At 69.3% G+C, this 55565-nt stretch carries 48 protein-coding genes and 2 pseudogenes (2 of these 50 only partly in view); 24 read left to right on the top strand and 26 right to left on the bottom strand.

Annotation, left to right across the window (positions count from 1 at the left end; genetic code table 11):
- Both HV783_RS08460 and HV783_RS08455 read left to right on the top strand, forming a co-directional pair.
- Positions 1–296, top strand: partial view of an acetyltransferase gene (locus HV783_RS08460; RefSeq protein ID WP_049075936.1) — the 3' portion only. 154 nt of this gene lie to the left of the window's left edge; the window shows 296 of its 450 coding nt (coding positions 155–450); the start codon falls outside the window, past its left edge; its stop codon occupies positions 294–296.
- On the top strand, positions 293–1144 hold the full coding sequence (locus tag HV783_RS08455; RefSeq protein ID WP_175188968.1) for an alpha/beta fold hydrolase: 852 nt from the start codon (positions 293–295) through the stop codon (positions 1142–1144). The genes HV783_RS08460 and HV783_RS08455 overlap by 4 nt, the downstream gene beginning before the upstream one ends.
- Before the next feature lie 83 nt (positions 1145–1227).
- Here the strand turns inward: HV783_RS08455 and HV783_RS08450 are convergent, their stop codons facing one another.
- Entirely contained in the window at positions 1228–3546 is a 2319-nt protein-coding gene (locus tag HV783_RS08450) for a molybdopterin-dependent oxidoreductase (RefSeq protein WP_175142633.1), read from the bottom strand.
- Positions 3547–3781: 235 nt separating this feature from the next.
- Between HV783_RS08450 and HV783_RS08445 the strand changes: the two genes are divergently transcribed.
- Positions 3782–4717 carry a 4-hydroxy-tetrahydrodipicolinate synthase family protein gene (locus HV783_RS08445; protein ID WP_054500822.1) on the top strand — a complete coding sequence of 312 codons (936 nt, stop codon included), beginning with the start codon at positions 3782–3784 and terminating at the stop codon, positions 4715–4717.
- Positions 4718–4854: 137 nt separating this feature from the next.
- Positions 4855–5868 (top strand): Bug family tripartite tricarboxylate transporter substrate binding protein, encoded by a 1014-nt coding sequence (locus HV783_RS08440; protein WP_054500823.1) that lies wholly within the window; start codon positions 4855–4857, stop codon positions 5866–5868.
- Between the two features lie 43 nt (positions 5869–5911).
- Here the strand turns inward: HV783_RS08440 and HV783_RS08435 are convergent, their stop codons facing one another.
- Positions 5912–7114: an MFS transporter gene (locus HV783_RS08435; RefSeq protein WP_254603848.1), complete on the bottom strand. Its 1203-nt coding sequence runs from the start codon at positions 7112–7114 to the stop codon at positions 5912–5914.
- Positions 7115–7207: 93 nt separating this feature from the next.
- On the opposite strand from HV783_RS08435, the gene HV783_RS08430 reads away from it, so the two are divergent.
- Entirely contained in the window at positions 7208–8161 is a 954-nt protein-coding gene (locus HV783_RS08430) for a helix-turn-helix transcriptional regulator (RefSeq protein ID WP_054500825.1), read from the top strand.
- A 119-nt stretch (positions 8162–8280) separates the two neighbouring features.
- Positions 8281–9537: an MFS transporter gene (locus HV783_RS08425; RefSeq protein ID WP_054500826.1), complete on the top strand. Its 1257-nt coding sequence runs from the start codon at positions 8281–8283 to the stop codon at positions 9535–9537.
- 57 nt (positions 9538–9594) lie between these two features.
- Here HV783_RS08425 and HV783_RS08420 read toward each other — a convergent pair whose 3' ends face one another.
- The 4 genes from HV783_RS08420 to HV783_RS08405 form a co-directional block, all read right to left on the bottom strand.
- Positions 9595–10200 (bottom strand): ATP-dependent Clp protease proteolytic subunit, encoded by a 606-nt coding sequence (locus HV783_RS08420; RefSeq protein ID WP_054500827.1) that lies wholly within the window; start codon positions 10198–10200, stop codon positions 9595–9597.
- 39 nt (positions 10201–10239) lie between these two features.
- Positions 10240–10599, bottom strand: coding sequence for an SRPBCC family protein (locus HV783_RS08415; protein ID WP_116793673.1), 360 nt, complete (start codon positions 10597–10599; stop codon positions 10240–10242).
- Entirely contained in the window at positions 10596–10910 is a 315-nt protein-coding gene (locus tag HV783_RS08410; protein WP_054500829.1) for an ArsR/SmtB family transcription factor, read from the bottom strand. The genes HV783_RS08415 and HV783_RS08410 overlap by 4 nt, the downstream gene beginning before the upstream one ends.
- Positions 10911–10987: 77 nt before the next feature.
- Positions 10988–12043, bottom strand: coding sequence for a sensor domain-containing diguanylate cyclase (locus tag HV783_RS08405; protein WP_116793672.1), 1056 nt, complete (start codon positions 12041–12043; stop codon positions 10988–10990).
- Between the two features lie 205 nt (positions 12044–12248).
- Between HV783_RS08405 and HV783_RS08400 the strand changes: the two genes are divergently transcribed.
- The 3 genes from HV783_RS08400 (at position 12249) to HV783_RS08390 (ending at position 16594) form a co-directional block, all read left to right on the top strand.
- Positions 12249–14093 (top strand): methyl-accepting chemotaxis protein, encoded by a 1845-nt coding sequence (locus HV783_RS08400; RefSeq protein ID WP_175188967.1) that lies wholly within the window; start codon positions 12249–12251, stop codon positions 14091–14093.
- A 544-nt stretch (positions 14094–14637) separates the two neighbouring features.
- The gene (locus tag HV783_RS08395) at positions 14638–15066 is read left to right on the top strand and encodes a tripartite tricarboxylate transporter TctB family protein (RefSeq protein ID WP_054500832.1); all 429 of its coding nucleotides are present in this window, start codon (positions 14638–14640) and stop codon (positions 15064–15066) included.
- A gap of 16 nt (positions 15067–15082) precedes the next feature.
- Positions 15083–16594, top strand: a complete 1512-nt coding sequence (locus HV783_RS08390) for a tripartite tricarboxylate transporter permease (protein WP_054415478.1) — start codon at positions 15083–15085, stop codon at positions 16592–16594.
- A 50-nt stretch (positions 16595–16644) separates the two neighbouring features.
- Here HV783_RS08390 and HV783_RS29345 read toward each other — a convergent pair whose 3' ends face one another.
- Positions 16645–17841 carry an FAD-dependent oxidoreductase gene (locus tag HV783_RS29345; protein ID WP_217484227.1) on the bottom strand — a complete coding sequence of 399 codons (1197 nt, stop codon included), beginning with the start codon at positions 17839–17841 and terminating at the stop codon, positions 16645–16647.
- A 90-nt stretch (positions 17842–17931) separates the two neighbouring features.
- Here HV783_RS29345 and HV783_RS08380 point away from each other — a divergent pair, with 90 nt between their 5' ends.
- Complete coding sequence (locus HV783_RS08380; RefSeq protein WP_175188994.1) at positions 17932–18765, top strand: AraC family transcriptional regulator; 834 nt, start codon at positions 17932–17934, stop codon at positions 18763–18765.
- A 12-nt stretch (positions 18766–18777) separates the two neighbouring features.
- Here HV783_RS08380 and HV783_RS08375 read toward each other — a convergent pair whose 3' ends face one another.
- The 4 genes from HV783_RS08375 to HV783_RS08360 form a co-directional block, all read right to left on the bottom strand.
- Positions 18778–19248 carry a GNAT family N-acetyltransferase gene (locus HV783_RS08375; protein WP_175188966.1) on the bottom strand — a complete coding sequence of 157 codons (471 nt, stop codon included), beginning with the start codon at positions 19246–19248 and terminating at the stop codon, positions 18778–18780.
- 61 nt (positions 19249–19309) lie between these two features.
- Positions 19310–19660 (bottom strand): DOPA 4,5-dioxygenase family protein, encoded by a 351-nt coding sequence (locus HV783_RS08370; protein WP_064527734.1) that lies wholly within the window; start codon positions 19658–19660, stop codon positions 19310–19312.
- Positions 19661–19665: 5 nt separating this feature from the next.
- Positions 19666–20025: a translation initiation factor Sui1 gene (locus HV783_RS08365; protein ID WP_054428740.1), complete on the bottom strand. Its 360-nt coding sequence runs from the start codon at positions 20023–20025 to the stop codon at positions 19666–19668.
- A gap of 74 nt (positions 20026–20099) precedes the next feature.
- Positions 20100–21002 carry a LysR family transcriptional regulator gene (locus tag HV783_RS08360; protein WP_064527736.1) on the bottom strand — a complete coding sequence of 301 codons (903 nt, stop codon included), beginning with the start codon at positions 21000–21002 and terminating at the stop codon, positions 20100–20102.
- Positions 21003–21102: 100 nt separating this feature from the next.
- On the opposite strand from HV783_RS08360, the gene dkgB reads away from it, so the two are divergent.
- From dkgB to HV783_RS08340, 4 genes are all read left to right on the top strand, one after another.
- A complete protein-coding gene (gene dkgB / locus HV783_RS08355; RefSeq protein WP_175188965.1) occupies positions 21103–21906 on the top strand; it encodes a 2,5-didehydrogluconate reductase DkgB in 804 nt (267 codons plus the stop codon).
- A gap of 8 nt (positions 21907–21914) precedes the next feature.
- Entirely contained in the window at positions 21915–22874 is a 960-nt protein-coding gene (locus tag HV783_RS08350; protein ID WP_175188964.1) for a TIGR03571 family LLM class oxidoreductase, read from the top strand.
- A gap of 36 nt (positions 22875–22910) precedes the next feature.
- The gene (locus HV783_RS08345) at positions 22911–23801 is read left to right on the top strand and encodes an NAD-dependent epimerase/dehydratase family protein (RefSeq protein ID WP_144655428.1); all 891 of its coding nucleotides are present in this window, start codon (positions 22911–22913) and stop codon (positions 23799–23801) included.
- Between the two features lie 122 nt (positions 23802–23923).
- Entirely contained in the window at positions 23924–24973 is a 1050-nt protein-coding gene (locus HV783_RS08340) for an NADP(H)-dependent aldo-keto reductase (RefSeq protein ID WP_116793665.1), read from the top strand.
- A gap of 69 nt (positions 24974–25042) precedes the next feature.
- Here HV783_RS08340 and HV783_RS08335 read toward each other — a convergent pair whose 3' ends face one another.
- Complete coding sequence (locus HV783_RS08335; RefSeq protein ID WP_175188963.1) at positions 25043–29062, bottom strand: bifunctional nitrate reductase/sulfite reductase flavoprotein subunit alpha; 4020 nt, start codon at positions 29060–29062, stop codon at positions 25043–25045.
- A gap of 404 nt (positions 29063–29466) precedes the next feature.
- Between HV783_RS08335 and nirB the strand changes: the two genes are divergently transcribed.
- The 3 genes from nirB to HV783_RS08320 are packed head-to-tail and all read left to right on the top strand — an operon-like array spanning position 29467 to position 33703.
- Complete coding sequence (gene nirB / locus HV783_RS08330) at positions 29467–32019, top strand: nitrite reductase large subunit NirB (RefSeq protein WP_175188962.1); 2553 nt, start codon at positions 29467–29469, stop codon at positions 32017–32019.
- Positions 32019–32423 carry a nitrite reductase small subunit NirD gene (nirD, locus tag HV783_RS08325; RefSeq protein ID WP_175188961.1) on the top strand — a complete coding sequence of 135 codons (405 nt, stop codon included), beginning with the start codon at positions 32019–32021 and terminating at the stop codon, positions 32421–32423. Before nirB ends, nirD begins: the two co-directional genes overlap by 1 nt.
- Positions 32424–32449: 26 nt before the next feature.
- A complete protein-coding gene (locus tag HV783_RS08320) occupies positions 32450–33703 on the top strand; it encodes a nitrate- and nitrite sensing domain-containing protein (RefSeq protein ID WP_254603847.1) in 1254 nt (417 codons plus the stop codon).
- A gap of 19 nt (positions 33704–33722) precedes the next feature.
- Here the strand turns inward: HV783_RS08320 and HV783_RS08315 are convergent, their stop codons facing one another.
- Entirely contained in the window at positions 33723–34544 is an 822-nt protein-coding gene (locus HV783_RS08315; RefSeq protein ID WP_064528727.1) for a metallophosphoesterase, read from the bottom strand.
- 71 nt (positions 34545–34615) lie between these two features.
- Here HV783_RS08315 and HV783_RS08310 point away from each other — a divergent pair, with 71 nt between their 5' ends.
- Together HV783_RS08310 and HV783_RS08305 are read left to right on the top strand one after the other, a co-directional pair.
- A complete protein-coding gene (locus tag HV783_RS08310) occupies positions 34616–35593 on the top strand; it encodes a GNAT family N-acetyltransferase (protein WP_054500844.1) in 978 nt (325 codons plus the stop codon).
- Between the two features lie 164 nt (positions 35594–35757).
- Positions 35758–38000 (top strand): annotated as a pseudogene (locus tag HV783_RS08305) (phosphocholine-specific phospholipase C).
- 13 nt (positions 38001–38013) lie between these two features.
- Here HV783_RS08305 and HV783_RS08300 read toward each other — a convergent pair.
- Complete coding sequence (locus HV783_RS08300) at positions 38014–39426, bottom strand: DUF2252 domain-containing protein (protein WP_175188959.1); 1413 nt, start codon at positions 39424–39426, stop codon at positions 38014–38016.
- Between the two features lie 111 nt (positions 39427–39537).
- Positions 39538–40188, bottom strand: coding sequence for a response regulator (locus HV783_RS08295; RefSeq protein ID WP_054500847.1), 651 nt, complete (start codon positions 40186–40188; stop codon positions 39538–39540).
- A 277-nt stretch (positions 40189–40465) separates the two neighbouring features.
- Here HV783_RS08295 and HV783_RS08290 point away from each other — a divergent pair, with 277 nt between their 5' ends.
- Entirely contained in the window at positions 40466–41263 is a 798-nt protein-coding gene (locus tag HV783_RS08290) for a hypothetical protein (RefSeq protein WP_175188958.1), read from the top strand.
- Positions 41264–41273: 10 nt separating this feature from the next.
- Here the strand turns inward: HV783_RS08290 and gvpU are convergent, their stop codons facing one another.
- Entirely contained in the window at positions 41274–41723 is a 450-nt protein-coding gene (gene gvpU / locus HV783_RS08285) for a gas vesicle accessory protein GvpU (protein ID WP_175188957.1), read from the bottom strand.
- A 174-nt stretch (positions 41724–41897) separates the two neighbouring features.
- On the opposite strand from gvpU, the gene HV783_RS08280 reads away from it, so the two are divergent.
- On the top strand, positions 41898–42284 hold the full coding sequence (locus HV783_RS08280) for a hypothetical protein (RefSeq protein ID WP_064526990.1): 387 nt from the start codon (positions 41898–41900) through the stop codon (positions 42282–42284).
- Between the two features lie 27 nt (positions 42285–42311).
- Here the strand turns inward: HV783_RS08280 and HV783_RS08275 are convergent, their stop codons facing one another.
- Positions 42312–43325 carry a helix-turn-helix transcriptional regulator gene (locus tag HV783_RS08275; RefSeq protein WP_175188956.1) on the bottom strand — a complete coding sequence of 338 codons (1014 nt, stop codon included), beginning with the start codon at positions 43323–43325 and terminating at the stop codon, positions 42312–42314.
- Between the two features lie 116 nt (positions 43326–43441).
- Here HV783_RS08275 and HV783_RS08270 point away from each other — a divergent pair, with 116 nt between their 5' ends.
- Positions 43442–44050 carry a glutathione S-transferase family protein gene (locus tag HV783_RS08270; protein WP_054500851.1) on the top strand — a complete coding sequence of 203 codons (609 nt, stop codon included), beginning with the start codon at positions 43442–43444 and terminating at the stop codon, positions 44048–44050.
- A 22-nt stretch (positions 44051–44072) separates the two neighbouring features.
- Here HV783_RS08270 and HV783_RS08265 read toward each other — a convergent pair whose 3' ends face one another.
- Complete coding sequence (locus HV783_RS08265; protein ID WP_054500852.1) at positions 44073–45374, bottom strand: ParB/Srx family N-terminal domain-containing protein; 1302 nt, start codon at positions 45372–45374, stop codon at positions 44073–44075.
- A gap of 136 nt (positions 45375–45510) precedes the next feature.
- On the opposite strand from HV783_RS08265, the gene HV783_RS08260 reads away from it, so the two are divergent.
- Entirely contained in the window at positions 45511–46251 is a 741-nt protein-coding gene (locus tag HV783_RS08260) for an ArsR/SmtB family transcription factor (RefSeq protein ID WP_231133021.1), read from the top strand.
- Between the two features lie 50 nt (positions 46252–46301).
- Here HV783_RS08260 and HV783_RS08255 read toward each other — a convergent pair.
- Positions 46302–47297, bottom strand: a pseudogene (locus tag HV783_RS08255) (MFS transporter); the annotation flags it as partial.
- 90 nt (positions 47298–47387) lie between these two features.
- On the opposite strand from HV783_RS08255, the gene HV783_RS08250 reads away from it, so the two are divergent.
- Entirely contained in the window at positions 47388–48176 is a 789-nt protein-coding gene (locus HV783_RS08250; RefSeq protein WP_054500853.1) for an AraC family transcriptional regulator, read from the top strand.
- Here the strand turns inward: HV783_RS08250 and HV783_RS08245 are convergent.
- The 7 genes from HV783_RS08245 to cyoA all read right to left on the bottom strand — a co-directional run.
- Positions 48173–49279, bottom strand: a complete 1107-nt coding sequence (locus HV783_RS08245; protein WP_064526996.1) for a porin — start codon at positions 49277–49279, stop codon at positions 48173–48175. The genes HV783_RS08250 and HV783_RS08245 overlap by 4 nt on opposite strands.
- Before the next feature lie 293 nt (positions 49280–49572).
- On the bottom strand, positions 49573–50769 hold the full coding sequence (locus HV783_RS08240; RefSeq protein WP_175188955.1) for a porin: 1197 nt from the start codon (positions 50767–50769) through the stop codon (positions 49573–49575).
- A gap of 200 nt (positions 50770–50969) precedes the next feature.
- On the bottom strand, positions 50970–51764 hold the full coding sequence (locus HV783_RS08235; RefSeq protein ID WP_144655420.1) for an SURF1 family protein: 795 nt from the start codon (positions 51762–51764) through the stop codon (positions 50970–50972).
- Between the two features lie 4 nt (positions 51765–51768).
- Positions 51769–52167: a cytochrome o ubiquinol oxidase subunit IV gene (gene cyoD, locus HV783_RS08230; RefSeq protein ID WP_054415283.1), complete on the bottom strand. Its 399-nt coding sequence runs from the start codon at positions 52165–52167 to the stop codon at positions 51769–51771.
- Positions 52164–52805: a cytochrome o ubiquinol oxidase subunit III gene (cyoC, locus tag HV783_RS08225; RefSeq protein ID WP_054428714.1), complete on the bottom strand. Its 642-nt coding sequence runs from the start codon at positions 52803–52805 to the stop codon at positions 52164–52166. The genes cyoD and cyoC overlap by 4 nt, the downstream gene beginning before the upstream one ends.
- Positions 52798–54801 carry a cytochrome o ubiquinol oxidase subunit I gene (gene cyoB, locus HV783_RS08220; protein WP_175188954.1) on the bottom strand — a complete coding sequence of 668 codons (2004 nt, stop codon included), beginning with the start codon at positions 54799–54801 and terminating at the stop codon, positions 52798–52800. Before cyoB ends, cyoC begins: the two co-directional genes overlap by 8 nt.
- Before the next feature lie 80 nt (positions 54802–54881).
- Positions 54882–55565, bottom strand: partial view of a ubiquinol oxidase subunit II gene (cyoA, locus tag HV783_RS08215; RefSeq protein ID WP_175188953.1) — the 3' portion only. The gene runs 360 nt beyond the window's last position; only the last 684 of its 1044 coding nucleotides appear in the window; the start codon falls outside the window, past its right edge; the stop codon is at positions 54882–54884.

Here is a 55565-nt window from a genome sequence, read left to right as displayed (position 1 = left end):
ATCTGGCCGTGGATGCGAACGACCGCGCGCTGGCGTTCATGCTGCTCGACGGCAGCCACATGGAAGCGCTGTTCGTCGACCCCGCCGCGCGCGGCACGGGCGTCGGGCGCGCGCTGGTCGAGGACGCGCTGCGGCGCCATCCCGGCCTGAGCACCGACGTCAACGAGCAGAACGCGCAGGCGATCGGCTTCTATGAACGGCTGGGCTTCGAGCGCACCGGGCGTTCCGAGCGCGATGGCCAGGGACGGGCGTATCCGCTGATCCATCTGCGTCATCGCGGCGACGCGCCGGCATGAGCCCGGTCTTCAAGTCCGGGCGCCACGCCGAGGCCGTGCGCCAGGCCTATGCCGCGGCGCTGGCCCATTGGCCGGCCGATGTGCGGCGAGTGACGGTGCCGACGCCGGCCGGCGACACCCATGTGCTGGTGTGCGGCCGCGAGGACGCACCGCCCCTGGTGCTGCTGCATGGCGCGCAGAGCACGGCCGCCAGTTGGCAGCGGCAGGCCGCGGCCTGGGCGCCGCATTTCCGCATTTACGCGATCGACCTGATCGGCGAGGCAGGCCCGAGCGCGCCGGCGCGGCTGCCGCTGGCGAGCGATGCGCACGCGGCCTGGCTGGAGGCCGTGCTCGATGGACTGGGCGTGGCGCGCGCGGCGTGCTTCGGCATTTCGCTGGGCGCGTGGCTGGCGCTGGACTTCGCCGTGCGGCGGCCGGCGCGGGTCGAGCGGTTGGCGCTGTTGTGCCCGTCCGGCATCGGCCGGCAGAAGCACATCCTGCCGTGGGTCCTGCCATTGCTGCTGCTGGGACCCGCGGGCCGCGCGCTGGTGCGCCGCCGCATCATCGGGCCGCTGCCGGCCGATCCGACGCCCGCTGATCGGGCTCAGTTTGGGTTGATGCACGCTATCAATCGCGGTTTCCGCTCGCGCTTCGGCGCCATTCCCGTCTTTGACGATGAGGCGCTGCGTCAGTTGGCGCAGCCGCTGTACGTGGCGGTGGGCGGGCGCGACGTGATGCTCGATTCGCAAGATACCTGCGAACGCCTGCGCCGCCTGGCGCCGCGCGCGCAGGTGACGCTGCTGCCGCGTGAGCGGCATTTCATCCGGGGACAGGACGACGCGGTGCTGGCGTTCCTGCGGGCGGCCTAGGGCCTGTTCACACGATAAGTAGCCTCGCACAGGCCGGCAATCGGGCGCCAGGCGCGGTCGCCGCACCGGGGGCGACCGCGCCGTCAGCGTGGCGCGCCCGGCGTCTCGGCCCGCAGCGGCGGCGGCTCGAAGGCCCGCACCGCCGGCGCCTCGCCGTGCCAGCGTTCCACCTGCACCAGCGCCGACAGCGCGCTCGGGCCCTGCGCCAGTCGCGACGTGCCCACGTCCACCGTCAGCACGTTGGGATTGCCATGACGCTCCAGCGTGTCGTCCTGTGGATCGAACCAGGCGCCCGTGGGCATCACCACCACGCCGCGCAGCAGGTCGGCGCTGAGTTGCGCGCCGCCGAGGCAGGCGCCGCGATCATTGAAAAGGCGCACCACATCGCCCTGCGCGATGCCGCGTTCGGCGGCGTCGTCGGGATGCAGCAGCACCGCCTCGCGCCCGGCGACCTTGTTGGCGCGGGTGGCCGGCGCCGGGTCGAGCTGCGAGTGCAGCCGGTCGGCGGGCTGGCAGGTGACCAGGTGCAGCGGCCAGCGCGCGGCGCGCTCGGCGCCCAGCCATTCCACCGGCGGCAGCCAGGCCGGATGCGGCGGACAGTCGTCGTAGCCGAATTCGGCGATGGCCGCGCTGTGCAGTTCGAGCCGGCCGGAACGGGTCTTGAGCGGATGCGCGGCGGGGTCTGCGCGGAACTGCTCGAACAGCACGAAGTCGCGCGCCGGCGGCGGCAGCGCGACGTGGCCGCGTTCCCAGAATTCGTCGAAGGCCGGCAGCGTCAGTTGCGCCGCTTCCCAGGCCGGCCGCATCTGTTCGTAGATGTGGCGGATCCAGGTCATTTCGTCGCGGCCTTCGGTGAAGGCGTGCTCGAAGCCGCCGCGCGCGGCCAGTTCGCGGTAGATGTCGAAGTCGTTGCGGCTGTGGCCCACCGGCGCCAGCGCCTGCCGCATCGCCAGCAGGTAACGGTCGCGTGACGAGCCGCCGATGTCGTTGCGTTCCAGCGTGGTGGTGGCCGGCAGCACGATGTCGGCGCGGCGCGCGGTCGGCGTCCACCATGGCTCGTGCACGATGATGGTCTCGGGCCGCGCCCAGGCCCGCATCAGCCGGTTCAGGTCCTGGTGGTGATGGAACGGATTGCCGCCGGCCCAGTAGACCAGGCGGATGTCCGGATAGATGCCGGTCCTGCCGTTGAACTCGTACGGCTCGCCCGGCCGCAGCAGCATGTCGGTCAGGCGCGCCACCGGGATCGACACGCCGGCAGGATTGCGGCCCGCGCGCATCTCCGGCGCGGGCAGGTCGGGGCGCGGATTGCCGGCGCCGTTCATCGAGCCATGGCCGAAGGCGAAACCGCCGCCAGGCAGGCCGATCTGGCCCAGCAGGGCGGCCAGCGCCACGCTGCCCCAGTAAGGCTGTTCGCCGCGATGGCCGCGCTGCAGCGACCACGAGCACGACAGCAGCGTGCGGGTGCCGGCCGCGTCCCGCGCCAGCGCGCGGATGGTATCGGCCGGCACGCCGCAGATGCGCGCGGCCCAGGCAGCGTCCTTGGGCTGGCCGTCGGCGCGGCCCAGCAGGTAGTCGGCGTACTGCTCGAAGCCATTGCAGCAGCGGGCCAGGAAGTCGCGGTCGTGGCGGCCCTCGGCCAGCAGGGTGTGGGCCATGCCCAGCATCATCGCGGCATCGGTGTTGGGACGGATGGGGATCCATTCGGCCGCCAGCGCCGCCGGCGCGTCGCCGCGCGTGGGGCTGACCACCACGGTGCGTATGCCGGCCTGGCGCGCCCGCGCCAGCCAGCCGGGGGCGCTGTGGTCGCCCGCGCCGCCCGAGGCGATCTGGGTGTTGCGCAGCGGGATGCCGCCGAACGCGATCAGCAGCCGGGTGTGCCCGACCACGCTGTTCCAGTCGGTGATGCGGCCGGTCACGGGCGCGTAGGTGCCGATGATGTGCGGCAGCAGGAATTGCGCCGCGCCCCAACTGTAGTTGCCCGACTGGTCGACGCAGCCGCCGCCGGCGTACAGGAAGCGGTGTGTCAGCGTGCGGGCGTGGTGCAGCCGTCCGGCGGAGGACCAGCCATACGAGCCGCCGAAGATGGCGGTCGGGCCATGCTGCGCGCGCACCCGTTGCAATTCGTCGTGCACCAGCGCCAGCGCGGTGTCCCAATCGACCTCCACATAGCCGTCGACGCCACGCAGCTCGGGCGCGCCGCGATGCCTGAGCCAACTGGCGCGCACGGCGGGGCGGGCGATGCGCAGCGGCGAATGCACCATATCGGGCATCGTGTGGATAAGCGGGGACGGGGCCTGGTCATGCGCGAACGGCTCACAGCCCACGACACGGCCTTCGCGCACCAGCGCGGTGTACGCGCCCCAGTGGGACAGGGACGGATAACGAAAGATCGCTTCGGACATGCGGGGGGCGCCGTGAAAAGCGTATTGTTATGGAAATCTTCATAACTTAACGGCATTGCCTTAGAAATTCTTTGTCTTTCAGGCCCTGCAAAAGTGTGGAAAATAGAAAAATTTTCGGGGCCGCTCTTCCTATACTGCGAAAGCAACAAGGGGAATGGTCAGGTGCAGGCGCCAACGACCGCGCGCCAACCTGGCCTTTTTTGATTGGGCAGTCCTTCCGCATGTGGAGCAGGTCATGAGCAAAATGAAAATCCAGGGGTCCTTCGTCGCCATCGTCACGCCGTTCAATCGCGACGGCAGCGTCGATTTCAGCGCCTTCCGCACTCTGTTGAAGTTCCAGGAAGACAACGGCACCGCCGCCGTGCTGATCATGGGCTCCACGGGAGAGGTCTCGATGCTGTCGCCCGAAGAGCGGCGCCAGGTGATCGTCGAGACGGCCAAGATGAAGACCGGCAAGATGAAGCTGTTCTACGGCTGCACCGGCAACAACACCGACTCCACCATCGACTACCTGAAGTTCGCGCACGCCAACGGCGCCGACGGCGCGATCCTGGCCGCGCCCGCCTACATCTGCGCATCCGAGGCCGACACCGAGGCCTATTTCCTCGAAGTGGCCGACGCCACCGACCTGCCCCTGGGCATCTACAACAACCCGCCGCGGGTCAAGAGCGACCTGCATTGGGACCAACTGCTGCGCATCTTCAAGCACCCCAACTACGTGGTGCACAAGGAATCGACCACCCGCGTCGGCCAGGTGGCGCAGGTGCTGCGCGGCCGTCCCGACGTGTCGGTGATGTGCTGCGACTCGCCCAACCTGGGCCTGGTCGTGCCCACCATGAGCCTGGGCGGCCACGGCACCGCCAACATGACCGGCAACATCGCGCCCGCGGAGATGGCCGACATCTCGCGTCCGTGGGACACGCCGGACGTGTCGGTCAGCTTCCGCGAAGGCTACCTGGGCCTGCTGCCGATGCTGCACTACTCGTATTCGGCCATCAACCCGGTCGCCATCAAGTCGCTGATGAAGGCGGTGGGCCTGCCGGTCGGCGACCTGCGCCGGCCGCTGCGCGGCCTGGAGGGCGACGCGCTGGCCAAGGGCCTGCGCATCGTGCGCGAGCTGGGGCTGGACGCCAAGTACGGCTTCAGCTCCGCCCAGCTCAAGGCGGCCTGATTCCCCTGTTCCGGCGGCAATAGCCGCCGGATGCATTTTGACGATCCACGACATGGCGGCCGCGAGCGTCGCGGCCGGTGGCGTGGTCGGCCCCTGCGCGTCCGGAATGGACGCGCCATCGCCAAGAGAGACCCATCATGTTCCGTTCGCCGTCCCGTCCCGCGCCGTTCACCCGGCTGCTCGCCACCGCCTTGACGGTCGTGGGCGTCACCTGCGGCGCCAGCGCGCTGGCCGCCGATGCCGCCGGCTATCCGCAACGCCCGATCACGCTGGTGGTGCCGCATCCGCCGGGCGGCTCGGTCGACGGCGTGGCCCGCCTGTATGCCGAGCAACTGGGCAAGGAGCTGGGCCAGTCGATCGTGGTGGAAAACCGCGCCGGCGCCTCGGGCATGATCGGCGCGGCCTACGTCGCGCGGGCCGCGCCGGACGGCTACACGCTGTACCTGAACGCGTCCATCCACGCCATCAATCCGCTGCTGTACAAAAAGACCATCAAGTTCGACTCGGTCAAGGATTTCACGCCGATCAGCGAACTGGCGCAGGGCGCGCTGATCTTCAGCGTCTATCCCAAGGTGCCGGCCGAGAACGTGGGCGACCTGGTCAAGCTGCTCAAGGCCGAACCGCAGAAGTACTCCTTCGCCACTTCCGGCTTCGGCTCGGCCGGGCACCTGGCCGCGGCCTCGTTCCTGCATGACAACGGCCTGGACCAGATCCCCATCGTGCTCTATCGCGGCGGCGGTCCGGCGCTGTCCGATCTGGTCGGCGGCCAGGTGCAGGGCCTGATCGATCCGATGCTGTCGTCGCTGCCGATGGTGCGCGCCGGCAAGCTCAAGGCGCTGGCCGTGACCGGCGCCGCACGCAGTCCGCTGCTGCCCGATCTGGCGACCATGAAGGAGCAGGGCCAGAAGAACTTCGAGTTCTATTCCTGGTATGGCGTGTGGGGCCCGGCCAAGCTGCCCGAGCCGGTGCTGCGCAAGCTGGAGGCGGCTTCGGCCAAGGTGATGGCCAATCCCAGGATCGTCGAGCAGCTCAATGGCCTGGGGTTCGAACCGTCGGTGAAGAATTCGGCGGCCTTCGCCAAGTTCATCGACGCCGAGATGAAGCGCTACCAGGTCATCATCGACCAGGCCAACATCCGCATCACCGAATGACGCGAACCACTGATCCGGCCCCCGCGCCGCGGGGGCCGTGGCGTCAGGGCGCGGTCACGCGCGGCTTGAGCGTCGCGGCCAGCGCCACCAGCAGCAACAGGCTGGCGGCCACCACATAAGGCATCCAGGGGCGCACGCCATACAGCAGCGTGCATACCAGCGGCGCCACCACCATCGCCATGCCCTGCACCGCGATCACCGAGCCGGCGGCGATGCCTTGCTCGTCGGCGGTCACGGCATTGGCCGCCAAGGTCTGGATCGAGGGGAACACCAGGCCCATGCCGGCCGCCATGACGGCGTAGCACGCCACCAGCCCCGCGGTGCCGCCCAGCACCGGCACCAGCAGGAAGCCGATGCCCGACAGCAGCGCGCCGCCCGCCAGGCAGCGCGCCGCGTTCATCCGGCGCGCCTTGGCCAGCCCCACCTGCACCAGGATCAGCATGACGCCGACGGTGGTCATGGCCCAGCCCGCCGTCCGCGCGGCCGGGCCGGGCGCCTGGCGCAGCGCGTCCATGGCGTAGAAGCCGACGATCATCTGCGCGGTGATGACCGCGCCCATGGCCAGCAGCATCGCGGCCAGCGGCAGGCGCAAGCGCCTGTCGCTCAGTTTCAGCGGCGGCGTGGCGCGCGGTTCGTGCGCGGCATCGGACGGCAGCTTCGCGGCCAGCCACAGCGTGCCCAGCAGCGGCAGCGCGGCGGCGATGTAGAGCGGCAGGGTCAGGCTGTCCTTGACCAGCAGGCCGCCGATGGCCGGCCCCAGCACCATGCCCAGGCCGTTGGCCGCGCCCAGCCTGGCCATCATGGCGCCGCGTTGGTCCGGCGCGGTGATGTCGGCGATGCGAGCCGCGCTGACGGTGGGCATGGCGGCGTAGAAGGCGCCGATCAGCGCGCGCAGCGCCATCAGGGCCAGCAGCGCCAGCCACACCGGCGGCGGCTCGCGCAGCATCAGGTCCAGGCCCACGGCCAGCAGCAAGTAGCTGACGATATAGCCGGCGGCGGCGCGCAGCAGCACGCGGCGGCGGCCGATGCGGTCGCTGCGGCCGCCCCAATAGCGCGCCATCAACATCCACAGCACGCCGGCCACGGTGACCACCAGGCCGCCATGCCATTCGGCCAGCCGCAGGCCGCGCACCACCGGGCCGATCACGGGCATGAAGGCCATGATTGCGGTCAGGCACAAGGTGTTGAAGACGAACAGGGCGGCGGCCTCGTTCGGGCGGCGGGCGGTGTCTGGCAAAGGCGGCATGGGAGGCTTGATGCGGATGAAAATTGTTATCATCAAGGCCAGGCGGCGGCCGCGCTAGCGAATCCGCGCCGGAAATTGCGGAATTGGAACAAAATGGCCTCTCAGCCCCGTCCTGCCCCGGACCGCCGCGCGCCCCTTACCGCGCAGGACCTGCTGCGCCTGCTGCCGCCGGATTGGCTCAGGATCCGCACCCAGCACGAGCTGCCGGGCGGCATCTCGATCGGCTGCCTCGACGGCCGGCCCGAGTCCGACTGGGCCGCCAGCGGCGCGGCCGAATCCAGCGTCGGCGTGGCGATCGTGCTGGAAGGCCAGTTCGGGGTGGGCTTCGAGGGCGGCGCGGCCCTGCGCATCCAGCCAGGCAGCGTCATCCTGCACGGCACGGCCGAGCCGGTGCCCGGATGGGACGAATTCAAGGGCCGCCACAATATCCGCGCCGTCGACATCCGTTTTTTCAGCGACACCGTGCGCGCCCTGTGGCGGCGCACCTTGCGGCAGGTGCCGCCCGCCGCGTTCGCGGCCGACGGCAGCGTGCCGGCGCGTGACGCGCAGTTGGCGACGCTGCCGCTGTGGCCGGGACTGGCGCGCGTGGCCGGCGAGATCCTGGCCTGGAACCAGGACCGTGGCGAGATCGCCGCCCTATATCTGCAAGGCAAGGCCCAGGAGGCCCTGGCCCTGACCCTGGCGCACCTGGCCGGTCGCGCCGTTGCCGACTTGCCGCCGCCGGCCGACCGCAAGCGGCTGGCCGAGGCCCATCGCCGCATCCAGCACGAATACGCCGATTGCCGCGGCGTGCGGCAACTGGCGCAGGCCGTGGGCCTGAGCGAAAAGCGGCTGCAGGCCGGCTTCATGTCGCTCTACGGACAATCGGTGCATGGCTGCCTGCTGCAAGCGCGGATGGAGGCGGCCGCCGGCCTGTTGCGGCGCGGCTGCTCGGTCACCGAAACCGCCTACAGCATCGGCTTTTCCAGCCTCAGCCATTTCATCAAGGCCTTCAAGGCGCACCGCGGGGCCACCCCCAAGGCCTGGCTGCGCGGCGCCGCGCAGTAGCCGCGCGCCTTGGGGGGTAGCGGCAATACCGGTATCGCGGCTGGCCTTGCTGCGGGGGGCGAGGCTGGCAACAATCCCGGTTCCACGACTTCCCGCCCGACAGCGCAAGGCTTGCCCCCATGACTTCCCCCACGACCCCGGATCGCGTCGGCGCCGCCGCGCCGGCCGAGAACATCCACTGGCGCCGCAACCTGGCCGTCTGTTTCGCCGGCTCGTTCAGCACCATCGTGGCGATGACGCTGCTGCTGCCGTTCCTGCCGCTGTACGTGGAAGAGCTGGGTGTGCAGGGCCATGCCGCCATCGTGCAGTGGTCGGGCGTGGCCTACGGCGCCACCTTCTTCGCCGCGGCATTGGTCGCGCCATTGTGGGGCCGGCTGGGCGACCGCTACGGACGCAAGCTGATGCTGGTGCGCGCCTCGTTCGGCATGGCGGTCTGCATGTCGCTGACCGGCATGGTGCAGAACGCGTGGCAACTGGTGCTGCTGCGGCTGCTGGTGGGCCTGGCCGGCGGCTACGCGTCGGGTTCGACCATCCTGGTGGCAATGCAGGCGCCCAAGGCGCGCTCGGGTTGGGCGCTGGGCGTACTGTCGGCCGGCATCATGGCGGGCAACCTCGTGGGGCCGTTGATTGGCGGCGCGCTGCCGCCGCTGATCGGCATCCGCGCCACGTTCCTGCTGGCGGGCGGCGTCATCTTCCTGGCGTTTCTGGCCACCGTCTTCCTCATCAAGGAAATGCCGCGCCCGCCCAAGGCGGCCGGGCAGGGCGGCCAGCGCCGCGGCGGCTGGGCGCAGATCCCCGACAAGCGGCCGGTGGCCGCGATGCTGGCGACCGGCATGCTGCTGATGTTCGCCACCATGTCGATCGAACCCATCATCACGGTATACGTGGGCCAGTTGGTGGAGGATCCGGCCCGCGTCACGCTGGTGTCCGGGGTGGTCATGTCGGCGGCGGCGCTGGGGGCGATCCTGTCGGCCTCGCGACTGGGCCGGCTGGCCGATCGCGTGGGCCACTGGACGGTGATCGTCGGCGCGCTTGCCGTGGCCGCGCTGCTGCTGATTCCGCAGGCTTTCGTCACAGCCGGTTGGCAACTGGTGGCGCTGCGTTTCCTGATGGGTCTGGCGCTGGGCGGGCTGCTGCCGTGCGTCACCAGCGTGATCCGTCACAACGTGCCCGACGGCGTTGGCGGCAATGTGCTGGGCATGTCGATTTCGGCCCAGTACGCGGGCCAGGTGGCGGGCCCGTTGCTGGGCGGTTTCATCGGCGGGCATTTCGGCATGCCCGCCGTCTTCCTGGGCACCGCGGTGCTGCTGGCGGCGGGCGCCGTGGCCAATGGCGTGTTGCGCGCGCGTCATCAGCGCGCGCTGGCCGAGGCGTAGCCGTCGCGCGGCTTGCGTGCGTCGATGGCATGACGGGACGCAACGCGCTTGGCCGCGTCAGAACCCGGCCGAGCGCGGATCCATGACGTGGTCGATCAAGCCCCATTGCACGGCTTCCTCGGCGCTCATGTAGCGGTCGCGGTCCAGGCTGCGCTCGACGTCGTCGTAGTCGCGCCCGCAATGCTCGGCATATAGGCGGATGATGCGCTGCTTGGTGCGCTGCATTTCCTCGGCGTGGATCAGCATGTCCGAGGCCTGGCCCTGGAAGCCGCCCAGCGGCTGGTGCACGTGCAGACTGGCGTTGGCCAGCGCGGCGCGATGACCGGGCTCGCCGGCCATCAGCAGGAACGACCCCATCGAGCGCGCGGTGCCCATGCAAAGGGTGTGAACCGGCGACTTGATGAACTGCATGGTGTCGTACATGGCCAGCCCGCTGGTGATGACCCCGCCGGGCGAGTTGATGTACAGGTGGATCGGCTTGCCGGGGTTTTCGGCTTCCAGGAACAGCAACTGCGCGCACACCAGGGCCGACACGGCGTCATTGACTTCGCCGCTCAGGAAGATGATGCGTTCGCGCAGCAGGCGCGAATAGATATCGAACGAACGTTCCCCGCGGCCGGACTGTTCCACCACCATCGGGACGAGCTGCATCGTTTCGCTCATGCGCGAACTCCTGTCTTGCATCAAAGGGAAAAAGCGGCGTCAGGCGGCGAGCTTGAGGGCCGGCCACGCATCGTTGGCCGCCTGCGGCGCGGGCCGCGCCAGCCGCGCGTCGTCGGGGGCGTGGACGATGGTCAGGCGGGTGCCGCCGTCGGCGGTGGGGCTGAGCTGGAAGGTGACCACACTTTCCAGGCAGGGCGGCAGCGTGTCGCGCATGCGGTAGCGGACTTCGACGCCGGGTGTCGCGGCCAGCGGCTCAGGATCGGCCAGCGCGCTGGCCGGCAGCCACTGCTCGCGCAAGGCGGGAATGCTGAGGGCGCGCCAGACCTTCTCGGGCGGCGCATCCAGCTCATAGTCGAGCACGATTGCCGTGTCCCGCGGGGCGGAGGCCGTGTGGGTCATTGGTCCATGTCCTTGAGCAGCGTTTTCAGGGCGTCGACCCGCGCCGGCCACCAGGCGCGGTACTTCGACAGCCAGCCGGCGATCAGCGCCAGCCCGTCCGGGTCGACCTGGTAGTTGACGAAACGTCCCTGGCGTTCCTCGCGCACCAGCCGCGCCTGGCGCAGCACCGCGAGGTGCTGCGAGACCGCGGGCTGGCTGATGTCCAGGCCCTCGCGCAGCGCGCTGGCGTTCATGGCGCCCGCCGCGAGCTTGTCGAACAGCGCGCGGCGGGTCGGGTCGGCCAGGGCCTTGAAGATGTCGTTTTCGATCATGGCAACACATTAGCAGTTGCTTATGTGTTGTGCAAGCCCCGGGGAGCACGGCGTCCCGGATCGCCGCGGCCCGCGTCTCAGTGTAGGGTGCGGGCCGCCTTGCGGGCGCGCTTGATCTCGTACATGCGGGCATCGGCCAGGCGCACGGCTTCCTCGGCCGCCAGGCCGCGCGGATCGAGCGCCACCACGCCGACGCTGGCGCCTTCGTAGGTCAGGGTGATGTCGCCGAGCGGGTAGCGGCCGACGGTGGCGGCGGCGGCCCGATCTTCCAGCGAGCGGGCGGCTTCCTCGGCGTCGCCGCGCTCGGCCTCGTGGCCCGGCGCCGCGTCGCCGCGCGCCAGCGCGGGGCCCGGGCCGACCAGCACGAATTCGTCGCCGCCCAATCGCCCGACCATGTCGGAGGCGCGCAGCGCCATCGCCAGGCGCCGCGAGACCTCCTGCAGGAAGGCGTCGCCCGACTGGTGGCCGTAGGTGTCGTTGATGCCCTTGAAGCCGTCCAGGTCCACCACGCCCACCAGCACGCTGCCGCCTTCGCGCAGCGCGCGGCCGCGCAGGCGCTCCAGTTCCTCGTACAGCGCGCGCCGGTTGGGCAGGCCGGTCAGGGGATCGGTCAGCGCGTAGGCCATCAGCTTGGTGTTGGCGGTGCGCAGCTCGGCCACCAGTTGTTCGCGTTCCAGGAAGTTGGCGATCACGCTGGAGAACAGGCGCATGATTTCCTCGGCCTGCGGCGCGATGTACTGGCGGCGGGCGCTGGCGCCGCACAGGGTGCCCAGCAGCAGGCCGTCGTCGGTGCGGATCGGGGTGCTGACGTAGGTCTGGATGCCAAGCTGGCGCGCCGCGTCGGAGTCGGGCCAGCAGGCGCCGACGTCGCTGGTGGACATGCGGCCTTCTTCCAGCGCGCGCTTGCACAGCGTGTCCGACCAGGGCACCGACAGACCTTCCGGAATCTGCAGCGCGCCGACGTTGCGCGCGTAGCGCACGTGCTGCTGGTCCTGGTCCGGATCGATCGAGGTGAGATAGGTGGATTCCAGGCCGGTGACGGCTCCGAGCATATCCAGAAGGGGGCGCGTCAACTGTTCGACCGACTTGGCCGCCTGCAGAGACGCCGACAGTTCGGCGAGTATCGGGTCCAAAGAAAGCTCCCAGAAAAACACTGACGCATCGACGCCGGCCCCGGGTCCTCGGCCCAGGGAGCGGCCTTGTCGACATTATGCCCGCGCTGTTTCCCTAAAGTCCTATGTTGCACTGCCGTAAGCCAGGATGGCGCGGACGCTTGCGTCGTCGCGTACCTGGATACCCGTGCCCCCCGGCATGGGCAGTTGCAGTAAGAAGACAAGCATGAAAATCACCTCGTTGCGCAACAGGATCCTGTTGATCACCTGTTTCACCGTCATCGGCGCGCTGGTGCTCTCGGGCATTGCGATCTATCACATTGTGCGCGACAACATGATGGCGACCATCTCCGCGGACCTGGACGCCATCGCCGCCGGCAACGCCAGCGCCATCGAACGCTGGTCGGCCGACAAGGCCCTGGCGGTATCGGCCACTGCCGCGGTGGTGGAAAAGGGCGATCCGCGCGGCCTGACCAAGCTCATGGGCGCCACCAACGGCTTTCCCATCACCAGCATAGGCTGGTCCGACAAGAGTTACTTCTCGACCGCGCAGACGCCGCCCGACTACGACCCCACCGCGCGCCCCTGGTACAAGAGCGCGGTGGCCGCCGGCAAGCTGACCGTGACCAAGCCGTATGGCGATTCCGGCACCGGCAAGCCCTACGTGGCCTTCACCGCGCCGATCGTGCGCGCCGGCGAGACCACCGGCGCCATCAGCGGCGCGGTGGCGCTGGACGGCATCAAGGACGTCATCAAGGCAATCCGGCCCACGCCCTCCAGCACCGCGTTCGTGCTGGCCACCGACGGCCAGGTGATTTCGCACGTCGATGACAAGCTGGCGCTCAAGCCGTCCACCGACGTGGCCGCCGGCCTGACGCCGGCCGTGCTGGCGAGCATGGCGCAAGAGGGCGCGACGCCGCTGGCGCTGCGCCTGGGCGGCGTGCCCAAGCTGCTCAAGGCGCGTCCCATCGCCGGCACCGACTGGTTCCTGGTGATCGCGCTGGACGAGGCCGAGGCCACCGCCGGCCTGTCGCAGGTCTTCAATGCCACGCTGATCTCGATGGTGGTGCTGACGCTGGTCGCGGTGCTGCTCGCCAGCGTGGTGACTTCGCGCGCCTTCAAGCGCCTGTCGGCGGTGCGCGACGCCATGGACACCATCGGCTCGGGCGACGGCGACATGACGCATCGGCTGGCGGTTGTCGGGCACGACGAAGTGGCGCAGATCTCTTCCTCGTTCAACGCCTTCGTCGACAAGATCAGCCATGTCATGCTGGACGTGCGCAACGGCGTGCACTCGATGACCTCGGCCACGCGCGAGATCGAGATGGGCAACCGCGACCTGTCGCAACGCACCGAAGTGTCCGCCGGCTCGTTGCAGGAGACCTCGTCGGCGCTGACCGAGCTGACCTCCAGCGTGCGCCAGACCGAAGAGGCCGCCGAGCACGCCACGCGCCTGGCAACCGAAGCCAGCCAGGCGGCCGAGCGCGGCGGCCAGGTGGTGACCGACGCGGTCAGCACCATGGGCGCGATCGCGCAGTCGTCCGAGCGCATCACCGAGATCATCAGTGTCATCGACGGCATCGCTTTCCAGACCAACATCCTGGCGCTGAACGCGGCGGTCGAGGCGGCGCGCGCGGGCGAGCAGGGCCGCGGCTTCGCCGTGGTGGCCGGCGAGGTGCGCACGTTGGCGCAACGCAGCGCGGCCTCGGCGCAGGAGATCCGCGCGCTCATCCAGGCGTCGGTGCAGAACGTGCGCAGCGGCACCGAACGGGTCCAGGCGGCCGGCTCGACCATGCAGGAGATCGTTGAAGGCGTGTCGCGCGTTCAGCGTCTTGTCAGCGAGATCCACGGCGCCATGGCCGAGCAGAGCGTGGGCATCAGCCAGATCGACCGCAGCGTGTCGGAGATGGACCAGGCCACGCAACAGAACGCGGCGCTGGTGGAGCAGTCGGCGGCGGCTTCGGCAATGCTGAGCGACCAGGCCGGCGCGCTGGCCGGCACCGTGGCCCTGTTCAAGCTGCGCGGTGATGCGCACGGCGCCGCGCCGCGCATGGCGGCCCTGCCGGCCTGATCCGGCTCGATCGGCGTGGCGGCGCGTGACGCGCCGCGCGTCCGGGCGCATGGCGGTCCGTCATCCCGAGGGGTGACGGGCCGCGCCGACGTCGCGCAATGCGGCGCGGGTGGCGCCTGCCATGGGGGTGGATACGGCGCTCGCCGTGGCGGACATGGATGCATTGCGCCGACCATTCTTCGTCCCGTTCGCGGACGGCTTTCCTGATCTTTTCGCTGACTCGATCCGCCTTGCCGGAGCCGGCCGCGCACGCGGCTTTCGTCTCTCGAAATAGGGGGTGAGGCCGCGGGCCGTCTTCATTTTGACATCAATTCAGGAACCAGTCAGCTTCATGTCGCTGGACCTACGGGAAAGCGATAACGCATTCACGCGTTCCGGCGCAAAAAGCGAAAGCAGATTGGAAGTGTCGCTCTCTACTATCTGCCGAACTCGTCCGCAGCACCGAAATTTTCAGCGGGAAGACAGGCGGGTAACCAGACCGGTTCGAGAAGCCGGGTGGCAATAACAAGCGAAAAAAAACGCAATGCCTGGGAGGGCGCGTCTTATGTACTTTGGCAATAGAAACTTTGTCGCGGGGCTCTTCATGATCGCCTTCGCCCTGCTGTTCGGGCTGGCGGCGTTGAAGTATCAACTGGGTTCGTTCAGCCGGTCGGGGCCTGGCCTGTTCCCGCTCATGGTCAGCTCGCTGCTGGGCGTGATCGGGGTGATCTCGGTGGTGCGTTCGCGCTTCGTGCCGCCCGTGCCGCTGAGCTACAGCATCAAGAACATCGCCATCATCATGCTGAGCCTGTGCGGCTTCGCGGTGGTGTCCGGCCTGATCAACATGATCGTCGGCATCGTCTTCCTGGTGTTCTGCTCGACCTTGGCGGGCACCTCGTATTCGCTGGTGCGCAACGTCAAGATCTCGCTGGGCCTGATTGCGGTGGCGTTCGCCTTCCGCAACCTGCTCGGCCTGAACCTGCCGCTGTTCTGAGGGGAGAGACGCCATGATGGAGATGTTCAACAACCTCGCGTTCGGTTTCGAGCACGCGCTGACGCTGCAGAACCTGATGTATTGCGCCATCGGCTGCGTGGTCGGCACGCTGGTCGGCCTGCTGCCGGGCCTGGGCCCGCTGTCGACCATCAGCCTGCTGCTGCCGCTGACCTATTCCATTCCCACCGGCGGCGCGCTGATCATGCTCGCCGGCATCTACTACGGCGCGCAGTACGGCGACAGCGTCAGCGCGATCACCATGAAGATCCCGCATGCGAGCAGTATCGTCGCCTGCATCGACGGGTATCAGATGAACCTGAAGGGCAAGACCGGCCTGGCCTTGTTCACCGCGGGCGTGTCGAGCTTCATCGGCGGCACCGTGGCGATCGTGGTGCTGTCGACGATGGCGCCGGCGCTGGGCGAAGTCGGTCTGCTGTTCGGTCCGGCCGACTACTGCGCGCTGATGCTGCTGGGCTTTTTCTGCGTCAGCTTCGTCAGCAGCGGCAGCCTGCTCAATGGCCTGGCGATGGCCATGATCGGCATCCTGCTGGGCGTGATCGGCACCGACGTCAACAGCGGCGTGGCGCGCTACACCATGGACCTGGCCTTCCTGCAGGACGGCGTGGGCCTGATCAGCATCGCGCTGGGCTGCTTCGGCATCGCCGAGATCGTCAAGAACCTGGACAACCGCAACACGCTGACGCCGTTCAACGGCAAGATCAAGCTGATCCCGACGTGGCCCGAGTTCAAGCGCATCCTGCCCAGCGCGCTGCGCGGCAGCGTGGTCGGTTCGGTGCTGGGCATCCTGCCCGGCGGCGGCCCGACCATCGCGCAGTTCGCCGCCTACGCGGCCGACAAGCGCTTCAGCAAGTACCGCCACGAGATCGGCAGCGGCGCCATCGAGGGCGTCGCGGGCCAGGCGGCGGCCGACGAAGCGGCCGCGCGCACCAGCTTCATCCCGCTGATGGCCATCGGCATCCCCGAGAACGCCGTCATGGCGCTGATGCTGGCCGCGTTCATCGTCAAGGGCATCCAGCCCGGCCCCAACATGATCGGCACCCACCCCGACCTGTTCTGGGGCCTGGTGGCCAGCATGTGGGTGGGCAACTGCTTCCTGCTGATCCTGAACGTGCCGCTGGTGCGCTACTGGCTGTCGGTGTTCAAGATTCCGTACACGGTGCTGTTCCCGGCGATCCTGTTCTTCTGCTGCATCGGCACGTTCAGCATCAACAACAACCTGGACGACATCTACATCACGGCGATCTTCGGCCTGATCGGCTACCTGTTCCTGCGCCTGGGCATGGAAGCCGCGCCGCTGATGCTGGGCTTCATCCTCGGCCCGATGCTGGAAGAGAACTTCCGCCGCGCCATGCTGCTCAGCCGCGGCGAGTTCAGCATCTTCCTGACGCGGCCGATCAGCGGCACGCTGCTGGCGCTGATCGGCGCGGCCGTGGTGTGGCAACTGGTGTCGTTCCTGCGCAAGGCGCGCAAGGCGCCCGCGCTGGAGCAGGCGCCGGCCGAGCCCTGAGGTGGCGGGGTTGCGGGCCTGCGCGGCGTTGCTTCTCGCGCGAGCAGGCCCTAGCCCCTGCCGGTGACGCGGGCGGCGGCCTCGGCCGATTGCTGGACGGCCCGGTCGCCGCGAGCGCGCAGATCCGCTTCATAGTCTTGCAAGGCCTGCCCCAGCGGCAGGCCTTTGCACACCTGCGCCAGCCGCGTCGCCAGCGATTGCGCATCGGCCAGGGCGGTGTTGGCGCCCAGGCCGCCTGCCGGGCTCATCGCATGCACCGCGTCGCCCAGGAACGTCAGCCCGGCTTGCGTCCATCGCGGCAGGGGCGGCGCCTGGTAGACGGTCTTGAGCGCGATGCCGCGCGGATCTCCGGCGGCCACCATGGCGGCCAGCGCGGGATGCACCGGCGCCAGCAGGCGCTGCGCGGCTTGCTGCCAGCGCGCGCCCGTCGCGGTGCCGTCCCGCTGGCTCGCGCTGATCGCGGCGTCGTCCGCGCCCAGCACCGCGCGGCGCTCGCCGATGATGGCCCAGTACTGGTAGCCGGGCACGGCCGTCAGCGTGCAAGCTGGCGCGAGGCGTTGCGCCAGGGACGGCAGCGCCGCCAGTTTCATGGCGTCCAGCACCAGCGCGTAGCCGGCGCCGAACACCACGCCGGCGCCGTCGCGCAGGGCCGGCGGCAGGCCATCGGGCGTGAGGCAGCCGGCCGGCGCCATGCCGAAGATCGTCACCGTGCCGCTGTCCTCGGGCGCCGCTTGCGGCAGGTGCTGGCGCCGCAGCGCCGAGTGCACGCCGTCGGCGGCCACCACCAGCGTGCCGGGCCGCGCGCGGATGCCTTCCAGGCGCGGGCCGCTGTCATCCATGCCCGCGCAGCCGTGGCCGAAATGCACGCGCCCGTCCAGGCCGGCCAGCAGGATTTCGCGCAGCGTCTGCCGGTGCGCCGAGCGGTCGGGCGGGGTGTCGGCGTCGTCCAGGCGCCACGTGGCCGAGGCGCGTTGCGGCAGCGGCCGCAGTTGCGCGTCGAGCATGGCGCCGGGGCGGTCGTGGGTCGAGCAGCTTTGCTGGAACAGGGCGTACAGGTCCGGCGGCAGGCAGTGCGCCAGCGCCGCCTGGCCAGTGGCGTCGATGCGCAGGCGGTAGCCCTGCACCCGGCTGTCGGTGCGCGCGTCGCGCTCGTAGACGTCGAAGTCGATGCCGGCGCGCGCCAGCCCCTGCGCCAGGCTCAGGCCGCCCAGGCCGGCGCCGATGATGGAAACGTGGAGATTCTGCATAATGTCCTCGAAGCAAGCCGGCGTTGCCGGCACCCCCACAGCTTGCGCGCAAGCGCGCCCGCGCCGGTAATGCCGGCGCGCCAACAAATGATGCGAACCCGCCAGACCGCTGCCCCCGCGCCCGACTACAGCGAATTGCTCGACGGCCCGGCCGTGTGCGTGTTCCATGGCGCCGACGCGCCCGGCAGCGAATTCCGCCTGGGCTCGCGCGAATACGATTGGCATGCCCATGCCCGCGGGCAGTTGTTCGGGGTGGACAGCGGCGCGATGCGGGTGCGCACCGAGGCCGGCTCGTGGCTGCTGCCGCCGCAGCGCGCGGGCTGGATCCCGCCGGGGCTGCGGCATCGGGTCAGCGTGGCCGGGGCGGCCAGCGGCTGGGTGGCGCTGGTGCATCCGCAGGCCGCCGCGGCGTTGCCGGCGGCGCCGTGCGTGCTGGGGGTGGACGGGGTGTTGCGCGCCATGGTGCTGCGCGCGGCCGATTGGCCGGACAAGCTGGCGCTGGACCCGGCGCGCGCGCGCTTCGCGGCCGTGCTGCTCGACGAGATCGGGGCGGCGCCGCGCGAGCGTTTGCACCTGCCGTGGCCGCGCGACCGCCGGCTGGCCCGACTGGCGCAAGTCCTGGCGGAAAACCCGGCCGACAATCGGCCGCTGGAAATTCTGGCCGCGCAGGCCGGGCTGGCGCCGCGCACCGCGCAGCGCCTTTTCCGCGAGGAAACGGGATTGGGCTTCGCGCAGTGGCGCCAGCAACTGCGCCTGATCCATGCGCTGGAGCGCCTGAGCGCGGGCAAGCCGGTGGCGCAGGTGGCCGACGCGCTGGGCTATGCCACGCCCGGCAATTTCATCGCCATGTTCAAGCGCGCCTTCGGCATGACGCCGGGGCGGTACCTGCGGACGCCCCAGGGCGACTTGCCTGACGCGGATTGAACCGCGTGCGCGCTACGCCGCCGACGCGTCCGGGTCGAATCGGTAGGCCAGCACTTCATCACCGGCCGCGTCGATCTCGCCCGTGGGGGTCCAGCCCAGGCGCCGGTAGAAGCCGTGGGACCGCACTCGGGGATCGGCCGCGCAACTCAGGAACAGGCGCTCATGGCCGAGCCCGCGCAGCGTCCGCATGACCTTGCCCAGCAGCTCGCTGCCGATGCCGCGGCCCTCGTAGGCCGGCAGCAGCGCCAGCACCACGATCTCGCCGCTGTCGCGATCGCCGAAGCAGTAGCCGGCCAGCTCGCCGTCCGCCAGCGCCACCACGCCGGGCAGCGAGCCGTCGCGGATGCCGCCGCTCCAGCTTTCATAGGTGATGCCGAGCGCGCGCAGGTCTTCGGCGGAGAAGGCGTTCTCGCGGGTGCGGCCGCGCAGGTCGATGCAGGCGGCGGCGTCGTCGGGATGGGCTGGGCGGTAGTGCAGGTTCATGTCGGGTGCAGTCTCACGGAAGCGGGCGCGGCCGGCGCGCCGCGCAAGGCTGGCGCGGCGTTCAACCGCCGAGCGCCGCCAGGTTCAGCGTGTGGCTGCGGCCGATCCACACCGCGCAGTCGCGGTGGTCGCGCAGCGACTCGCCGGTGTTCGGATGCAGGAACACGTCCAGCGCGCCATGGTTGAGCGTCAGCCAGGTGAGCACGCGCGGCAACGCGGCTGGCGCGAAGGCGAGCTGGTAGCTCCATTGCGGGTGCGGGCCGACCGGGCGCTCGTGGAAGCGGCCCATCTGGATGCTGTCGCCGAAGGCGTCCAGCGCCTGTTCGCGCAGCGCCCAGGCCGCGTCGCGGCTGTCGGCGTTGAAGTAGACGTGGGCGTGCCAGCTATCGACGATGGCGGGGTCCAGGATCATGAGGGTCAACCTCCGGCGCGCTTGGCGCGATGGCCGAGTTTGTCGAGCGCGGCCAGGATGCGGTCGCAGTGATCGCCCTGCACCTCGATGACGCCGTCCTTGACGGTGCCGCCGGAGCCGCAGGCGGTACGCAACTGCTTGCCCAGCGCGGCCAGGGCGTCGTCGTCCAGCGGCAGGCCCTTGACCACGGTCACGGCCTTGCCGCCGCGGCCCTTGGTTTCGCGCGAGACGCGCACGCCGCCGGGCGCCGGCACGGGCCGGGCCGCTGCCTTGCACTGGCAATCGGCGAGCGGGCGGCGGCATTGCGGACACATCCGGCCGCCGTCGGTGGAGTAGACGAGTCCGCCTGGGGAGCTGCTTTTCATGGGTAATGCGTGAGGTTGCGGTTCAGGCAGCCATTATGCCGGAGCCGCCGCCGCGAGCCCGGCGTGGGTGGCGCTCACTCCTCGAAGCCGCGAGGCCCCAGCGATTCGACCAGGTAGTCGATGAAGGACTTGATGCGCGAGGAGATCGCGGTGTTGCGGTAATAGACCGCATTGACCGGCTGGCGCACGTCCAGCGTCTGGCGCGGGAAAAGCTGGCGCAGCGCGCCGGACTGGCGGTCGGCGCGCGTCATGAAGTCGGAAAGGCAGACGATGCCGGCGTCGTTCAGCGCCAGTTGCCGCAGCGTTTCGCCGCTGAACGAGCGGATCGACGGCTGGATGTGCAGCGGTTGGCCGTCGGCGTCCTCCAGCGGCCATTCGTTCAGCGATTCCAGTTGCGAGAAGCCGAGCAGGGTGTGCTCGCGCAGATCGGCTACCCGCTTGGGCGTGCCGTGCGCCGCCAGGTAGCCGGGGCTGGCCAGCACCCGCACGCGGCTGCGGCCGATCGGCACCGCGTGCAGCGACGAATCCTTCAGGCTGCCGATGCGCAGCGCCAGGTCGGTGCGGCGTTCCAGCAGGTCGATGTTGCCCTCGTTGCTGTTCAGTTCCAGCTCGACCTTGGGATAGCGCTTGCGATAGCCCGGCACCAGCGGAACGATGACGTGCAGCATGAAGGGCGAGGCGGCGTCGACCCGCAGCCGCCCGGCCGGCTGGTTGCGGCGCGCGCGCATCTGTTCCTCGGTCTCTTCGACCGCGGCGATGATCTTGCGGGCCTGCTCCAGGTAGGCGCTGCCTTCCTCGGTCAGTTCCAGCCGCCGGGTGGTGCGGCGCATCAGCGTGGTCTGCAGCTTTTCCTCCAGCCGCGTCATGGTGCGGCTGGTGGCGGAAATGGTCTGCTGCAGCGCATCGGCGGCGGCGGTGATCGAACCGCAGTCCACGATGGCGATAAAGACCTGCATTTCGTCGAGGGTTGTTTTCATATTTGACGTTATATCAAAAGTCTTTCGCCGATACAGGGCTTATTCCGCAAGGATCGCGCGGGCACACTGGGTGCATTCCAACACCTACCGGGAGTTTTACATGAGCATTCCGTCTTTTGGCGTCGGCACCTTCCGCCTGCAGGGCCAGGTCGTCATCGATTCCGTGCGCAACGCGCTGGACGTCGGCTACCGCGCCGTCGACACCGCCCAGATCTATGAAAACGAAGCCGAAGTGGGCCAGGCCATCGAGGCCAGCGGCATCGCCCGCGCCGACCTGTTCCTGACCACCAAGATCTGGGTGCCGAACTATGGCCGCGCCAAGCTGGTGCCCAGCCTGAAGGACAGCCTGGCCAAGCTGCGCACCGACTACGTCGACCTGACGCTGATCCACTGGCCCGCGCCGGGCAACGGCGTCGCCATCGCCGAGATGATGGCCGGCCTGATGGACGCTCGCGAACAGGGCCTGACGCGCCAGATCGGCATCTCCAACTTCCCCATCGCCGAGACGCGCGAAGCCATCGCCGCCGTCGGCAAGGACGCCATCGCCACCAATCAGATCGAGCTCAGCCCGTATCTGCAGAACCGCAAGCTGGCGGACTTCCTGAATCAGCAGGGCATCCACGTCACGTCGTACATGACGCTGGCCTACGGCAAGGTGCTCAAGGACCCGGTGATCGGCCAGATCGCGCAGCGCCACAACGCCACGCCGGCGCAGGTGGCGCTGGCCTGGGCGCTGCAGCGCGGCTTCGCCGTGATCCCGTCGTCCACCAGGCGCGAGAACCTGGCGAGCAACCTGCTGGCCCGCGACCTGCGCCTGACCGACGCCGACATGGCGCAGATCGCCGCGCTGGAACGCAACGGCCGCGAAGTCAGCCCGGAAGGCCTGGCTGCGGCCTGGGACTGAGGCGCGCCATGGACAACGCGCTTTCGAGCCTGACCGCGGGCGGCTTCAGCATCGGCCTGGAAGCGCCCCTGGACAACGACTGGACCGCCGCCGGCGAGCAGGCGCGGCGCCAGGCCGGTCGCCTGCCCGGCGAGCCGGACCTGCAACGCCACGCCGACCTGGCCGTGCTGGCCGACCGGCTCGGCTTTCGCGCCCTGTGGGTGCGCGACGTGCCGCTGTACGACCCGGCCTTCGGCGACGCCGGCCAGGTGTTCGAGATCTTCACCTACCTGGGTTACCTGGCGGGCGTCACGCGCGACATCCTGCTGGGCACCGCCGCGGTGGTGCTGCCGCTGCGCGAGCCGCTGCTGACGCTCAAGTCCGCCGCCAGCGTGCAGCGGCTGAGCGGCAACCGCCTGCTGCTGGGCGTGGCCAGCGGCGATCGGCCGGTGGAGTATCCGCTGTTCGGCCGCGATTTTCCCAATCGCGGCGCCGCTTTCCGCGAACAGGTGGCGCTGCTGCGCCAAGGCGCCCTCGGCAGCCTGCCCGATGGCCTGGAGGTGCTGCCGCGGGCGCCGGCGCCGCCGCTGCTGGTGGCGGGCCTGGCGCAGCAGACGCCGGCCTGGATCGGTGCGCACATGGATGCCTGCCTGGCCTATCCCGGCGCGCCCGACGACCATGCGCGGCGCAGCGCCGCCTGGCGCCAGGTGGCCGGCGGCAAACCCTATGCCAGTTTCATCCACCTGGACCTGGCCGAGGACCCGGACGCGCCGCTGCGGCGCTTTCGCTTCGGCGCGCAGGCGGGCCGCCACGCGCTGGCGCGGGAACTTCATGCCCTGCGCTCCGCGGGCGTGCAGCACATCGGCCTGCACCTGCGGCGCAACCAGCGGCCCCTGGCCGACACGCTGCACGAGATCGCCGAGCACGTGCTGCCGCAGTTCCATGGCGGCGGCGTGCCGGCCCCGCAAGCGGGAACCACGGCCGCCTGAGCCTTTCGCGGCCTATCAACACAAGGAGCAAGCACCATGAAGCTATTCATCACCGGCGCCAGCGGATTCATCGGCGGCGCGGTCGCTACCTCGATGGTCAAGGCCGGCCATGAGGTCCGCGGCCTGATCCGCAACCCCGAGCGCGCCGCCGAGCTGCGCGGTTTCGGCATCGAACCGGTGCTGGGCACATTGGACGACGCGGCGCTGCTGGCGGCCGAGGCGCGCGCCGCCGACGCCGTCATCAACGCGGCTGACAGCGACCACCGTGGCGCCGTCGAGGCCTTGCTGGGCGCGCTGGCCGGCAGCGGCAAGGTGTTCATCCACACCAGTGGCAGCAGCCTGGTGGCCGACGACGCGCTGGGCGAGCCGTCCGACGCTGTGTTCGACGAGACCACGCCGGTGGCGCCGGTGCCGGGCAAGGCCGCGCGCATCGCCATCAATGACCTGATCCTGGCCAGCGCGCCTGGCGTGCGCGGCGTGGTGCTGTGCCACAGCCTGATCTACGGTTCGACCGAGGGGCCGCGCGCCGAAAGCGTGCAGATTCCGCCGCTGGTGGCGCAGGCCCGCGAAAGCGGCGTCGCGCGCCACGTCGGCCGCGGCCTGAACCGCTGGTCCAACGTGCACGTCGCCGACGTGGCGGCGCTGTACCGGCTGGCTCTGGACAAGGCGCCGGCCGGCAGTTTCTATTTCGTCGAGAACGGCGAGGCGGCCTTCGTCGACCTGGTTGGCGCCATCGGCCAGACGCTGGGATTGGGGCCGGCCCAGGCCTGGGATCCGGCGCAGGCGGTGGCCTACTGGGGCAAGGACCTGGGCGCCTACGCGCTCGGTTCCAACAGCCGGGTGCGGGCGGGCAAGGCGCGCCGCGAGCTGGGCTGGGCGCCGGTCCATGGCGACGTGATCGCCTGGGTGCGCCAGGCCATCGCCTGACGCGGGCGGCGGCGGGGGGCGGCGTCCACAGGGTGGGCCAACGGCGCCGCTTCGTCAGCAAAACGCCAACCGAGTTGCGGTAAGGTAATCGTTCCCTTCAGAGATTCCGCACGGAGCAGAACTTGAAATACCGCAAACTCGGCCGTACCGACCTGGACGTCAGCCTCATCGGCCTGGGCACCATGACCTGGGGCGAGCAGAACACCGAAGCCGAGGCCCACCAGCAACTGGACTACGCGCTCGAGCGCGGCGTCAACCTGGTCGACGTGGCCGAAATGTACCCGGTGCCGCCCAAGCCCGAAACCCAGGGCCTGACCGAAACCTACATCGGCACCTGGCTGGCGCGCAGCAAGCGCCGCCAGGACATCGTGCTGGCCAGCAAGGTGGCCGGCCCGGTGCGCGATCCCAAGCGTCCCGGCCACATTCGCGACGGCAAGACCTTCCTGGACCGCAAGAACCTGACCGAGGCGCTGGACGCCAGCCTCAAGCGCCTGCAGACGGACTACCTGGACCTGTACCAGTTGCACTGGCCCGACCGCACCACCGCCACCTTCGGCCAGTTGTCGTATCCGTGGGTCAAGGACGACCACACCGTGCCGATCGAGGAAACCCTGTCGGTGCTGCAGGACTTCGTTCGCGCCGGCAAGGTGCGCCACGTGGGCGTCTCCAACGAAACGCCGTGGGGCGTGTCGCAGTTCCTGAAGGCCTCCGACAATCTCGGCCTGCCGCGCATCGCCTCGATCCAGAACGCCTACAGCCTGCTCAACCGCGTCTACGAGATCGGCCTGTCCGAATTCAGCCACCACGAAGGCGTGGGCCTGCTGGCCTATTCGCCGCTGGCCATGGGCATGCTCTGCGGCAAGTACCTGGACGGCGCCCGTCCCGCCAATGCGCGCCTGACGCTGTACACGCGCTTCACGCGCTACAGCAATCCGCAGGCCGAGGCCGCCACCCGCGCGTACGTCGAACTGGCGCGCCAGCACGCCATCTCGCCGACGCACCTGGCGCTGGCCTGGGTCAACCAGCGCCCGTTCGTCACCAGCAACCTGATCGGCGCGACCAACCTGCAGCAATTGAAGGAGAACATCGACAGCGTCGACGTCGAACTGTCGTCCGAGTTGCTGCAGGCCATCGACCAGATCCACGTGCGCCATCCCAACCCGGCGCCCTGATCCCCGCCCGCCGCGCCTGCGCGCAGGCGCGGCCCGGGCCGCCCAACCGGACGGCCCGGCCCCTGTTTCTCAATACACGTCGCGCAGGTAGCGCTTGTCGGCCGTCATCCGCGCCACATAGGCTGCCGCCGCGTCGGCGTCCAGGCCGCCATGTTCCGCCACCACCTGCCGGAGCATGGCGTCCACGTCCTTGGCCATGCGCTCGGCATCGCCGCAGACATAGAAATGCGCGCCCTCCTGCAGCCACGCCCAGAGCTGCGCGCCGTGCTCGCGCATGCGGTCCTGCACGTAGACCTTGGCCGCCTGGTCGCGCGAGAACGCCAGGTCCAGCCGTGTCAGCAGGCCGTCATCGCGCAGCGCCTGCAATTCGTCGCGATAGTAGAAATCGCTGGCCGCGTGCCGCTCGCCGAAAAACAACCAGTTGCGGCCGCCATCGCCGCGCGCCCGCCGTTCCTGCAGGAAGGCGCGGAACGGCGCCACGCCGGTGCCGGGGCCGACCATGATCATCGGCGTGTCGCCCTGCCGTGGCGGCCGGAAGTGGCTGGCCTCCTGCACGAAGACCGGCACGTCGGCGGCGCCCGCGCGGTCGGCCAGGAAGGTCGACGAGACGCCCTTGCGCTGGCGCCGGCCGTTGTCATAGCGCACGGCGGACACCGTCAGGTGGACCTCGCCGGGGTGCGCCTTGGGGCTGGACGCGATGGAGTACAGCCGCGGTTGCAAGCGCTTGAGCGCGCCCAGCCACGCCTGCGCCGGCAGCCTGACTGGGTACGCGTGCAGCACGTCGGCCAGTTGCTTGCCCCATAGCCATTGGCGCAGGTCGGCCCGGCGCTCCTCGGCCAGCAATTGCCGCAGCCCCGGGTCGCGGCTGTGTTCCGCGATCAGCGCCAGCGTGGCGGGCGCGGGGCGCGCGATTTCGTAATGCGCGGACAGCGCTTGGGCCAGCGGCATGTCGCCGACGCCCGGCACGCTGGCCACGGCGTCGCCCGACAGGCCCGTCTGCGCCAGGAGCTCCTCCACCAGCTCGGGACAGTTCACCGGCCACACGCCCAGCGCGTCGCCGGCCTGGTAGGCCAGCCCCGAGCCCGAGGTGTCCAGCGCCAGCGCGCGGGTGTCCTTGTCGCCGTGGGCGTTCAGGCGCTGGTTGCCCACCAGGCGCGCGCGCGCCGGGCTCTTGCGGGAGGGCGGCGCGCGACGCATGCCGGGCGGCGAGTCGGCGGGCGTCGGCGGCGCAATGGTCGGCACGATGGCGGGCGCGAGTCGCGCCGCCTGGGCCGGCGAGGCCTCGGCCATGAGGGCCGCGGCGATGTCATCCGGCATCAGGCCGCCCGCTGGATGGCCGTGTCGTTCGGCCTCGGCGGCGTGGATGGCGGCGATGGCGCTTTCCAGCCAGGCCTGGGCCGGCGCCTCGAAGTCCGTGTCGCAATCGACCCGCGCCAGCAAGGGCCGCGCGCCCAATTGCGCCAGCCGCCGGTCGAGCCGGCGACCGTGGCCGCAAAAGGCCTCGTAGTTGCTGTCGCCCAGGGCCAGCACCGCGTGGTGCAGCGACGCCAGTTGCGGCGCGTCGGCGGCGGACAGCGCGCGCCACAGGTCCTGGCCGTTGTCCGGCGCCTCGCCGTCGCCGAAGGTGCTGGTGATCAGCAACAGGTACTGGGCGCGCGCGAGGGTGTCGACCGCGCAGTCCGCCATGCAGGCGGTGCGCAGCGCGAAACCGGCGGCGGCCAGCGCGACGGCGCTGCGTTCCACCAGCGATTCGGCATTGCCGGTCTGCGAGGCCCACAGCAGCGTCACGCGCGGGCGCGGGCCGATGATGCGGACGGCGGCTTCGCCGGTGTCGGCGGTCAGCCCCAGCGGCGCGGCCATGGCCTCGGCCGGCGCGGCTTGGCCTGCCGACACGGCGGGTGGTTCGGCGGCCGTCGTCCTGTCGGCAGGCGCTGACACGCGGCACAGCGCCACCGCGCAGAACTTCAGTTCAGGCTGCTGCGACAATGGATCGATGGCGTCGCTGGTGACCGCGTTGATGCACAGCGCCTCGCCATACACGTCGTTCCAGTGCATGGGGGCGAAACAGTTGCCGGGCCGGACACGGTCGGTGACGACGGCGGGCAGCACCGCGCGCCCGCGCCGCGAACGGATCTCGACGCTGTCGCCGGCGGCGATGCCGAGCGCAGTCGCGTCATCGGGATGGATCTCCACGAACGGCGCGGGATTGAGCTTGTTCAGCATCGGCACCTTGCCGGTCTTGGTCAGCGTATGCCATTGGTGCTGCAGGCGTCCGGTGTTGAGCACCATGGGATAGTCGGCGTCGGGCAGCTCGGCCGGATCGACATGCGGCCGCGCGTGGAATTGCGCGCGGCCATTGGCGGTGGCGAACGTCAGGCGAGGCCGCGCGCCGTCCTCCTCTTCGCGCCACGGCTGGCTGACGCCATCGTTGAGATAGCGGATCGGATTGCAGTCCGGACCGTCGGCGCGCGCACAGGGCCATTGCAGCGGCGTCTCGCGCAATCGCGCATGGCTGGCGCCGCGCAGGTCGTAGCCGGTGGCGGGGTTGGAAAAGCCGGCGATCTCGTCGAACACCTCGGCCGCGCTGGCGTACTGGAACGCGTGGCCGTAGCCCATCTCGCCGGCCACGGCGGCGATGATGCGCCAGTCGGGCAGCGCGTCGCCGGGCGGCGGCACGGCGCGCGGCATCAGCGTCATGGTGCGCTCGGAATTGATCATCACGCCTTCGGCCTCGGCCCACAGCGCGCCGGGCAGGAGGATGTCGGCATGGCGATTGGTCTCGGTGTCCAGGTAGGCGTCCTGCGCGATCACCAGTTCCGCGGCGCGCAGCCCGGCCAGCACGTTGGCGCGGTTGGCGACGCTGGCCACCGGATTGGTGCAGATGATCCAGCAGGCCTTGATCTCGCCCGCCGCCATGCGCTGGAACAGGTCGATGGTGCCTTGCCCCAGCCGCGCATGCAGCGTGCCGGCGGGCACGCCCCAGCGCGCCTCGACAAAGGCGCGGTCGGCGGCCGACAGCACACTGCGCTGGCCCGGCAGGCCGGGACCCATGTAGCCCATCTCGCGCCCGCCCATGGCATTGGGCTGGCCGGTCAGCGAAAACGGCCCGCTGCCCGGCCGGCAGATGCGGCCGGTGGCCAGGTGCAGATTGCACAGCGCGTTGGTGTTCCAGGTGCCATGGGTGCTCTGGTTCAACCCCATGGTCCAGCAGCTCATCCATTCCGGCGCCGCGCCGATCCAGTCGGCGGCCTGGCGCAGTTGCGCGGCGGCGATGCCGGTCAGCGCCTCGACGCGCTCGGGCGCGTAGTCGCGCAGGAAGTCCGGCATCGCCTCCCAGCCGTCGGTGTGCGCGGCGATGAAGGCCGCGTCGGTCTTGCCGGCCTCATGCAGCAGATGCAGCAGGCCATTGAGCAGCGCCAGGTCGGTGCCAGGCTTGATCTTCAGGTGCAGGTGCGCCTTCTCGGCGGTAGTGGTGCGGCGCGGATCGACCACGATCAAACGGGCGCCGGCCCTGACCCTATCCATCATGCGCAGGTACAGGATCGGATGGCAGTCGGCCATGTTGGCGCCGATCACCAGGAACAGGTCGGCGCGGTCGATGTCCTGGTACGAGCCGGGCGGGCCGTCGGCGCCCAGCGACAACTTGTAGCCGCTGCCGGCGCTGGCCATGCACAGCCGCGAATTCGACTCGATGTTGTTGGTGCCGATGAAGCCTTTGGCCAGCTTGTTGGCCAGGTACTGGGCCTCGATCGACATCTGTCCGGACACGTACAGCGACACCGCGTCCGGCCCGTGCGCATCGATGACGGCACGCAGCCGGCGGGCGGTCTCGCGCAGGGCCTGCGCCATCGGCCTTGGCGCCAGGTCCTGGCCGCGCCGGTCGCGCGCGTAGGCGTGCTCCAGCCGGCCGGACTGGCGCAGGGCGAGGTGGGCCGAGGAACCCTTGGTGCAGAGGCGGCCGAAGTTGCTGGGATGCTCGCGGTTGCCGGTGATCTTCACCACCTGCTCGCGCTCCACATGCAGGGTCATGCCGCAGCCCACGCCACAGTAGGGGCAGACGGTGTCCACGGTGCGCGCGTTGCCGTTCATGCTCGGCTCCAAAAAAGAAGGCGCCCTGCCTGCGCGGCCAGTAGCCGGGCGGGCAGGGCGCCATTGCCCTGGTTCCCGGCGTGGCCGGGTCGATGTCCTGTCGATGCAAGTTCCATGCCAGTCGGCCGCCGCCGTCGGACCTCGCCCCGCGCCGACAGGCGGCGCGCGCGGTGGTGCGCGGCCGCACCGCATTGGTGCGCCTTCGAACCGTTTGGGTGCGCGGTGGACGCGCCGGCGCGCCGCCGCGCGGGCGCCAGCGCGATGGCACGCTTATTGCTTTGTCTGCCATACCGGGCCCGTGTCCGGCCAGACAACGCGAGCATTGCAGGCAACGGCGCCCGGACCCACCAGTCCCGGGCGCCGTTTGTCTTTTGAAACCCGAACGGCCCAGCCTGGATAGCCCCATGAGCACAGCGACCTCAACGACCCCCATGCAGACCCTGATCGTCATCGGCAACGGCATGGTCGGCCATCACTGCGTCGAGCAACTGATCGAGCGTGGCGCGCTGGCGCGCTACCGCATCCTGGTGTTCGGCGAAGAGACCCGGCGCGCCTACGATCGCGTGCACCTGTCCGAATACATCGGCGGGCGCGATGCCGAATCGATGGCCATGAGCGACGCCGCGTTCTATGAACGGCCGGGCCTGTCGCTGCGGCTGGGCACGCCGGTGCTGCGCATCGACCGCCACGCGCGGCAGGTGGTGACGGCCGAGGGCAGCCATGGCTATGACAAGCTGGTGCTGGCCACCGGCTCCTATCCCTTCGTGCCGCCGATCGCCGGCGCCGACGGGGCCTCGCGCCTGGTGTACCGCACGCTCGATGACCTGGACCAGATCCGCGCGGCGGCCGATGGCGCCCGGCGCGGCGTGGTGGTGGGCGGCGGCCTGCTGGGCCTGGAGGCCGCCAACGCGCTCAAGTCGCTCGGGCTGGAGGCGCACGTGGTCGAGTTCGCGCCGCGCCTGATGCCGGTGCAATTGGACGAGGCCGGCGGCGCCGCGCTCAAGGCGCGCATCGAGGCGCTGGGCGTGGGCGTGCATCTGTCGCGCGCCACGCAGGAAATCAAGGAAGGCACGCAATACCGCTACCGCATGCGTTTTGCCGAGGGCGCGCCGCTGGAAACCGACCTGATCGTGTTCTCGGCCGGCATCCGGCCGCGCGACGGCCTGGCGCGCCAGGCGGGACTGACCGTGGCCGAACGCGGCGGCATTGCCGTCGACGGCCATTGCCGCAGCAGCGATGCGTCGATCTACGCCATCGGCGAATGCGCCGCGTTCGACGGCGCCATCTTCGGCCTGGTGGCGCCGGGCTACCAGATGGCGCGCGTGGCCGCCGCCGAGCTCTGCGGCGACGACAGCGCGCCGTTCGCCGGCGCCGACATGTCGACCAAGCTCAAGCTGCTGGGCGTGGACGTCGGCTCGATCGGCGATGCCCACGGCGCCACGCCGGGCGCGCGCAGCTATCGCTACATCGACGAGGCCGGCGCCTCGTACCGCCGCCTGGTGGTGTCGGCCGACGGCAAGCGCGTATTGGGCGCGGTGCTGGTGGGCGACAACAGCTACTACGACACCCTGCTGCAATACGCGCAGAACGGCATCGCGCCGCCGGCCGATCCGGCCAGCCTGATCCTGCCCGCCGGGCAGGCCGCGCCCATGCTGGGCGCGGCGGCGCTGCCGGCCACCGCCACCATCTGTTCGTGCCACAACGTCAGCAAGGCCGCCATCTGTGACGCGCTGGACGGCGGCTGCGCCGACGTCGCCGGCGTCAAGGCCTGCACCAAGGCCGCCACCGGCTGCGGCGGCTGCGCGGCCCTGCTCAAGCAGGTGGTGGAACACGAACTGGCGAGCCGCGGCGTCGCGGTGGACAAGAGCCTGTGCGAGCACTTCGCCTACACCCGCCAGGAGCTCTACGCCATCGTGCGGGTGCAGGGCATCGAATCGTTCGAGGAACTGCTGGCACGCCACGGCCGCGGCCACGTCGGCTGCGACCTGTGCAAGCCCACCGTGGCGTCGATCCTGGCCTCGTGCTGGAATCGCCCGATCCAGGATCCTCATCTGGTGCCGCTGCAGGACACGAACGACACCTTCATGGCCAACATGCAGAAGAACGGCACCTATTCGGTGGTGCCGCGCATCCCGGGCGGCGAGGTCACGCCCGACGGCCTGATCGCGATCGGCGCGGTGGCCAAGAAATACAAGCTCTACACCAAGATCACCGGCGGCCAGCGCATCGACCTGTTCGGCGCGCAATTGCACGAACTGCCCGACATCTGGGCCGAACTGATCGCCGCCGGCTTCGAGACCGGCCACGCCTACGGCAAGTCCACCCGCACCGTGAAGTCCTGCGTCGGCAGCACCTGGTGCCGCTACGGCGTGCAGGACAGCGTCGCCATGGCGCTGCGCATCGAAGACCGCTACAAGGGCCTGCGCGCGCCGCACAAGCTCAAGTTCGCGGTCTCGGGCTGCACCCGCGAATGCGCCGAGGCGCAAAGCAAGGACATCGGCGTCATCGCCACCGAGAACGGCTGGAATCTGTACGTGTGCGGCAACGGCGGCATGCGGCCGCGCCACGCCGAACTGTTCGCGCAGGACCTGGATGACGCCACCCTGATCCGCTACATCGACCGCCTGCTGATGTTCTACATCCGCACCGCCGACAAGCTGCAGCGCACCTCGGTCTGGCGCGAGTCGCTGGAGGGCGGCCTGGATTATCTGAAGGCCGTGGTCATCGACGACAGCCTGGGGCTGGGCGCCGAACTGGAGGCGCAGATGCAGTTGGTGGTGGACCGCTATGAATGCGAATGGGCCAATGCCTTGTCCGACCCGGAAAAGCTCAAGCGTTTCCGCACCTTCGTCAACAGCGCCGCGGCGGACCCTGACATCCGCTTCGTGCAGGAGCGCGGCCAGCCGCGCCCCGCGCCGGCCGCGCGCGTGATTCCCATCGCCGAGGAGCTTGCCTGATGCGCTCGAATGCCGTGATTGCCCTGCGCCCGGAGACCGCGCGTGACGCCACGCCCGACGCCGCGTCTTGGCGCCCCGCCTGCACCCGCCGCGACCTGGTAGCCGATTCCGGCGTGGTGGCGCTGGTGGACGGCCGCCAGGTGGCCCTGTTCTATCTGCCCGCCGTTGCCGGCGAAACGCTCTACGCCCTCGACAACCGCGACCCGAAATCCGGCGCCAACGTCATCGGCCGCGGCATCGTCGGCCACCTGGCCGGCGAACTGGTGGTGGCCTCGCCGCTCTACAAGCAGCACTTCCGTCTGCGCGACGGCGCCTGTGTCGAGTATTCCGATCAATCGCTGCGGGCCTGGCCCGTGCGTTTCAATGGCGATGCGGTGGAAGTCCAACCGCCCGCAATGGCTTGAGGGCGACCGCCATGCCGCAGCACGCCATGCCTTCGACCCTGCGCTTTCTCCTGGCCGCCCGCCGCAGCGAGTTGCACGGGCTCGAGGCGCTGGCCAGCACCTGCGAGCTGGCCACCCTGGTCAGCAAGCTGGTGCACGTGCTGCAGAAGGAGCGCGGCTCTTCCAACCTGTACCTGTGCGGCGGCCAGGACGCGCTGCGCCAGACCCTGGCCGGCCTGAGTTCCGACGCCTGCGCGGTGGAGGAGGAAGTGCGCCGCTTCCTCGACCGGCTGGAGCCGGATGCCACCCGCAGCGCCGGCAAGGCGCGGCTGCTCAACTGCATCGCGTACGCGCTGTACCGCCTCGACGAACTGCCGCGCACGCGCCGCGCCATCCGCGACCGCCGGGTCGCGGCGCAAGAGGCCGGGGCGGTCTTCACGCGGCTCATCGCCAGCCTGTTCGCGCTGGTGTTCGAAGCCGCCGATTCGTCGCTGGATGCGGGCGTCACGCGCCTGCTGGTGGCGTTGCTGAATTTCATGCAGGGCAAGGAACTGTGCGGCCAGGAGCGGGCCTACGGCGTCATGGGCTACACCACCGGCTACTTCACCGAGGCGCAGAAGGCCCGCGTGCTGGAGCTGGCGGACCTGCAGAAGCGCTGCTTCGACAGCTTCGCGCAATACGCCGGCGCGGATGCGCTGGCCGTCTGGGAACGGGTGGAACAGGGCGCAGGCCCGGTGCTGCGCATGCGCGACATGGCGCTGCGGACTTCCGAATCCGAACGCGTCGACGCTGGCCTGGCCGAGCTGTGGTTCGGCCTGTGCACCGAACGCATCGACGCGATGCGCGCGGTCGAAAGCCTGCTGGCTGAGGCACTCACCCTGCAATGTCATCGCCGCATCGTCGAGACCCGCGCCGAACTGGACAACCATCGGCTGCTCCTCAGCCGTTTCGCCGATCACGCCAGTGACGACACGCCGGCGATGCTGTTCCAGTTGCAAGGCCGCATTCTCGACGTGCCGCCGCAGGACGGCGTGGGCGAGGCCATGGAACGCTCCATCCTCGACCTGATGCGCGATCAGGCGCAACGCCTGCGGCAGTCGGACGACGCGCTGGCGCTGGCCCGCCGCACGCTGGAGGAGCGGCGGCGGGTCGAGCGCGCCAAGTGGCTGCTGGTCAGCCGCCATGGCCTGAGCGAACAGGCCGCGCACGATCAATTGCAGCGCGTTGCCATGGACTGCCGGCGCTCGCTCGACGAGGTCGCCCGGCAGGTGCTGGCCGAACTCGATACCGCGGCCGGCTGAACGCCGCCGCGATCCCGGCCTACGCGCCGCGCCTGTCCGGCACTTCCCACAACGCGTCGGGCAGGTAGCCCTCCTGCTCGCCCTTGCGGGCGTAGCCCAGCGGATTGGCGACCACGCGGCAGCCTTCCTTCTCGTAGTCCAGCGGGCAGTGCAGGTGGCCGTGCAGCCACATGTCGGCCAGCGGCAGCAGGTGGTCGAGCGCGTTGCAGAATCCGGCGGTGCCCGGCGTCACGCCGTAGCGCGGATCGGCGCTGGCCAGGCTTGGCGCGAAATGGGTGATGGCCACCGTCGGGCCGTCGAACGGCGCGCGCAGCGCCGCCTCCAGCCAGGCCTGACAGGCCAGGCCCTGTTCGCGCATCTGCTCGGCCATGAAGGGGGCGCCGTGGCGCCGCATCCGCGCTTTCTCCAGATAGAAATCGGCGGCGCGGAAGGCCTTGCCCCGCTTGGCCAGCGCCTGCGTCAGCGTGTCGCCCGGCGCGGCCAGCGCGTCGAAGTCGGTCCACAGCGTGGTGCCCACCAGCCGCACGCCGTCGAGCACCAGGGTCTCGCGCTCGAGCCAATGGATCCCCAGCGCCTCGCACAGCGTGCGCAGCCGGTCGTGGGTTTCATCGAAATCGAGGTTGTCGTATTCATGGTTGCCCGGCACATAGACCACCGGCGTCGGCCAGCCGTGGCGAGGCGAATAGCGGCCCAGGCCGAAATCGTCCGCCGTCAGTCTGGAGCGCGGTTGGTACGAGCCGATGTCGCCCGCCAGCACCAGCAGGTCCGCGCCCGCCGTCGGGTGTGCGACGAAAGTGGGGTCGGACTCCAGGTGCAGATCGGACAGCAATTGAATTTTCATGGGGCAGGGCTTGTTTTGGTTGCGATTCGCAAGTAAATTGGTTGCGACCCGCAACTTCAGGACGCGTCATCATGGATCTTATCGATTTTCCCACCCGCTCCCGGGAACAGACCATCCGCGACCTGCGGGAATTCTCGCGCAAGCTGGTGCGAGAACTGGGCTTCATGCGGCCATCGCTGGCCGGCAGCGAGCTGGCGCCGTCGGCGGTGCATGCCATCATCGAGATCGGCCTGCAGCCGGGCATCCAGGCGCGCGACCTGGCGCTGGTGCTGCGGCTGGACAAGTCCAACACCAGCCGCCAGGTCGCCAAGCTGGAGGCGGCCGGCCTGGTGGCGAGAGAGACCGACAGCGGCGACGCGCGCGCCTCGCGCCTGTCGCTGACGCCAGCCGGCCAGGACCTGCGCAGCCGCATCGATCAGTTCGCCACCGAGCAGGTGTCGCGCGCCTTGCGGCAACTGGCGCCGCCCGACCAGGAGATCCTGGTGCGCTACCTGTCGTTGTATGCCGACGCCTTGTCGCGCGAAAACCCCAACACCCGCGCCGCGCAGGCCAGCGACGCGATCGAGTCGCAGATCCAGGAAGGCTACGCGCCCGGCTGTATCGGCGACGTGGCCGGCCTGCACGCGCGCTACTACGCCCAGGCCGCCGGCTTTGGCGTGGTGTTCGAGCGCCTGGTGGCGACGGGGCTGGCGGCCTTCGCGGAGAGCCTGCCCGCGCCGGGCAAGAACCTGTGGCGCTACACCGACGGCAATCGCACGCTGGCCTCCATCGCCATCGACAGTGACCTCGCGGCGCGCACGGCGCATCTGCGCTGGTTCATTGTCGATGAATCGCTGCGCGGCATGGGCGTGGGGCGGGCCCTGCTGGCGCGCGCCATGGCCTTCGTCGACGCGCTCGACATTGACGAAACGTATCTGTGGACCTTCAAGGGCCTGGACGCCGCGCGCCACCTGTATGAGTCGGCCGGCTTCGTGCTGACCCAGGAAGCCGAGGGCACGCAATGGGGCGGCGTGGTGGTCGAACAGCGCTTCAGCCGCGCGGCGCGCTGACCTCGCGCTGACGCATCTGGACACACACTGAGGCCGCGCGCACGCGCCGCGGCCCGCTTCGACGCGTCCGCTTTCACGGCGCTGTCACTTCGCATTCCTAGACTCGCTGGGGTCTTGCCGATGCTTCGCGGCAAGGTTGGTGCTCCTCTTTCCAAATCCACCCGATGACCTCCCGCCGCAACTTTCTCCAGACCGCCGCCGGCGCGGGTTTTGCCGCCGCCGCGCTCGCCGCATTTCCCCCCAGCATCCGCCGCGCCCTCGCCATTCCCGCCAACAACGCCACCGGCACCATCAAGGATGTCGAGCATGTGATCATCCTGATGCAGGAGAACCGCTCGTTCGATCACTACTTTGGCACGCTCAAGGGCGTGCGCGGTTTCGGCGATCGCTTCACCATCCCGCTGGCCAACGGCCGCAAGGTCTGGCAGCAGCAGCGCGCCAACGGCGCCGTGCTGACGCCGTTCCATATCGACGGCAGCAGCCACAACGCGCAGCGCGCGGCCGGCACGCCGCACAGTTGGGACGACAGCCAGAAGGCCTGGGACGGCGGCCGCATGGCGCAATGGCCCACGCACAAGAACGATATCTCCATGGGCTACTTCAAGGAAAGCGAGATCCCGTTCCAGTTCGCGCTCGCCAACGCCTTCACCCTGTGCGACGCCTACCATTGTTCGATGCACACCGGCACCGACGCCAACCGTTCGTTCCACCTGACCGGCACCAACGGCGCCGTGCCCACCAACACCGCCTTCGTCAACAACGAGTGGGACTGGATCGACGGCCTGCCGGCCAACGTCAACAAGGGCTACACCTGGACCACCTACGCCGAGCGCTTGGAACAGGCGGGCGTCAGTTGGATCTCGTACCAGAACATGCCCGATGAATGGGGCGACAACATGCTGGGCGCGTTTCGCGCGTTCCGCCAGGCCAACGTGAATTCCGGCTATCCGGTGTCCAGCGGCGGCGAGCCCGGCGTGCCCTATGCCAACACCGGCCAGGCGCTGCCGTACAAGGCCTACGATCCGGCCACCGACAACGCCGCCAATCCGCTCTACAAGGGCGTGGCCAACACGCTGCCGGGCGCCGCGCCCGAGAACTACCTGGACGCCTTCAGGCGCGACATCCGCGAAGGCCGCTTGCCGCAGGTGAGCTGGATGAACGCGCCGTCCATCTATTGCGAACACCCGGGCCCGTCCAGCCCCGTGCAGGGCGCCTGGTTCCTGCAGGAAGTGCTGGATGCGCTGACCGCCGTGCCCGAGGTCTGGAGCAAGACGGTGCTGCTGGTGAATTTCGACGAGAACGATGGCTACTTCGACCATGTGCCGTCGCCGTCCGCGCCGTCGCGCGATGCCGGCGGCACCCCCGCCGGCAAGACCACGCTGGCCGATGCCGACATGGCGTTCGAGTACTTCACGCACGCCTCGCCCGCCGGCAGCACGACCCAGCCGGCGACCAAGGACGGCCGCGTCTACGGCCCCGGCCCGCGCGTGCCGATGTTCGTGATCTCGCCCTGGAGCCGCGGCGGCTGGGTCAACTCGCAGGTGTTCGACCACACCTCGTGTTGCGTTTCCTGGAGGCGCGCTTCGGCGTGGCCGAGCCCAACATCAGCCCGTTTCGCCGCGCGGTCTGCGGCGACCTGACCAGCGCCTTCAACTTCAAGACGCCCAATGCCGAAGCGCTGCCGACGCTGGCAGGGCGCGCCACGCGCGCGGCCGCCGACCAGTTGCGCAGCGCGCAGGAAGCCCTGCCGCAGATGCCGCTGCCCACCGACATGCAATTGCCGCTGCAGGCCAGCGGCACGCGCCCGTCGCGCGCGCTGCCCTACGAACTGCACACCAGCGCGCGCTGCGCCGCGGCCGGCACGGTGGAACTGGTGTTCGCCAACACGGGCACGCAGGGCGCGGTGTTCCACGTCTACGACCGCTATCACCTGGACCGGCTGCCGCGCCGCTACGCGGTCGAGGCCGGCAAGACCCTGTCCGACACCTGGAACGCGTTGCTGGACAACCTGGGCAGGTACGACCTGTGGGTGCTGGGCCCGAACGGCTATCACCGCCATTTCAAGGGCGACATCCACCGCATCGCCGCCAGCGGTTCGCTGCCCGAGATCCGGGTCTGCTACGACATTGCCAATGGCGAGGTCTACGCCGAGTTCCTCAACACCGGCGCCAACGCCTGCACCTTCACCGTGACGCCGCAGGCCTACCGGCAGGACGCGCCGTTGGCGCTGGAGGTCGCGGGCGGGGGCAAGGCCACGCGCAATTGGAGCCTGGCGGCCAGCGGCCAGTGGTATGACCTTGCCGTCACCTGTTCCAGCGATCCGGCGTTCTACCGCCGCTTCGCCGGCCGCGTCGAGACCGGCGCGCACACGGTGAGCGATCCGGCCATGGGCGTGGCCGGCGCCTGAGGGCCGGACGCGCTCAGACGCGGAAGTCCGCCGCCATGTCCTCGTCCGTGCGCATGGGCAGCTTGCCCGCGCGGCAGGCCTCGAGGAAGCGGCGGTAGTCCTTTTCGTTCTGCCGCGCGTAGCCCTGCGCGTACGCCAGCAGCGCCTCGGCGAACGGGCCCGCGCGTCCCATGTACGCGGCCAGCTCCACCGAGTGCCCGCTGGCCTTGGCATGGGCCCGCGCCAGCGCGCGGCCGCACATGCGGGCGTAGCCGGTCAGGATCTTCTGGTTGAAGCTCTCGACGTCGGCTGAGACTTTCATGTCGCGCAACTGGCGGAAATAGTAGTGCTTGCCGCGCGGCCCGGTGGCCCAACCCAGGAAGATGTCGCTGGCCGCCTGCAGCAGCCGCTGGCCCGTCACCACGCGATATCCGGCATGCGCGGGCGCCCTGTCGCGGGCATAGCGGGCGATGACGGATTCTCGCGCTTCCTTGGCCTGCAGGAACAGCGGATTGCCCCAACTGTCCACCATCAGCATCACCAGGCAGACCGTGCCCACGCTGCCCACGCCCACCACCTTGAAGACCACGTCCTGCGCCGCGAAGTGCTTGAGCAGTTCGCGCCGGTCCGGCGCCAGGCTATCGAGATAGCCGGCGTAGCATTTGGCCATCTTCTTCTTCCAGGTCGGCGTGTCCGGCCAGTGCTCGGCCTTGCCCAGCAGCGTCACGGGACCGCTGGGGTGGAACATGGCCGGCGGCGCGTCGCGGATGCGCCAGTGGCCGCCTTCCATGTACGCCATCTTGTGCAGCATGCTCTCGTTGGTGCGGCCGGCGGCCTTTTCCATGGCGCGGCTGATCAGCCGGCGGCCCTCGGCGGTTTCCGCGTCCTGCAGCATGCGCTCGAAGGTGATGCCCTCGTACCACACGTCGAGCGTGCTGTTCTGCGCGTACTCGTTCATGCGCAACTGGTATTCGCAGGCGGCCGCCATGACGATGTCGGCGCTGTCGCCGCGGCCGTAGCCCATGTGCGCCGCCGCCACCGCAAGGCTGGCGGTCAGCCGCTTGATATCCCATTCCCACGGGCCGGTGGCGGTTTCGTCGAAATCGTTCAGGTCGAACAGCAACTGCCGCTCGGGCGTGGCGAAGCCGCCGAAGTTGAGCAGGTGGGCGTCGCCGCAGATAGGGATGGAGATGCCGGTATGCGGGGTGCCGGCCAGGTCGTGCGCCTGCAGGATGGCGGCGCCGCGAAAGAAGGCGAAGGGCGAGGCCGCCATGCGGCCGTAGCGCAACGGGATCAGGGCCTGTACCCGTCCGGCGCTATTGATCCGCAGCAACCGGATCGGGTCCCGGTCGACATTGCCGAGGGCGGCGTGGGACGAGCGCTTGACGTGCTCCCGGGCTTTTTGCCCGTTGGACCTGCGCGCTTGAATGCTGTCTGTTTCGAGCATGGCGGTTCCCTGGTCGCGGACCGGTGCCGATGACCGGCCTGTCGCCAGGAGTGTAGCGGGACTGGGCGCCTTGTGGGTGTTCCCGCGCGAGCGGCGGCCGCCCGCGGAGCCTCATTGGAACATGCCGTGCTCGACACAGAACGCCACCAGTTCCTGGTCGGTGCGCACGCCCAGCTTGCGCATGGCCGACATCTTCTGGCCGCTGACGGTCTTGACGCTGCGCTTGAGGCAGCCGGCCACCTGCATCATCGACTCGCCGCGCACGAAATGCCGCAGCACTTCGAACTCCTTGGGCGAGAGGCTGTTGATGCGCTCGCCGATGAGCGCGCCGTGTCCCGCCGGCGAGCGGCGCCGCGGCAGGCCGGGCGGATAGTATTTGCGGCCGCGTTGCAGCGCCTGCAGGGCGGTGACGATCTCGTTCGGGCTGTCGTGCTTGAAGACCACCGCATCCACGCCGGCGTCGTACAGCGCCGACACGATCATGGGGTTGGACACCATGGTCAGCACCACCACGCGGACGCCGGGGTAGTGGCGGATCAGGTACTTGACCAGGCGGATGCCGTCGCCGTAGAGGTCGTCGCCGGGCATGGCGTAGTCGGTGATGACCACCTGCGGCGCGTCGCGTGCAAGCTGTTCGACCAGCGCCGTGGGCGTGTCGAGCGCGGCGACGACCTCGAAGCCCAGGTGCTTTTTCAGCAGGTCGGCCATGGCCATCAGGACCAGCGGATGGTCGTCGGCGATGGCGATACGGAGTCGTTGCATGCGAAGCGGGGTCAGGTTGGCCGGGGAGACAGACGAATTATTCCGCATCGGCGGCCGGTCGCGGAACGCATGGCGCCGAAGCCGGACGAGGCGAGAGGATTCCAGGATTGAGAATTTTCCTGTTCAATCGCTTCCCCGCCTTTGGCACCATCGTCCTCATATCTGCTGTCTTCCGTCCGACGCGGCCGGCATTGCGGCGTGTCCACGCCTTCATGAGGTTCCATGATGTTCTCCCCCACGCGCCGCCCCTGGCCGGCGCCCGTGGCCCGCTTCCGCCATGCGTGACGCCGTTCCCGCCTGTCCTGCGCGAAAGGAACCCCTGTTCCTGCGGTTCCAGCCGGTCTTCACCGCGCAAGGCCGTGTGCATGAGTACGCGGTCGCGGACGGCTTCACGCCGTGGAGCGGCGGCGCGGACAACCTTGCGCCGCAACGCGCGCGCCTGCGCGCCGCGGCGGCCTTCGCCGAGCAGTCCGGCGCGCTCATCGACCTGTCTTTCGAACACGCGCTGGCCGGGCCCGGCGACGCCGACCTGGCGCAGCGCCTGTGCACCGATCTCGACATGGGCCTGACACGCGACCAACTCTGCCTGGGTGCGCGCGCTGGCGGCAAGCGCGCGCACCTGGGGACCCGGCGCCTGACTTTCCTCCTGCCCTTGTTCCAGCGCCTGTTGCCCCAGGCGTCCGTTCTGGCCAGCTATGCCGAATTCCAGCCCGGCTTGCGGGCGCAATTGCTGCCCGCCACCTGCGGCGGCGAACCGGTGGCCTGTGGCGCGCTGCGCGTCTGCGGCCTGACCCTGAAGATTCCGCGCGGGCTCGGCGCCGACCGCTCGCTGCAGCAGCGCTTTTGCGCCGTGATGGCGTGCATCGAGGATGCCAAGCTGCAGGTGCTCGCCGACGACATAGAAGACATTCACGATTTCGTCTGGCTGCGTGCGCACCCGGGACTGCTGTTTCGCGGCGCCATGCTGTCCTCGCCACTCAGCGCGCAATGCCTGGCGGTCTGGCTGCAGGCTGACGGCGGGGCCTGGCGCAGCTTCAACGCCTGCGTCCACCGGCCCGGCCCTGGCGCCGGCTAGCGTAGCCCGTTCAGGCGGCCTGCAGGCGGCCCAGGATGAAACCGTCCACGGCGCTGCTGCGGCCGCGCCACAGCGTCGGCTGGCCCGCGATCGGCGTGCCGTCCGCGGTGAAGAACAGGGCGTCGGCCAGGTGGATGTAGTTGGGCAGGGGTTCGGCCGGTTGCGGCAGCCGGAACACGTCGCCCAGTTCCGACAGCGAGGAGCGCACCGATTCCCGCGCCTGGTCGTCCATGTCCGACAGCGAATCGGCGAAGGCTTCGGCGAAACGGTCGAAGTACTCGGCGCCCGACACGATCGAACCGGACACCAGCATGCCGCCCATCTGCAGCGTCACGCCGATGCCCTTGAGCTGGCCGCCATTGTTCACCAGGTTCACCAGGAACTGCAGGAAAACGTCGGCTGGCGGCGCGGCGACGGCGGGGGCGGGCTGGGATGAGGTGGGGGTCGGTTCGAAATTCATGACGGCACAGGCTCCGGAATGTGCGAGGGAGTCACAAGATACTCGAACTGCGGCGGGCGCGCATCGGGGCAATCGGCGGAGAAACAGCCGGATCGGGCGTCATTCCGGTGCATCGGTCCGGCGGCCGGGAGAGTAACTTGCGAACCATCGTGTTTTCCTCAGACTAGGCTGACCATGATCACCGTGAATTCCAGGAATGCCGCCGACGCGGCCGATCCCCGCCAATCTTCGTCGTTCGCCGCGGGCGCCGGCGAGGCCTTCCGCGCCGCGTTCCAGGACGCGCAGCAGCGCGGCGCCTCGGCGCTGGGCGGTGGCGTGCGCGGCGCTTCGCCGGGCGCCGCCTCGGAGTCCGAGCAGGAATTCATGGACTATGCCTCCATGTCGCTGCAGGACAAGATGTTCTACGCGGCGCTGGCCTCCCTCGGGATCTCGAAGAAGGACTACGACGCGATGTCGGCGGCCGACAAGCTCAAGATCGCCGAAAAGGTCTCGCTGGTCATGCAGCAATTGGCCAGGGCCGAACAGGCCAAGCAGGCCGATCAGGCGCGTTCCGGCGCCTGATCGGCGCGCGCCGTGGCGCCGCCGGCGTTACGGCGCGGGCGGCGTCAATCCGCCCGTTGTCGACGCCTGTTCGCGCGCGGCATGGCGCTGCAGCATGCGGTCGACGCGTTCGCTCGCCTGCCGCAGGCGCTGCGCCAGCGCCGTGGGCGCCAATACATCGAACTCCACGTCCAGCGACATCAGCCAGTAGGCCAGCGCGTCCGGTGACTGGCCCGCGCAGCGCAGCAGGCAGCGGCCGGGGTCGAGCGTTTCGAGATCGCCAGCCCATGGCGGAATGCGCGTCGCCATCGCTGCCCGCGGCGCGTGCAGGATGACGCGGGCGTCTTCGGCGTTGGGCGCCTGGCCCACCGATCGCGCGACATACGCGCGCAGGTCGCCGCCGTCGGGCGGCGGCCGTGGGCGGAAATGCGCGCCCGGTGTCACGCCGCCGGCGATGCGGTCGAGCCGGAACGTGCGCCAGTCGTCGCGCGCCGGATCCCAGGCGACCAGGTACCAGCGCCAGCCCGTGTGCGCCAGCCCCTGCGGCTCGACCTGGCGCGTGCTGGCCTGGCCACGGCCGTCGATGTAGTCGAAGCTCACGCGCAACTGGTCGCGGCAGGCGGCCGCCAGCGCGGCCAGCAGGCCCGCATCCACCGACGGCGTGTGGCGCGCCAGCGGCACCAGCGCCGAGCGCAACGCATCCACCTTATGCCGCAACCGCGCCGGCATCACCTGTTCCAGTTTGACCAGCGCCCGCAGCGCGGCTTCCTCGATGCCGGCAACCGTGCCGGTGGCGGCGGTGCGCAGGGTGATCGCCACCGTCAGGGCCTCGTCGTCATCCAGCAGCAGGGGCGGCAGCGCGTGCCCGGCGCGAAAGGCGTAGCCGCCGGCCACACCGCTGCTGGCCTGGATCGGGTAGCCCAATTCACGCAGCCGGTCGATATCGCGCCGCAGGGTGCGCGGGTGCACCGCGAGCGCCTGCGCCAGCTCGCCGCCGGCCCAGTGGCGGCGGGTCTGCAGGAGGGACAGCAGGCGCAGGAGACGGTTGCTGGAGGTGAGCATGGCGTGACGGTAAAGCAAATCGAGGGCGGAATCTGTCCGCAATTGATTCTACAGTTCACGCCATCGCCGGTGGCCATGGTGCCGCGGCGGGAATCCACGAAACCGGAGTATTTCCCATGTCCATCGTCTTTTATTGGCACCCCCAGTCCAGCGCTTCCCCGATCGCCGCCGCCCTGGCCGAACTGCAGGTTCCTCACGAGCGTGTAAAGGTTGACATCCGCGCCGGCGAACAGCGCCGTCCCGAATTCCTGGCGATCAATCCGAATGGCAAGGTGCCGACGCTGACCGTGGACGGCGCGCCCCTGTTCGAAGCGTTGGCGATCCAGTTGTGGCTGGGCGAGCAATGGGGCGTCGAGCGCGGCCTGTGGCCCGCCGCGGGCACGCCGCAACGGCTCGCCGCGATGTCCTGGAGCGCGTGGGCTTATGTATCGTACGGCGCGGTGCTGTGGCGCCTGTTCCACGTCGGCCACGGCGAGGAAGGCCAACGCGATCCGCGCCACGCGGAGCGGGCGCGGGCCGACCTGGACGTCTTGCTGGCGGTGTTGGATGGCCACCTGACGCGCCAGGCCTGGATGCTGGGCGACGAATACTCGTTGGCCGACCTGGTGGTGGGCTCGGTGATCGGCTACAGCACGATGCTCGGGGCGCCGGTGGCGGCGCACCCGAAGGTGCAGGCTTGGCTGGCCAAGGTGCAGGCGCGGCCAGCCATGCAGATCGACCGCTGAGGCGGCGTTGCCGCCCCGGCGCCTACCAGCCCCAGCAGGTGCCCGCGGCCGGCTTGCCGCAGGCGCGATAGTTGACGGCGAACCACAGCTTGCCGGCGCCGCGCGGGCTGCCGTCGGCCTTGACGTCGTTGCGCGGCAATTCTTCCAGCGTGTCGCGCGCCGTCTTGGTGGGCGAGCCGCTGGGAGCGCCCGCCACCAGCGGGATGCGGCCCAGGCTGGCGGCCGTGCGGTCCTGGAAAACGATGTCGGTGTCGGCCAGCGCCGTCATCTTCAGGGCGGCGTTGCGCACGGCGGCGGCATAGCCGTCGTTGGCGCCGGTGGGCGCCAGCGCCGCGCTCAGCGTGCTGACCGTCAGGATCTGCGCGGGCGTGGCCGGCGCCACCATCGCGTACTGGTCCAGGCCGGGCAGCAGATTGGCGGCCACCTGGCGGCGGAGCCAGTCGCCCCACAGGAATTCGGCGAATTCCGGCAGGCTGCCGTTGCTGTAGGCGATGTCGCGGGTGAAGTACACCAGCGAGCGGTAGCGGTCTTCCTGCATGCCGCCGGGTTCCTGCGCGTTGGCGATGCCCACGCGCGTAGGTAACTGGTCCACGGTGATGGGCTGGTTCTGGCCGTCGCGCAGCCAGGCCTTGCGCTCATCGACCATGCGCTGCCAGAAGGCCGCGGCGGTGCCGGCGCCGCTGTAGTTGGCGTCGACCTTGACCCACACCGGCAGCTTGGGGCCGCCATCGAAGATCTCGCGCAGCGACGAGAACGTGTGATGGCCGTCGGTCAGGTACAGGTTGCCGTCCCACCCCACCACCACCGTCTTCAGGTTGGCGGGGTTGGCCCCGAACGCGGCCGTGCAACTGAAGGTCGTCGGCTGGTCCAGGCGGGCGGCCTGCAGTTGGGCGATGGAGGTGAACGCCTGTGACGTGGTGGCGCCCATGTCCTCGCAATAATCGCTGAACTTCTTGCCGACCGTGCGGTTCAGGTAGTCCAGTTGCTTGGTCGCGTCGGCCGCCCAGGTGGGGCGGTTGAAGTCGCCCTGCCAGCGGCCCAGCTTGTAGTAGATCTGGTCATAGCCGATCGCGGCCTGGGTCGGGCGCAGTTCCTCGATGCGCACCTTGATCACGTCGCCCGGCCGCGCCGACAGGTAGGCCGGGTTGCGCGTGTCGGTCGGTGGCGCCGGATTCTGCGCGACGGGGCTGTCGTCGTCACCATCCTTGCTGCCGTTGCAGGCTGCCAGCAGCAGCGGCAGCGCGGCCAGGGCGAGGATCCGCAGCGCGGGGCGCCAGCGCGCGGCGAAAGGGCGGGGAAGGTCGGAGTCGGGCGTGCGGGGCATGGATGAGCGTATCGGGTTCGACAGGGGGAGTGTCCAATGATGACAGCTACGTGTTTCGTGTTCATTGCATTGTCACGCCAGGCGTTGTTCAAGGCGCCGCGCGACGGGCCCGGACCCAATGCTAAGATCGCCGCCAATGACCGCGCCACCGCTCCAGACCCCTCTCGCGGCCGAACTGGCCGAACTCGCCCGCACGCTGGGCAACGCCCACCGCCTGGTGCTGCTCGAGCATATCGCGCAGGGCGAGCGCCCGGTCGAACGGCTGGCCGAATTGTCAGGCCTGTCGGTCGCCAACACTTCGCAGCATCTGCAGCAATTGCGCCGCGCCGGTTTCGTTGCGACCCGGCGCGATGGCAAGCATGTGTATTACCGGCTCGGCACCGCGCCCATCGCCGGGCTGCTCAATGCGCTCGGGGCCGTGGCGCAGCACAACCGCAGCGAGATCCGCCGCCTGGTGGCCGACAGCCAGGATCGTCGCGACGGCCTCGAGGCCATCTCGCGCGACGAACTGCTCAGCCGCCTGGGCGAAGGCGGCATGACGCTGCTGGACGTGCGGCCGGCCGACGAATTCGCGCAAGGCCACCTGCCCGGGGCCCTCAACATCCCCGCCGATGAACTGCTCGAGCGGCTCGGCGAATTGCCGGCCGGGCACGAGATCGTGGCCTATTGCCGCGGCCCGTTCTGCGTGCTGTCCTCCGACGCCGTCGCCACGTTGCGCGCGCACGGCCTGCGCGCCCGCCGGCTCGACGCCGGCTTTCCCGACTGGCGCGCCAGCAGCAGCCAGAGCGCCAGTCCCAGCCATGCCAGCGACAGCGGCCGCGGCGTGTCGAAAGGCAGCCATGAGGTGGCCGCCAAACCCACGCCCAGCAGGCTGTAGTAGGCCAGGCCGAACAAGGCGCCGGCGCGTCCCAGGCAATGCCCGTAGCGCCGCAGCGCCGGTCCCAGCAGGTTGGGTATCGCCAGGCCATAGCCCGCGAACAGCGGCAGCGCCGTGGCGGCCCATAGCCAGCCCGGTTCCGGACGCCAGGCCATGGCGGCGGCCTGCGCCGCCGCGCCAAGCGCGACGCAACGCAGGCCGTAGCGCACCCGGCGCTCGGCATCGGCCGAGGCGGGCAGCCGGCGGTTGGCGGCGGCGCCCAGGCTGCCGACCAGCGCCACGCCCAGGCCCACCCAGCCAAAGCCCAGCCCGGGCAGCGGGCCCGTCATGAACGGCCCGGCGGCATAGAAGGAAAACACCAGCAGGTTCAGGCCGGCCACCCGCAGCACCGCCAGGCGCAGCGCGCCGTCGGCCAGCATGGCGCGGCCCAGCGCCGCCAGCGGTGTGTGCCCTGCCGTGGCTGGCCGGGTCTCGTGCCAGCGCCAGGCGACCGATCCCAGCAGCAACGTGACCGTCGCGGCGAGCGCCGCCAGCACCCCGGCATAGCCTTGCCGGTCGGCCAGCCATTGGCCCGTCAGGGGCCCGACGGCGGGCGACCACGCCAGCACCGTGCCCAGCGTGACGAAGTAGCGCGTCAGCCGCGGGCCGCTCAGGCAATCGCGCAGCGCAGTCTGCGTCACCACCGAGCAGGCTGCCAGACCCAGCGCCTGGACAAAGCGGCCGGGCAGCAGCCAGCCGTAGTGCGGCGCGGCCAACGCGCCCAGCGTACCGGCCAGCCCGGTGGCCAGACCGGCCAGCATCGCGGGGCGGCGGCCCCACATGTCCGCCAGATGCCCCCACAGCAACACCCCGGCGGCAAAACCGATAAAGAACACGCCCATGACCGGCTGCGTGGCGGCGGCGTCCAGGCGCCAATGGCGCGCCAGGTCTGGCAGGGCGGGGGCGAGAATGGTCTCGGCGATCTGCGGCAGGGCCAGCAGCGCGATGATGAGCCAGGGCGGGGGCAGGGCGCCTTGGGCGGGCGCGAAAGCAGGATGGGATGACATGCGACGACCGTGATGCGAAAAGTCGCTAGCGTAGGCGCGCGGGGGCGTGCAAAATCACGATATCGCGCCATAAAACATCGTCAATCGGACATGCCCGCCTATCTCCCCGACGCCGTCGAAGATCCGGACCTCGTCGCCTGCCCCGTGGTGGGCATGGCGATCGACACGCGCGCGCACGCGTCCGACTGGCATGCGCATCAGCGCGCGCAGTTGCTGTATCAGGCCGAAGGCGGGGTGACCCTGTATCTCACCGACCGGGTGGGGCAACTGGCGCCGCTGCAGGCGGCCTGGCTGCCGGCCGGCTGCGTGCATCGCACGGCCATGCAGGGCACATTTGCGTATCGCAGCCTGTATTTCGATGTGTCGGTCTATCCCGGCCTGCCGCGCGAGCCGCAAATCCTCGACGTCAATCCGCTGTTGCGCGAGCTGATCGTGCGCGTCACGCAATGGCCATCCGACCGGCCGCTGGATGGGCCGCGACAGCGCCTGGTGGGCGCATTGCTGGATGAACTGGCCGCCGCGCCCGCGGCGCCGCTGCACCTGCCCATGCCGCGCGACCGGCGGCTGGCGCCGATCGCGCGCGAATTGCTGGCAAACCCGGCCTGCGCGTTGTCAATCGACGACTGGGGCCGACGGGTGGGCGCCAGCGGCCGTACCCTGGCGCGCGCATTCCTGGCGGAGACCGGCCTGCCGTTCACGCGCTGGCGCACGCAATGCCGCCTGCTGATGGCGCGGGCCCGGCTGGCCGAAGGCGCGTCCGTCACGGAAGTGGCGCACGCCGTGGGCTATGCCAGCGACAGCGCCTTCATTGCCATGTACCGGCGCGCCTACGGCGAGCCGCCGGGGCGCCGGCAGCGCCGGCGCGACCCGTTGCCTTAGAACACGTGGCGGATGCCGACGCCGGCGGCGGTGCTCTTGAGGCCGTCGATGAACGCGTAGTCCTTGCCGTACGAACCATAGGCGTACAGGTTGGTGCGCTTGGACAGGTCGTAGGTGTAGCCCACGCTCCAGACGTTCATGTTGGCGTCGCCGCCGGTCAGGCGGTCGTTGGACGGCGAGACGTGCTGCCATGATGCGAACAGGCTGCTGGCGCCGCCCACGGGCATCGTCGCGCCCAGCATGTAGGCATTAGCCTTGAAGCCGTCCACGTAGCGGTTGGTGCCGAACTCGTCGCTGAAGGGCGTGCCCGCCGGCAGGTCCTGGCCGACGAACCAGCCGTCGGTGGTGCGGCCATAGGCGGCGGCAAGCTTCACCACTTCCAGGTCGTACGATGCGCCGATCGCGTACTGGCGCGGCGTGGCGCCGTGGTCGATGGAGGCGCGGTTCGAGCCGTTGAGCTGGTCGTAGGTCAGCGTGACGTTGACCGGACCTTCAACGTAGCGCAGGCCGGCGGTGATGCCGCGCGAGTTGTCGTTGGTGCGGAAATGGGTCTCGTCGCTGTTGGTATCGTCGACGTTGAACGAATAGCCCGCGGCGAACTGGAAGCCGCTCATCGAGGGGCTGCGGTACATCACCATGTTGTCCCAGCGCATGGTGTTGGCCGCGCTGAAACCCAGGCCCAGGTTCGATTGGGTGTAGCTGGTGTAGAAGGGGTCGATGTCGGCCAGGTAGTTCGAGCCGACCGTGGCCTGGCGGCCGAATTCGATCGTGCCCCAGGCGTCGTTGGCCAGCCCGAGGGTGGCCTGGCGACCAAACAGGCGACCGCTCTGGCCGCGGGTGCCGTTGCCCGAATCGAAACCGCTTTCCAGCGTGAACACGGCGCGCAGGCCATCGCCCAGGTCTTCGGATCCGCGCAGGCCCCAGCGGGAGCCGGCCTGGATGCCGTTGATCATGCCGAGCTTGCTGCCGTCATAGCCATTGCCCTTGATCTTGTTGTAGCCAATGCCGGTGTCGATGACACCATAGAGAGTGACTGACGTTTCTGCCTGAGCGACGCCTGCAAAAGTGGTCAACATTGCGGCTGCGAGCAGCGTCTTTTTCATCCGTGGAACTCCTTGCTGTAGAGGGGAAAAAATAAAGGGAACAACACGTTGAGCATGACGCCCAACGCGGTTCCCAAACCCTAGTGTAGGTCAAAAAGTCCTATTTCCTGCCAAAAACCGTGATTTTCTGTCTATTTGTATCGGAATCATGGGTCCGTTCTTCCCCCAAAGCCGGGCAAACGGGCCAGGGCGCTGCGTATCGCCATAGGCCAAGGCAAAAAAAAACCGCCACGGAGCGGGTCCGTGGCGGTGTCTTGCGCATGAGGCCGGCAGGGCCGGCTTGGCGCGGATGCTTAGAACAGGTGGCGCAGGCCGATGCCGCCGGCGCTGCTCTTCATGCCTTCGATGAAGGCATAGTTCTTGCCGTACGAACCGTAGGCGTAAATCATGGTGCGCTTGGACAGGTCGTAGGTGTAGCCCACGCTCCAGATGTTCATGGTGGCGTCGTCGCCAGTCAGCTTGTCGTTGGACGGGGAGACGTGCTGCCACGAGCTGAACAGGTTGCTCGTGCCGCCCAGCGGGAGGGTCGCGCCCAGCATGTACGAATTGGCCTTGAAGCCGCCCGCGTAGTGCATGGTGCCGAGCTTGTCGTTGAGCGCCGGGTTGGCCGCCAGGTCCTGGCCGACGAACCAGCCGTCGGTGGTGCGGCCGTAGGCGGCGGCCAGTTTCAGCACTTCGAGGTCGTACGAGGCCGCCACGGCGTACTGGCGAGGCTTGACCGAATGGTCGAATTCCACCCGCTCGCCGTCGACCATGACAGGGGCGCCCTCGGCATCGAGCTTGCGCGCCGAGTTCGAGCTGTTGAGCTGGTCATAGGTCAGCGAGACGTTCAGCGGGCCTTGGACGTAGCGCAGGCCGGCGGTGATGCCGCGCGCGTTGTCCGCGGTGGCGAAGCCGCTCTGGTTGTCGTCGCTGCTGTCGGCGTTGAAGGAGTAGCCCAGTGCGAACTGGAAGCCGTCAGTCCAGGCGCTGCGGTACATGACCATGTTGTCCCAGCGCATGGTGTTGGCGGCGCTGAAGGACGTGCCGATGTTGGCCTGGGTGAAGCTGGTGTAGAAGGGGTCGATTTCAGCCAGGAAGGTGCCGCCGACGGTGGTCTGGCGGCCGAACTCCAGCGAGCCCCAACTGTCGTTGGCCAGGCCGACGGTGGCCTGGCGATTGAACAGGCGGCCTTGTTGCGCCGTGCCGTTGCCCGAGTCGAAGCCGCTTTCGACCGTGAACATGGCGCGCAGGCCGTCGCCCAGGTCTTCCGAGCCGCGCAGGCCCCAGCGCGAGCCGGCCTGGACCCCGTTGATCATGCCGATGCGGCTGGCGCCGACGTCTTTACGCAGAGGCTGGCCGGCAGCGTTGTTGCCGGCGTCGACGGTGCCAGAAACCTTGTTGTAGCCGATGCCGGTGTCGATGACACCATAGAGCGTGACCGACGTTTCCGCCTGGGCAATGCCAGCAAAGGCGGTCAGCATGGCGGCTGCGAGCAGCGATTTTTTCATCCGGAGAACTCCTTGAGTGGGGATGGCAAGGGGAACGAAGCGGCGGGCTTGCGGCCCGCCCTGTTCCCGATTGCCTGTGTAGATTGCACTCAAGCATTCTCGGCCAACCGTCACGTATTTCCGGTCATCTGCGTCGATTGTCGGACTGATTGACGGGGGCTCGTCCCTCTCTGGTGAGGCGCTTTCGCAACAGGGGCCAGTCAGCGGCGCGCGCGCAGCCGCCGTTCCTCGCGCACCACGATGCCGGCGCCGACGATGATCATCGCGGCCAGGGCGTACCAGGTGATGGCGTAGACCAGGTGGTTGTTGGGAAAGGTCAGCGTCGTCAGGCCGCCGACCGGCGCCTGCGTCGGATCGCGGCCGGCGCCGGGGGCGGCGTCGGCGTCGATGAAGTAGGGCGCCACCTCGCCCAGCCCGCGCGCCTGGGCGATGGCGGGCAGGTCACGCGAATACCAGAGGTTGGCGGCCGGATCGTTGTTGCGCAGGAAGCCGTTGCCCGGCTCGCCCATGCGCAGCAGGCCGTCGACCTTGACCGGCCCGGCGTCGGCCTCGGCCTGGCCGCCGGCCGCCTGGCGCTTGCGCCATTCGGGCAGCACGAAGCCGCGGTTGACCAGCACCGTGCCGCCGCCATCAGCCAGTTGCAGCGGCGTCATGACCCAGTAGCCGCTGCCCAATTCGGTGGCGGCCTGCACCAGCGTCTGCTTGTCGTACTGGTAGGCGCCGCTGGCCGACACGCGGCGGTATTCGGCGTTGTCGGAGGTCAGGGCCGGCCAGTCGGCGCGCGCGGGGGCGGGCGTGGCGGGCGCGTGCGCCCGCTGCTCCACCTGCGCGATCAGGTTCTGCTTCCAGGCCAGGCGATGCACCTGCCAGGTGCCAAGGGCGCACAGGCCCGCGAACAGCGCGGCCGCAACCACGCCCAGGATGACCAGGGTGGTTGCGCTGCGGGGATTGCGGGGGGTGTCGCCGGAATGCGTAGAGTCTTTTGTTGCCGCCATCACGTCAGGGCATATTCCGCATGTCGTGGATCGACATGGGCATCATGTTGGAGTTCAAGTGGTACATGATCCAGATGGATCCGCTGAGCGTGATCACGACCAGCACCAGCGTGAATATTAACGCCAACATGTTCCAGCCGCTTTCGGACTTGGCATCCATGTGCAGGAAATAGATGATGTGCACCACGATCTGCACCGCCGCGAACGCCAGGATGATCAGCGCCGTGGTGCGCGAGCTTTCGAACACTCGGTCCATCACCAGCCAGAACGGGATGGCGGTCAGGATGGCCGCCAGGATGAAGCCGGTGACGTAGCTTTTCAGGGTGCCATGGGCGGCGCCGTCGTCATCGTCGTGATGGCCGTGATCGTGGCCGTGGCCGGCGTGGTCGGCATGGGCGTTCATGGCAGCACTCCCATCAGGTAGACAAAGGTGAACACGCCGACCCAGATCAGGTCCAGGAAGTGCCAGAACATCGACAGGCACATCAGCCGGCGGCGGTTCTCGGGGATCAGGCCGTGCATGCGCACCTGCACCATCATCGTCACCAGCCAGACGATGCCGAACGTGACGTGCAGCCCGTGCGTGCCCACCAGGGTGAAGAACGACGACAGGAAGGCGCTGCGCTGCGGCCCGGCGCCGATGTGGATCAGATGCGCGAACTCATACAGTTCCAGCGACAGGAAGCCCAGCCCCAGCAGGCCGGTGACCGCCAGCCAGCCTTGCGTGGCGCCGACCCGGTTGCGCCGCATCTCCAGCATGGCGAAGCCGTAGGTGATGGACGACAGCAGCAGCAGCGAGGTATTGACCGCCACCAGCGGCAGGTCGAACAGGTCGGCGCCGGACGGGCCGGCGGCGTAGTTGCGCCCCAGCACGCCGTAGGTGGCGAACAGGCAGGCGAAGATGAGACAGTCGCTCATCAGATACACCCAGAAGCCCAGCAGCGTGCCGTTCTTCGGGTGGTGCTCGCCGGCCACGTGGAACACGGGCTCCGGGGGCGGCGTGGCGCCGCCGGGCAGGGTGGGGGCCAGGGTATCAGACATGTTTCGCCAACAGGTGGGTGCGGGCGTCCTCCGTGCGCACGACCTCGTCGGCCGGCACGTAGTACTCGCGCTTGTAGTTGAAGGTATGGACGATGGACACGACGATCAGCGCGGCAAGCGACAGCACCGCCAGCGGCCACATGTGCCAGATCAGCGCGAAGCCCATCACCACGCTGATGGCCGCCAGCACGATGCCGGCCCAGGTGTTCTTGGGCATGTGGATGGGGATGAAGCCGGCCTGCGGGCGCTGGTAGCCGTGCTGCTTCATCTGCCACCAGGCATCCTGGTCATGCACGCGCGGCGTGAAGGCGAAGTTGTAATTGGGCGGCGGCGAGGAGGTGGACCATTCCAGCGTGCGGCCGTCCCACGGGTCGCCGGTAAAGTCGCGCAGCGATTCGCGGCGCCGGTAGCTCACCACCAACTGGATCAGGAAGCAGGCGATGCCGATGGCGATCAGGAAGGCGCCGAACGCGGCCACCTGGAACCAGATCTGCAGCGACATGTCCTCGAAATGGTTGACGCGGCGCGTCACGCCCATCAGGCCCAGCACGTACAGCGGCATGAAGGCGAAGTAGAAGCCCACCAGCCAGAACCAGAACGAGCACTTGCCCCAGAACGGATCGAGCTTGTAGCCGAAGGCCTTGGGGAACCAGTAGGTGATGCCGGCCATCAGCCCGAACAGCACGCCGCCGATGATGACGTTGTGGAAGTGGGCGATCAGGAACAGGCTGTTGTGCAGCGCGAAGTCGGCCGGCGGCACCGCCAGCAGCACGCCCGTCATGCCGCCGATCACGAAGGTGACCATGAAGCCCAGCGTCCACAGCATCGGCACCTCGAAGCGGATGCGGCCGCGGTACATGGTGAACAGCCAGTTGAAGATCTTGGCGCCGGTCGGGATCGAGATGATCATGGTGGTGATCCCGAAGAACGAGTTCACGCTGGCCCCGGATCCCATGGTGAAGAAGTGGTGCAGCCACACCAGGTACGACAGCACCGTGATCACGACCGTGGCGTACACCATCGATGCGTAGCCGAACAGGCGCTTGCGGCAGAAGGTGGCGACCACCTCCGAGAAGATGCCGAAGGCCGGCAGGATCAAAATGTAGACCTCGGGGTGGCCCCAGATCCAGATCAGGTTCACGTACATCATGGCGTTGCCGCCGAAGTCGGCCGTGAAGAAGTTGGTGCCGACGTAGCGGTCCATCGACAGCAGCGCCAGCACCGCCGTCAGCACCGGGAACGCCGCCACGATCAGCACGTTGGTGCACAGCGCGGTCCAGGTGAAGATCGGCATGCGCATCAGCGACATGCCGGGCGCGCGCATCTTGACGATGGTGACCAGCAGGTTTACCCCGGACAGCAATGTGCCGACCCCCGCGATCTGCAAGGCCCATATGTAGTAGTCGACCCCCACGTCCGGACTCTGCGCGATGCCCGATAAAGGCGGATACGCCAGCCAGCCGGTGCGGGCGAACTCGCCGACGAACAGCGACATCATCACCAGCACCACGCCGCCGGTGGTCATCCAGAAGCTGAAGTTGTTCAGGAACGGAAAGGCCACGTCGCGCGCGCCGATCTGCAGCGGCACCACGTAGTTCATCAACCCCGTGACCAGCGGCATGGCCACGAAGAAGATCATGATGACGCCGTGCGCCGTGAAGATCTGGTCGTAGTGGTGCGGCGGCAGGTAGCCGGTGGAATCGCCGAAAGCCACGGCCTGCTGCAGCCGCATCATGATGGCGTCGGCGAAGCCGCGCAGCAGCATCACCAGGCCCAGGATCATGTACATGATGCCGATCTTCTTGTGGTCGATGCTGGTGAACCATTCGCGCCACAGGTAGGCCCACTTGCGGTAGTAGGTGATGGCCCCCAGCACCACGATGCCGCCGATCGCCACCATGGCGAAGGTGGCCAGCAGGATCGGCTCGTGGAAGGGGATGGCGTCCCAGGTCAGGCGACCGAAGATCAGCTTGGTGAGGTCTGGTTGATCAGTCATCTTGGTTTCCAGGGCTCGGTTTCCAGGGGGAAGACCTTGATTTCACGCGATGCGACGCTGCGCCGGCGCGGGCGTGTGGGCTACAGCGCCAACTCCGCCGCCGAGGTGCACATGGCGCCGACATACTTGCGCGGCGGCGTATCGGCCAGGCCCAGGCGCTCGCGCGTGGCCTCGTCCAGGCTGGCGATGTTGCGCGCGCCGGGAATGCCCATGCCGCCGCCGGCGTCGATCGCCATGGCGTCCTTCATGCACATGCGGTTCGGTTCCACGCAGCGATTGACGATGGCGTCGAACAGGCCGGGCGCGACGCTGGCGTAGCGCTGCACCGGGTTGCGTTCGCTGGGCTGTTCCAGTTTCAGGTAGGTGTCGCGGCCGAGCGTGGCGCCGGAGGCGCGGGCGTCGGCGATCCACTTGTCGAAGCCCTGCTGGTCCAGGCCGTGGAAGCGAAAGCGCATGCCGGAAAAGCCCGCGCCGCTGTAGTTGGCCGACAGGCCTTCGTATTCGCCGGGGTGGTTGATGACCGCGTGCAGCGTCGTCTGCATGCCCGGCATGGCGTAGATCTGGCCGGCCAGCGCCGGGATGAAGAAGGAGTTCATCACCGTGGACGAGGTGATCTTGAACTGGATCGGGCGGTCGACCGGCGCGGCCATTTCATTGACCGCGGCCACGCCCTGTTCGGGGTAGAGGAACAGCCACTTCCAGTCCAGCGCCACCACTTCGACCACCAGCGGCTTGGTGCCGGCCGGCACTTCGCGGCCTTCGGA

It is taken from the genome of Achromobacter dolens (genome assembly GCF_902859745.1).
Taxonomy (GTDB): domain Bacteria; phylum Pseudomonadota; class Gammaproteobacteria; order Burkholderiales; family Burkholderiaceae_B; genus Achromobacter; species Achromobacter dolens.
This window is presented reverse-complemented; position numbering and strand designations above follow the sequence as displayed.

What these genes read in the sequence shown, in the direction of transcription:
- HV783_RS08360 (WP_064527736.1), bottom strand. Translation starts at nt 21,002, where the DNA reads ATGAAAACAACCCTCGACGAAATGCAGGTCTTTATCGCCATCGTGGAC.
- HV783_RS08395 (WP_054500832.1), top strand. Translation starts at nt 14,638, where the DNA reads ATGTACTTTGGCAATAGAAACTTTGTCGCGGGGCTCTTCATGATCGCC.
- HV783_RS08430 (WP_054500825.1), top strand. Translation starts at nt 7,208, where the DNA reads ATGGCCTCTCAGCCCCGTCCTGCCCCGGACCGCCGCGCGCCCCTTACC.
- cyoC (WP_054428714.1), bottom strand. Translation starts at nt 52,805, where the DNA reads ATGTCTGATACCCTGGCCCCCACCCTGCCCGGCGGCGCCACGCCGCCC.
- HV783_RS08425 (WP_054500826.1), top strand. Translation starts at nt 8,281, where the DNA reads ATGACTTCCCCCACGACCCCGGATCGCGTCGGCGCCGCCGCGCCGGCC.
- HV783_RS08310 (WP_054500844.1), top strand. Translation starts at nt 34,616, where the DNA reads ATGGATCTTATCGATTTTCCCACCCGCTCCCGGGAACAGACCATCCGC.
- HV783_RS08280 (WP_064526990.1), top strand. Translation starts at nt 41,898, where the DNA reads ATGATCACCGTGAATTCCAGGAATGCCGCCGACGCGGCCGATCCCCGC.
- HV783_RS08290 (WP_175188958.1), top strand. Translation starts at nt 40,466, where the DNA reads ATGCGTGACGCCGTTCCCGCCTGTCCTGCGCGAAAGGAACCCCTGTTC.
- HV783_RS08260 (WP_231133021.1), top strand. Translation starts at nt 45,511, where the DNA reads ATGACCGCGCCACCGCTCCAGACCCCTCTCGCGGCCGAACTGGCCGAA.
- HV783_RS08240 (WP_175188955.1), bottom strand. Translation starts at nt 50,769, where the DNA reads ATGAAAAAATCGCTGCTCGCAGCCGCCATGCTGACCGCCTTTGCTGGC.
- HV783_RS08270 (WP_054500851.1), top strand. Translation starts at nt 43,442, where the DNA reads ATGTCCATCGTCTTTTATTGGCACCCCCAGTCCAGCGCTTCCCCGATC.
- HV783_RS08345 (WP_144655428.1), top strand. Translation starts at nt 22,911, where the DNA reads ATGAAGCTATTCATCACCGGCGCCAGCGGATTCATCGGCGGCGCGGTC.
- dkgB (WP_175188965.1), top strand. Translation starts at nt 21,103, where the DNA reads ATGAGCATTCCGTCTTTTGGCGTCGGCACCTTCCGCCTGCAGGGCCAG.
- HV783_RS08410 (WP_054500829.1), bottom strand. Translation starts at nt 10,910, where the DNA reads ATGATCGAAAACGACATCTTCAAGGCCCTGGCCGACCCGACCCGCCGC.
- HV783_RS08375 (WP_175188966.1), bottom strand. Translation starts at nt 19,248, where the DNA reads ATGAACCTGCACTACCGCCCAGCCCATCCCGACGACGCCGCCGCCTGC.
- HV783_RS08320 (WP_254603847.1), top strand. Translation starts at nt 32,450, where the DNA reads ATGCCTTCGACCCTGCGCTTTCTCCTGGCCGCCCGCCGCAGCGAGTTG.
- HV783_RS08300 (WP_175188959.1), bottom strand. Translation starts at nt 39,426, where the DNA reads ATGCTCGAAACAGACAGCATTCAAGCGCGCAGGTCCAACGGGCAAAAA.
- cyoD (WP_054415283.1), bottom strand. Translation starts at nt 52,167, where the DNA reads ATGAACGCCCATGCCGACCACGCCGGCCACGGCCACGATCACGGCCAT.
- HV783_RS08450 (WP_175142633.1), bottom strand. Translation starts at nt 3,546, where the DNA reads ATGTCCGAAGCGATCTTTCGTTATCCGTCCCTGTCCCACTGGGGCGCG.
- HV783_RS08435 (WP_254603848.1), bottom strand. Translation starts at nt 7,114, where the DNA reads ATGCCGCCTTTGCCAGACACCGCCCGCCGCCCGAACGAGGCCGCCGCC.
- HV783_RS08415 (WP_116793673.1), bottom strand. Translation starts at nt 10,599, where the DNA reads ATGACCCACACGGCCTCCGCCCCGCGGGACACGGCAATCGTGCTCGAC.
- HV783_RS29345 (WP_217484227.1), bottom strand. Translation starts at nt 17,841, where the DNA reads ATGCAGAATCTCCACGTTTCCATCATCGGCGCCGGCCTGGGCGGCCTG.
- HV783_RS08295 (WP_054500847.1), bottom strand. Translation starts at nt 40,188, where the DNA reads ATGCAACGACTCCGTATCGCCATCGCCGACGACCATCCGCTGGTCCTG.
- nirB (WP_175188962.1), top strand. Translation starts at nt 29,467, where the DNA reads ATGAGCACAGCGACCTCAACGACCCCCATGCAGACCCTGATCGTCATC.
- HV783_RS08455 (WP_175188968.1), top strand. Translation starts at nt 293, where the DNA reads ATGAGCCCGGTCTTCAAGTCCGGGCGCCACGCCGAGGCCGTGCGCCAG.
- HV783_RS08315 (WP_064528727.1), bottom strand. Translation starts at nt 34,544, where the DNA reads ATGAAAATTCAATTGCTGTCCGATCTGCACCTGGAGTCCGACCCCACT.
- gvpU (WP_175188957.1), bottom strand. Translation starts at nt 41,723, where the DNA reads ATGAATTTCGAACCGACCCCCACCTCATCCCAGCCCGCCCCCGCCGTC.
- HV783_RS08245 (WP_064526996.1), bottom strand. Translation starts at nt 49,279, where the DNA reads ATGAAAAAGACGCTGCTCGCAGCCGCAATGTTGACCACTTTTGCAGGC.
- HV783_RS08370 (WP_064527734.1), bottom strand. Translation starts at nt 19,660, where the DNA reads ATGATCCTGGACCCCGCCATCGTCGATAGCTGGCACGCCCACGTCTAC.
- HV783_RS08365 (WP_054428740.1), bottom strand. Translation starts at nt 20,025, where the DNA reads ATGAAAAGCAGCTCCCCAGGCGGACTCGTCTACTCCACCGACGGCGGC.
- nirD (WP_175188961.1), top strand. Translation starts at nt 32,019, where the DNA reads ATGCGCTCGAATGCCGTGATTGCCCTGCGCCCGGAGACCGCGCGTGAC.
- HV783_RS08235 (WP_144655420.1), bottom strand. Translation starts at nt 51,764, where the DNA reads ATGGCGGCAACAAAAGACTCTACGCATTCCGGCGACACCCCCCGCAAT.
- HV783_RS08350 (WP_175188964.1), top strand. Translation starts at nt 21,915, where the DNA reads ATGGACAACGCGCTTTCGAGCCTGACCGCGGGCGGCTTCAGCATCGGC.
- HV783_RS08445 (WP_054500822.1), top strand. Translation starts at nt 3,782, where the DNA reads ATGAGCAAAATGAAAATCCAGGGGTCCTTCGTCGCCATCGTCACGCCG.
- HV783_RS08250 (WP_054500853.1), top strand. Translation starts at nt 47,388, where the DNA reads ATGCCCGCCTATCTCCCCGACGCCGTCGAAGATCCGGACCTCGTCGCC.
- HV783_RS08265 (WP_054500852.1), bottom strand. Translation starts at nt 45,374, where the DNA reads ATGCCCCGCACGCCCGACTCCGACCTTCCCCGCCCTTTCGCCGCGCGC.
- HV783_RS08380 (WP_175188994.1), top strand. Translation starts at nt 17,932, where the DNA reads ATGCGAACCCGCCAGACCGCTGCCCCCGCGCCCGACTACAGCGAATTG.
- HV783_RS08420 (WP_054500827.1), bottom strand. Translation starts at nt 10,200, where the DNA reads ATGAGCGAAACGATGCAGCTCGTCCCGATGGTGGTGGAACAGTCCGGC.
- HV783_RS08335 (WP_175188963.1), bottom strand. Translation starts at nt 29,062, where the DNA reads ATGAACGGCAACGCGCGCACCGTGGACACCGTCTGCCCCTACTGTGGC.
- HV783_RS08440 (WP_054500823.1), top strand. Translation starts at nt 4,855, where the DNA reads ATGTTCCGTTCGCCGTCCCGTCCCGCGCCGTTCACCCGGCTGCTCGCC.
- HV783_RS08400 (WP_175188967.1), top strand. Translation starts at nt 12,249, where the DNA reads ATGAAAATCACCTCGTTGCGCAACAGGATCCTGTTGATCACCTGTTTC.
- HV783_RS08275 (WP_175188956.1), bottom strand. Translation starts at nt 43,325, where the DNA reads ATGCTCACCTCCAGCAACCGTCTCCTGCGCCTGCTGTCCCTCCTGCAG.
- cyoB (WP_175188954.1), bottom strand. Translation starts at nt 54,801, where the DNA reads ATGACTGATCAACCAGACCTCACCAAGCTGATCTTCGGTCGCCTGACC.
- HV783_RS08390 (WP_054415478.1), top strand. Translation starts at nt 15,083, where the DNA reads ATGGAGATGTTCAACAACCTCGCGTTCGGTTTCGAGCACGCGCTGACG.